General features: G+C 34.6%; 43 protein-coding genes (2 of these 43 cut by a window edge). 12 read left to right on the forward strand and 31 right to left on the reverse strand.

The window, feature by feature from the left end:
* Positions 1–1,024: the 5' end (the start) of a glutaminase family protein gene (locus H8B04_RS02710; protein ID WP_190301358.1), read on the reverse strand. It extends 1,478 nt beyond the left edge of the window; only the first 1,024 of its 2,502 coding nucleotides appear in the window; the start codon lies at positions 1,022–1,024; the stop codon falls past the left edge of the window.
* Positions 1,025–1,340: 316 nt separating this feature from the next.
* Here H8B04_RS02710 and H8B04_RS02715 point away from each other — a divergent pair, with 316 nt between their 5' ends.
* Entirely contained in the window at positions 1,341–2,366 is a 1,026-nt protein-coding gene (locus H8B04_RS02715) for a LacI family DNA-binding transcriptional regulator (protein WP_165289519.1), read from the forward strand.
* A 121-nt stretch (positions 2,367–2,487) separates the two neighbouring features.
* Here H8B04_RS02715 and H8B04_RS02720 read toward each other — a convergent pair whose 3' ends face one another.
* The 4 genes from H8B04_RS02720 to H8B04_RS02735 form a co-directional block, all read right to left on the reverse strand.
* Positions 2,488–4,434, reverse strand: a complete 1,947-nt coding sequence (locus H8B04_RS02720; RefSeq protein ID WP_190301359.1) for a RagB/SusD family nutrient uptake outer membrane protein — start codon at positions 4,432–4,434, stop codon at positions 2,488–2,490.
* 11 nt (positions 4,435–4,445) lie between these two features.
* Entirely contained in the window at positions 4,446–7,523 is a 3,078-nt protein-coding gene (locus H8B04_RS02725; protein WP_190301360.1) for a SusC/RagA family TonB-linked outer membrane protein, read from the reverse strand.
* 960 nt (positions 7,524–8,483) lie between these two features.
* The gene (locus H8B04_RS02730; protein ID WP_190301361.1) at positions 8,484–9,416 is read right to left on the reverse strand and encodes a helix-turn-helix domain-containing protein; all 933 of its coding nucleotides are present in this window, start codon (positions 9,414–9,416) and stop codon (positions 8,484–8,486) included.
* 61 nt (positions 9,417–9,477) lie between these two features.
* On the reverse strand, positions 9,478–10,251 hold the full coding sequence (locus tag H8B04_RS02735) for an SDR family NAD(P)-dependent oxidoreductase (RefSeq protein WP_190301362.1): 774 nt from the start codon (positions 10,249–10,251) through the stop codon (positions 9,478–9,480).
* 402 nt (positions 10,252–10,653) lie between these two features.
* On the opposite strand from H8B04_RS02735, the gene H8B04_RS02740 reads away from it, so the two are divergent.
* Positions 10,654–12,240, forward strand: coding sequence for an ABC-F family ATP-binding cassette domain-containing protein (locus H8B04_RS02740; RefSeq protein ID WP_190301363.1), 1,587 nt, complete (start codon positions 10,654–10,656; stop codon positions 12,238–12,240).
* 142 nt (positions 12,241–12,382) lie between these two features.
* Here the strand turns inward: H8B04_RS02740 and H8B04_RS02745 are convergent, their stop codons facing one another.
* The 4 genes from H8B04_RS02745 to H8B04_RS02760 form a co-directional block, all read right to left on the reverse strand.
* Complete coding sequence (locus tag H8B04_RS02745) at positions 12,383–12,580, reverse strand: hypothetical protein (RefSeq protein WP_165289509.1); 198 nt, start codon at positions 12,578–12,580, stop codon at positions 12,383–12,385.
* 201 nt (positions 12,581–12,781) lie between these two features.
* Positions 12,782–13,540 (reverse strand): LytR/AlgR family response regulator transcription factor, encoded by a 759-nt coding sequence (locus tag H8B04_RS02750; RefSeq protein WP_190301364.1) that lies wholly within the window; start codon positions 13,538–13,540, stop codon positions 12,782–12,784.
* Positions 13,500–14,561 carry a LytS family sensor histidine kinase gene (locus H8B04_RS02755; RefSeq protein ID WP_190301365.1) on the reverse strand — a complete coding sequence of 354 codons (1,062 nt, stop codon included), beginning with the start codon at positions 14,559–14,561 and terminating at the stop codon, positions 13,500–13,502. The genes H8B04_RS02750 and H8B04_RS02755 overlap by 41 nt, the downstream gene beginning before the upstream one ends.
* 44 nt (positions 14,562–14,605) lie before the next feature.
* The gene (locus tag H8B04_RS02760; protein ID WP_190301366.1) at positions 14,606–15,487 is read right to left on the reverse strand and encodes a lysophospholipid acyltransferase family protein; all 882 of its coding nucleotides are present in this window, start codon (positions 15,485–15,487) and stop codon (positions 14,606–14,608) included.
* Between the two features lie 534 nt (positions 15,488–16,021).
* On the opposite strand from H8B04_RS02760, the gene H8B04_RS02765 reads away from it, so the two are divergent.
* Both H8B04_RS02765 and H8B04_RS02770 read left to right on the forward strand, forming a co-directional pair.
* Positions 16,022–16,594, forward strand: coding sequence for a cyclic nucleotide-binding domain-containing protein (locus tag H8B04_RS02765; RefSeq protein WP_190301367.1), 573 nt, complete (start codon positions 16,022–16,024; stop codon positions 16,592–16,594).
* A 233-nt stretch (positions 16,595–16,827) separates the two neighbouring features.
* A complete protein-coding gene (locus H8B04_RS02770; RefSeq protein WP_190301368.1) occupies positions 16,828–17,190 on the forward strand; it encodes a hypothetical protein in 363 nt (120 codons plus the stop codon).
* Positions 17,191–17,248: 58 nt separating this feature from the next.
* Here H8B04_RS02770 and H8B04_RS02775 read toward each other — a convergent pair whose 3' ends face one another.
* The 3 genes from H8B04_RS02775 to H8B04_RS02785 are packed head-to-tail and all read right to left on the reverse strand — an operon-like array spanning position 17,249 to position 23,344.
* Positions 17,249–18,607 carry a RagB/SusD family nutrient uptake outer membrane protein gene (locus H8B04_RS02775; protein ID WP_190301369.1) on the reverse strand — a complete coding sequence of 453 codons (1,359 nt, stop codon included), beginning with the start codon at positions 18,605–18,607 and terminating at the stop codon, positions 17,249–17,251.
* Positions 18,608–18,617: 10 nt separating this feature from the next.
* Positions 18,618–21,758 (reverse strand): SusC/RagA family TonB-linked outer membrane protein, encoded by a 3,141-nt coding sequence (locus H8B04_RS02780; protein WP_190301370.1) that lies wholly within the window; start codon positions 21,756–21,758, stop codon positions 18,618–18,620.
* A complete protein-coding gene (locus H8B04_RS02785; protein ID WP_190301371.1) occupies positions 21,755–23,344 on the reverse strand; it encodes a peroxiredoxin family protein in 1,590 nt (529 codons plus the stop codon). The genes H8B04_RS02780 and H8B04_RS02785 overlap by 4 nt, the downstream gene beginning before the upstream one ends.
* Positions 23,345–24,185: 841 nt before the next feature.
* On the opposite strand from H8B04_RS02785, the gene H8B04_RS02790 reads away from it, so the two are divergent.
* Positions 24,186–24,458 (forward strand): helix-turn-helix domain-containing protein, encoded by a 273-nt coding sequence (locus H8B04_RS02790; protein ID WP_190301372.1) that lies wholly within the window; start codon positions 24,186–24,188, stop codon positions 24,456–24,458.
* A 482-nt stretch (positions 24,459–24,940) separates the two neighbouring features.
* Here the strand turns inward: H8B04_RS02790 and H8B04_RS02795 are convergent, their stop codons facing one another.
* The 6 genes from H8B04_RS02795 to H8B04_RS02820 all read right to left on the reverse strand — a co-directional run bounded on the left by H8B04_RS02795 (position 24,941) and on the right by H8B04_RS02820 (position 36,069).
* On the reverse strand, positions 24,941–26,035 hold the full coding sequence (locus H8B04_RS02795; RefSeq protein ID WP_190301373.1) for a Fic family protein: 1,095 nt from the start codon (positions 26,033–26,035) through the stop codon (positions 24,941–24,943).
* Positions 26,036–26,153: 118 nt separating this feature from the next.
* Positions 26,154–29,276, reverse strand: coding sequence for a metallophosphoesterase (locus H8B04_RS02800; protein WP_190301374.1), 3,123 nt, complete (start codon positions 29,274–29,276; stop codon positions 26,154–26,156).
* Between the two features lie 34 nt (positions 29,277–29,310).
* Positions 29,311–32,463: a type I restriction endonuclease subunit R gene (locus H8B04_RS02805; protein ID WP_190301375.1), complete on the reverse strand. Its 3,153-nt coding sequence runs from the start codon at positions 32,461–32,463 to the stop codon at positions 29,311–29,313.
* A gap of 6 nt (positions 32,464–32,469) precedes the next feature.
* On the reverse strand, positions 32,470–33,342 hold the full coding sequence (gene fic / locus H8B04_RS02810) for a protein adenylyltransferase Fic (RefSeq protein WP_190301376.1): 873 nt from the start codon (positions 33,340–33,342) through the stop codon (positions 32,470–32,472).
* A 5-nt stretch (positions 33,343–33,347) separates the two neighbouring features.
* A complete protein-coding gene (locus tag H8B04_RS02815; protein WP_190301377.1) occupies positions 33,348–34,511 on the reverse strand; it encodes a restriction endonuclease subunit S in 1,164 nt (387 codons plus the stop codon).
* Positions 34,504–36,069 (reverse strand): type I restriction-modification system subunit M, encoded by a 1,566-nt coding sequence (locus H8B04_RS02820; protein WP_190301378.1) that lies wholly within the window; start codon positions 36,067–36,069, stop codon positions 34,504–34,506. The genes H8B04_RS02815 and H8B04_RS02820 overlap by 8 nt, the downstream gene beginning before the upstream one ends.
* 231 nt (positions 36,070–36,300) lie before the next feature.
* On the opposite strand from H8B04_RS02820, the gene H8B04_RS02825 reads away from it, so the two are divergent.
* Complete coding sequence (locus H8B04_RS02825) at positions 36,301–36,528, forward strand: hypothetical protein (protein WP_190301379.1); 228 nt, start codon at positions 36,301–36,303, stop codon at positions 36,526–36,528.
* 75 nt (positions 36,529–36,603) lie between these two features.
* On the opposite strand, the gene H8B04_RS02830 is transcribed toward H8B04_RS02825, so the two are convergent.
* From H8B04_RS02830 to mnmE, 10 genes are all read right to left on the reverse strand, one after another.
* Positions 36,604–36,882: a hypothetical protein gene (locus H8B04_RS02830; RefSeq protein WP_190301380.1), complete on the reverse strand. Its 279-nt coding sequence runs from the start codon at positions 36,880–36,882 to the stop codon at positions 36,604–36,606.
* Positions 36,858–37,478 carry a hypothetical protein gene (locus H8B04_RS02835; RefSeq protein WP_190301381.1) on the reverse strand — a complete coding sequence of 207 codons (621 nt, stop codon included), beginning with the start codon at positions 37,476–37,478 and terminating at the stop codon, positions 36,858–36,860. Before H8B04_RS02835 ends, H8B04_RS02830 begins: the two co-directional genes overlap by 25 nt.
* A gap of 11 nt (positions 37,479–37,489) precedes the next feature.
* Complete coding sequence (locus H8B04_RS02840; RefSeq protein ID WP_190301382.1) at positions 37,490–38,443, reverse strand: relaxase/mobilization nuclease domain-containing protein; 954 nt, start codon at positions 38,441–38,443, stop codon at positions 37,490–37,492.
* On the reverse strand, positions 38,440–38,829 hold the full coding sequence (locus H8B04_RS02845; protein WP_190301383.1) for a hypothetical protein: 390 nt from the start codon (positions 38,827–38,829) through the stop codon (positions 38,440–38,442). The genes H8B04_RS02840 and H8B04_RS02845 overlap by 4 nt, the downstream gene beginning before the upstream one ends.
* Positions 38,830–38,953: 124 nt before the next feature.
* Positions 38,954–39,844, reverse strand: a complete 891-nt coding sequence (locus tag H8B04_RS02850) for a toprim domain-containing protein (RefSeq protein WP_190301384.1) — start codon at positions 39,842–39,844, stop codon at positions 38,954–38,956.
* A 110-nt stretch (positions 39,845–39,954) separates the two neighbouring features.
* Positions 39,955–41,127, reverse strand: coding sequence for a VapE domain-containing protein (locus tag H8B04_RS02855; RefSeq protein ID WP_190301385.1), 1,173 nt, complete (start codon positions 41,125–41,127; stop codon positions 39,955–39,957).
* Positions 41,128–41,229: 102 nt separating this feature from the next.
* Positions 41,230–41,535 carry a helix-turn-helix domain-containing protein gene (locus H8B04_RS02860; protein ID WP_190301386.1) on the reverse strand — a complete coding sequence of 102 codons (306 nt, stop codon included), beginning with the start codon at positions 41,533–41,535 and terminating at the stop codon, positions 41,230–41,232.
* Between the two features lie 143 nt (positions 41,536–41,678).
* Positions 41,679–42,521, reverse strand: coding sequence for a hypothetical protein (locus H8B04_RS02865; RefSeq protein WP_190301387.1), 843 nt, complete (start codon positions 42,519–42,521; stop codon positions 41,679–41,681).
* On the reverse strand, positions 42,518–43,651 hold the full coding sequence (locus H8B04_RS02870) for a tyrosine-type recombinase/integrase (RefSeq protein WP_190301388.1): 1,134 nt from the start codon (positions 43,649–43,651) through the stop codon (positions 42,518–42,520). Before H8B04_RS02870 ends, H8B04_RS02865 begins: the two co-directional genes overlap by 4 nt.
* A 160-nt stretch (positions 43,652–43,811) precedes the next feature.
* A complete protein-coding gene (mnmE, locus tag H8B04_RS02875) occupies positions 43,812–45,191 on the reverse strand; it encodes a tRNA uridine-5-carboxymethylaminomethyl(34) synthesis GTPase MnmE (protein ID WP_190301389.1) in 1,380 nt (459 codons plus the stop codon).
* A gap of 134 nt (positions 45,192–45,325) precedes the next feature.
* On the opposite strand from mnmE, the gene H8B04_RS02880 reads away from it, so the two are divergent.
* Together H8B04_RS02880 and H8B04_RS02885 are read left to right on the forward strand one after the other, a co-directional pair.
* Positions 45,326–47,503: a glucoamylase family protein gene (locus H8B04_RS02880; RefSeq protein ID WP_190301390.1), complete on the forward strand. Its 2,178-nt coding sequence runs from the start codon at positions 45,326–45,328 to the stop codon at positions 47,501–47,503.
* Between the two features lie 53 nt (positions 47,504–47,556).
* Positions 47,557–48,069 (forward strand): OmpA family protein, encoded by a 513-nt coding sequence (locus tag H8B04_RS02885; RefSeq protein ID WP_165290705.1) that lies wholly within the window; start codon positions 47,557–47,559, stop codon positions 48,067–48,069.
* A 77-nt stretch (positions 48,070–48,146) separates the two neighbouring features.
* Here the strand turns inward: H8B04_RS02885 and H8B04_RS02890 are convergent, their stop codons facing one another.
* From H8B04_RS02890 to gyrA, 3 genes are read right to left on the reverse strand one after another with little or no spacing between them, the layout of a single operon-like run.
* Positions 48,147–49,313, reverse strand: a complete 1,167-nt coding sequence (locus H8B04_RS02890; RefSeq protein WP_190301391.1) for a tetratricopeptide repeat protein — start codon at positions 49,311–49,313, stop codon at positions 48,147–48,149.
* 11 nt (positions 49,314–49,324) lie between these two features.
* Positions 49,325–50,422, reverse strand: coding sequence for a tetratricopeptide repeat protein (locus H8B04_RS02895; RefSeq protein ID WP_190301392.1), 1,098 nt, complete (start codon positions 50,420–50,422; stop codon positions 49,325–49,327).
* 6 nt (positions 50,423–50,428) lie between these two features.
* Positions 50,429–52,993, reverse strand: a complete 2,565-nt coding sequence (gyrA, locus tag H8B04_RS02900; protein WP_190301393.1) for a DNA gyrase subunit A — start codon at positions 52,991–52,993, stop codon at positions 50,429–50,431.
* 339 nt (positions 52,994–53,332) lie between these two features.
* Between gyrA and serC the strand changes: the two genes are divergently transcribed.
* The 4 genes from serC to lysA form a co-directional block, all read left to right on the forward strand.
* The gene (serC, locus tag H8B04_RS02905; RefSeq protein ID WP_190301394.1) at positions 53,333–54,400 is read left to right on the forward strand and encodes a 3-phosphoserine/phosphohydroxythreonine transaminase; all 1,068 of its coding nucleotides are present in this window, start codon (positions 53,333–53,335) and stop codon (positions 54,398–54,400) included.
* A 14-nt stretch (positions 54,401–54,414) separates the two neighbouring features.
* Positions 54,415–55,362 (forward strand): D-2-hydroxyacid dehydrogenase, encoded by a 948-nt coding sequence (locus H8B04_RS02910; protein ID WP_165290710.1) that lies wholly within the window; start codon positions 54,415–54,417, stop codon positions 55,360–55,362.
* Positions 55,363–55,481: 119 nt separating this feature from the next.
* Positions 55,482–56,798 (forward strand): aspartate kinase, encoded by a 1,317-nt coding sequence (locus tag H8B04_RS02915; RefSeq protein WP_165290711.1) that lies wholly within the window; start codon positions 55,482–55,484, stop codon positions 56,796–56,798.
* An 18-nt stretch (positions 56,799–56,816) separates the two neighbouring features.
* Positions 56,817–57,671 carry the 5' portion of a diaminopimelate decarboxylase gene (gene lysA, locus H8B04_RS02920; RefSeq protein ID WP_190301395.1) on the forward strand. 309 nt of this gene lie beyond the right edge of the window, so only the first 855 of its 1,164 coding nucleotides appear in the window; it begins with the start codon at positions 56,817–56,819; its stop codon lies off the right edge, out of view.

Raw genomic sequence — 57,671 nt, forward strand, 5'->3', positions numbered from 1 at the left:
TCAGTATATTCAAACTATTGGTAGTGTACTGCTTAGCTTCGACTTCTTGACTCGGCCTATATACCGCGATATTCGAGGAAGCAGACAAAAGAACTTTGGCTTTATGCGATTTGCTGTCATTAGATTTTAAACTATACGTAATATAGGAAATAGGTCTTGCTAACAAATTCAAATCGTCCATCAATAATGGCGATGTAAAGGTCACCTTCAAATCCACTGCCCCTGCCTTAAAATTATAAATTGTACTGGTAGCAGTTATTTGGACATTCTGTTGAATAGCTTCCTGCATGCTAGGACCTTTCTCTTTAGGTTTGTCCACCAATCCAAAATCCAGATATCTGCCTCCAGCCGTATTTTTTAAAGCAATAGCAATACTGTTATTTCCTTTTCTTAAATCCGCTTTATTTAACGGGATATAAGTAAAACTATTGGTCCAACCATTCTTCCGGTAAACAGACTTTCCATTTAAAAAGACTTCTACATTATCGTCATGATTCAGTTTCAGAAACAACTCATTAATACTATTTGGATTCTCCACAGTAAACATGCGACGTACCCATATTTGGTCCGAAGTCCATTTCGTTCTGTAGTCACCATTATCCCCTATAGGCGCAGTACCTTTCTTCCAATCTTTTGCATCATACGATAAATCTTTCCAATCTCCTTGAGGTGCACTCAGCGTATAATCTATTTCAAATTCTTTCTCTTCAGCCGTATGTAAAACGGAAGTATAATAAGCAGGCTCTTTGCCCATAAAACGGTATAACTGTCCGTCCACCTCTACGACTCCCAATAAAGAATGCTCTGCATCCGTCCAATGTTTTGTAACCGATCCGTTCAATTGGTCGGTCATAGACCAAATACTGAAGTTAGGATTGTGTGTAATAAGTGGATAAGCTGGCGCAATGCGCTCCTGTGCTTTTAATTGATGTACTTGAGAAAGCAAGAAACCTCCAAAAATAAGGTAGATGTAAAAGGTAGTTAGTGTAGGGATCTTCAAATGCGTCCAAGAATTCTTATTCATGCGGAAATGAAATTTTATTTAGTCTATAATTTGTTTGCTTTTATAAAATATACAGTAGGTTTATTATCCACTTGTATATTGAATTATCATAAAACAAAGAAATAAGGATTTTTTCAGATTAAGCCTCTTCTTTGTCTCTATCTTCAGTCAATTCTTATCATGTGCTACATAGAACTTCTTCACAATTTGGTAAGCATAGACTTTTCCTTTCAAATAGCAACTACTTTAAAAAAGTATAACTAATACTTTAAATAAATTGCAACCGATTGCAATATCAAATTGCATTTGTTATATTTATATATGAAACAACCTAAATATGGAAAACAAAGAGATAACCATATACGATATTGCTAAAGCACTTAATATCTCGCCTTCTACGGTGAGTAGAGGTTTAAGTAATCATCCTGCAATCAATACAAAGACTAAAAACAAAATTTTGAAAACTGCCCATGACATGGGCTACCAAACCAACAAATTCGCTAGTAATCTCCGTAAGAAAACAACCAACACGATTGGGGTAATTATCCCAAGATTAGATAGTCTTTTTATGTCTTCTGTAATCGCCGGTATCGAGAAAGTGGCTAATAATGCAGGCTATAATTTAATTATCAGCCAATCGTTGGAATCCGAAAAAAAAGAAAAAAACAACGCCTTGACGATGTATAATAGCCGTGTAGATGGATTAATTGTTTCCCTAAGTAACGGCACCCGAGATTACAGCCATTTTAAAAAATTTATAGATAAAGGAATTCCTTTACTGTTCTTTGATCGTATAGCCGAAGAACTTCCTTCTACCAAAGTTGTTATTGATAATTTCAGAGCAGGTTATACAGCGACACAACATCTTATTGAACAAGGTTGTAAAAAGATTTTCCATATCACCAATGACATGCACAGAAATGTTTATCGTGATCGTTTTGAGGGATATAAAAAGGCTTTAATAGATTATTCCATCGCTTTTAAGGAAGAACTATTTGTGATTAACGACATGACCGAAAGCGCTATTGTGAACTATATAGAAGATGAAATCGTAAAAAAACAGAATGTGCCTGATGGGATTTTTCTCACAAGCGATTCTTCAGCTGCGGTAGCCATAACCACCCTTCGCCATCATGGTTTTAGCATTCCACAAGATATTGCTGTGGTAGGATTTAACAATGATATTATCTCCAAAGTCACGGAGCCTCCTATTACCACTATCAATTATCCGGGTGTAGAAATGGGCGAAACAGTTGCGCGCATATTGCTTAATCATTTTACTGGAAATGGTAATCTTAATTTAACCAATACAGTAGTTTTAAACACAGACTTGATTGTAAGAAAATCAAGTTTGAAATCTTAACTTTTTTTGCACTTGCAAAAGCAAATGCCCTTTATCTTTTGGATAAAGGGCATTTTCATTCAGATACAGCTAGACAATAGGGTTAGTTTGGGCTGTATCTGTATTGATACTGTTAGCAGAATTAGTAACCAGGATTCTGATAACTCTTTTTCTCTTCGTCGGACATCAGCATAGATTCGATCTGTCCTTGTGGAATGGGACGAAGGTAATGATGTGGTAATATTGTACGATTAACTGTCACCGCATTATGATCACCTTTTGCGACCCCTGCGATTCTATATGATGAAGCTAATTCAGTCCATTTCTGCGTACGCACAAGGTCATACCAACGATACCCTTCCCCAAAATATTCACGTGAACGTTCGGCTAAGATATAGTTGATCGTAATAGTAGCAGGAGTCTGACTCACCAAAGTAGCACTATTATCTTCTACTTTTGCTGCATTGCCACTATTGCTCCATTTCCATTTACCTGCTCTTGCCCGTATCACATTGATAAGGTCTCTCGCCGATTTGCCTGCTTGCACATTTGCACCTTTTACTGCAGCTTCAGCGGCTACAAAATACAATTCAGAGAATTTAGCAATATTATATGGTCTTGTACTGGCTGCATTCGGCTGACCTAGACCTGTTCCATTGTCCGTACGGTAAGGACCCAACTTCCAAAGGCCTGGATAAACTATTCTACTTATACCTTGAGGACCCACTACGTAATCTGCTCTTCCAGGAAGTGTACCCGCGCCTATATTGCTACTTCCAGCTCCACTTGGATAAGTAATTGCTGTAGCAGGCTCTTCATTTAAGAAAGATAATATGGGAGCGCCAGGGGTTACAGGAAGATTGTTGGCATTATACAAAGTCGCATTATTAACCCCTCCTTTTGGCCAATTGCCGCGATATACGGTTACGAAAGTACCATCATATCGGGAATCATTTGTTTTATCGGCAAATGTATTGGTAATAGCGCCAATTGTCGGTGCCATACGCGTCCAAGGTCTTCCCAAATGTTGCGCTGCTTCACGCTGAACCGAACTTACAGGACCTGAACCATCAGGATTCGTTCCGCTTCGGATATCCGTATAGTTCCAAGTCATCATCCAACCCGCAAAGTTATCTGGAGCACCACCATTGGCATAGGTCAAGCTACTACCATTGTAAAATTCGCTACTTTCTGTATGGTCAGCATACAACAATATCTCGTTGTTGCGGTCATTAGGACCAAGATTCACATCATAAAATGTAGGCTGTAAACCAAAAGGACCTGGGTTGTCAATAGCTTGTACCGCGATATCATAAGCTTTTTGGTAATACCATTGTGCATTATGTCCATCCGGATCAACACGATCAGCTTGTGGATAAGTAGGAATATTATTCGGGTTCTCTAGCCACCAAGCATAAGTGAGATAAGCTTTTGCTAAATACAAGCGCGCTAAGGTTTGTGTCGCTCCACCTGTGACACGTGGCGTCACGGGCAAATCATTTATCGCTTGCACTAAATCAGGGAAAATACCTTGCGTATACACTTCAGGCACGGTATTACGTACCGAAGTTCTTACTGGACTGGTATTAAATTTCAATACACCTGCTCCCAAATCCAAAGGCACCCCACCGAACGTTTGCACCAACTTGAAATAGTCAAATGCTCTAAAAAATCGAGCTTCTGCTATTAATGCATCCGATACTCCCACATCACTGGCATTCTCAATAATACCACTTGCTGTATTGATATTAGAGAAAGCTGTTCCCCACAATACATCCGCTCTACTGGTTGACGGCGTGATCTCACCTACACCCGACAAATCCATGTCCTTGAAGTTTCCGTCAGCACTTTGTCCCCAAGTCACCTCATCCGTACCCGTTAGTGTGGTATTGTAGAAATACGCCTGACCATAAATATATCTCAAGTGTGCATACATCGAAGTCAAACCGCCATGTACCCCCTTTTCGGTCTTAAAGAATCCCGGCTCGTAAATACTACGCGGCTGTTCATCCAAAATATGTGTACAACTTGCTGCACTAAGCATCAATAATGCTGCACCTAATATTGTTTTTGTACGTATATATTTCATTTCGTTATCTTTTAGAATGTTAAATTAATACCCAGTATATAGCTGCGCGTAGCTGGAGCATTCGTACCAATTGTTAATAATCTTCTCAAATTTTGTGAATACGCTACAGCCGCATTCTCATTACCATAAGAATTCGTTTCAGGATCCATACCTGATTCATCCTTATACGGAGAGAATAGCACAAATGGATTCTGCGCAGTGAAATACATTCTCAATCTATTTACACCCATATCTTTTATCCACTGATTATTATCCAGATTATATCCCAATGAGATCGTCCGGATTTTTAAATAAGAGGCATCAAAATAACCGAGTGTACTACCATATTTTGGATTGTCACCACTCATGATGCCCCCTGGTTTAGGATATTTAGCGTCAGTATTTTCTGGCGTCCAATAATCAACCTGTACGTTGTTACGACGGCCACTCATCATATTCAAATAACCCGAAGAAGAATACAAGGTACTAATTAGCGTACCTCCGCTCTTGAAGGCTGCCACTGTCGACAAATCAAAACCTTTGTAAGCCACACGCGTATTGAATCCGCCTTGGAATTTTGGTTCAATGCTCATGATCTGTCTATCATCCGCTCCAATAGCACGTGCTGGTGTACCATCCGCATTGTAATCACCTGTATATTTAACTTTAATCATACCCACATTACCTCCTGGTTCTAAAACACTTAAATGCGGATCACCCTCTTGCCAAAGCCCAATTTTTTGATAGTCATAGATGACATCAATAGGATGTCCTACAAACCACCAGTTACCTTCGTCACGTGTAGCACCCGAAGCCAAGGCTACTAATTTATTTCTATTGCCATAAAGATTTAATCCAGCTTCCCACGTCCAGCCATTCTTATTATCCAGAATGACACCATTTAGTGACAACTCAATACCTTTATTCTGTGTCTGCCCTACATTCGCCGTATAACTGCTTACACCTGAAGTAGCTGGTAAGCCTACACCCAACAGCAAATCTTTCGTCTGTGTCGAATAATACTCGATTGTACCTGATAGACGGCTGTTAAATAATCCGAAATCCAAACCATAATTAACAGTCTCTGAGTATTCCCATCCCAAAGAAGGATTAGGCAATTCCGTCACATAATATCCCGTAGAATATTCATCTCCAAAATTGTAAGGACGAGTACTCAATCTTCCCAACGTAGCATATGGTGCTACCGACTGATTCGAAGTTTGACCATAGCCCACACGCACCTTCAGCATATTTACCCAGTCCGTATCTTTCATGAAAGACTCATTGCCGATATTCCAACCTGCAGATACCGCTGGATAGGTATGCCATTGATGACCTTTCGCTAAGCGCGAAGAACCATCCGAACGTAAGGTAGCAGACAACATATAACGGTTATCGTACGAGTACATGACCCTACCCATCACCGACATCAAGCCGCTGACACGGTAGTTTTGTTCATTTGGATTTACTGTAATCTCTCCCGCTGCCTGACCTAGATTATAGAACTGAAATGCATCAGCTGGAATATCACGTGCATTCACACGAGAATCATTAAAACGGTTTTCTGAAGCCGAATAAAGAGCTACCACATTAAAGTTGTGCTTCTCCGCAAATACACGGTCGTAAGTAAGGATATTTTCAATAGCCCAATCTGTAGTCATTCCATTGCCTATAGAAGCCGTAGAAACTGTCTCGGGATTGGTACTGTTAATACCACTCGCTGTATAACTTCCGCTATTATTTTGACGGTAATTCAAACCCAAATTCGCACGGTATTTAAGCCCCTCAATTCCTGGGATACTTAGCTCCCCATATAAAGTATTGTATGTACCATAAGCTCTATTTTGACTTAACCAAAGGTCTTTTAAATCATTAACTACATCTCTAGAATATGACCAAGGCTCATCCAGAGGCATTCTAATCGTTCTTTTCCAAGTACCATCCTCATTGTATGGATTTGCTAATGGAGACATACTCAATATGCCATATACGCCCACATTACCACCTTGGTTGATGCTAAAATTATTATTCGTCGTAAAACCTACACGAACATACTGTCCAATGCTTTGATCTAAACTTCCGCGAATAGCATATCGTTTGAATTCTTGTGTAGGGATAACACCTTTATCGTTTAAATATCCAGCATTGAAAGAATATACACCGCCTTGTGTACTTCCATTGACACCTACATCATGGCTATTCATTAAGCCCTTCGTATACAATAGATCTTGCCAATCTGTATCCGTATCATCCGACTCATCCAATGAATTCGAATATTGACCAGCCGCTTTACGCAATGCCGCGAACTCTGGACCATTCATCATCGGATACCGCGCAAACAAATCGCGCACCCCAGCGAAACCATTGTAATTGAAACGTGCCTGTTGTCCCGCACTGCCTTTGTCCGTAGTCACTAAGATGACTCCGTTAGCACCTCTTGAACCATAAATTGCTGTAGCCGAAGCATCTTTTAGAACATCTATACTTTTGATATCATTTGGATTGATATCAGCTAAAGAGCCTGGAAATGGAATTCCATCCAACACAATTAACGGATCATTACTTGCCGACAGCGAGCGAGAACCTCTAATTCTTATCTGCATGACAGCACCTGGTTGAGAAGAAGTTTGTGTCAACTCCACCCCAGGAAGACGACCTTGCAAAGCCTGTGAAATATTCGCCGAAGGCACTTCACGCAAGGCATCACCACGAATAGAGGAAACCGACCCCGTCACGGCCTCTGCACGTTGTGTACCATAACCTACCACGACTACATCTTCCAACGAAGTCGTCTCAGATAATAAAGTCACGGTGATGCTATTTTGATTTTCTCCTACGGCCACATCTTGACTGATAAATCCAATGTAAGAAACCGTAAGCGTAGATCTTCCCGATGGAAGATTAATAGAAAAAGAGCCATCAGCACCACTTGACGTACTGGTAGCTTGATTTTTTACCTGAATGCTCGCATTCGATAATGGTGTACCGTCTTCACTAACCACTTTACCACGCAAGACCCGCTGCGCCAAAAGAAGATTAGGAATGAACATCACCAGAAAAAGGAATAAGGATATCCTTAATACATAATGGTTTTGTTTTGTTTTTTTCATAAGGTAGAGTTTAAAATTGTTATCAGCCCCTGTCATAATGAATAGCACAACACTATCAAGAGATAATAGTTAAGCCAAATAAAATGAACAGAAACACTGTTTATTATGTATAAATGTTTTCTAGATAGACAAAAATCTAATTGGTTAAATCTTTTAATACGCAATAATCTTTTACCCCTATTATGAGGAATAAAAACAGTTACGCAATAAAGTAATAATTCAATACTTATAATTGCAACCGATTGCATTAATTAATAATAAAAATAGAAGTTGATAATGACTTTATAACAATTTGATTACAAATATTTACGTAATCGATTGCAAGGGAATGGTTAATGGAGAATGGTTAATTGTTAATGATTGATGAATAATTGTTAATAGTTAATGGATAATTAATCTTCTACTCTCCTGCAACCCAAGCACCGTCATATTGAACGCAGTGAAATATCTTAAAAAGTAAAAAGAACAAATCATTCACTCTTGCTAATAACTTCTTTTTATCACCGTCATATTGAGCGCAGTGAAATATCTATTAACTCGTTGTACTCTCGCTCGAGCCGCGAGGGGCTCGTCCTTTTGTCTTGTCAAAAGGACGCAAACCGAAAGCTAATAGCCGAGCTCAGTGGAGCTAAAACTCGTCGCTTAAAACTTTTGCAACAAAGTTTCTTCCTTCCTACATTTTCGCAAAAGTTTGTTAGGCGACATTTGGATAAATTGTATGTATTATACAATTTTTTAAACTCATTGATTTATATATTTGAATACAAACATCATCCTTACAAATATGAAAATATCGCCTTAGCAGATCGGCAATAGCAGGAAAAGTTAGCCTTTGTACCGATACGGTACAGCGATGAGTTTATCTTCGATGAGCTCCACTATGTTACGGTTTGGATAATCAACAATTGAAAATTAATAATTAACCATTAATAATTAACAATTGATAATTAAAAATCGGCATTATTTCGAATGATAATCAAAAGCAGCTCTAAACTCCAATGGTGTTTGCTGCGTTTTACGTTTGAATAGCTTATTAAAAGATTGAGAATGTTCAAATCCCAATTCATAGGCTATTTCACTTACTGTAGAATGTGTCGTGGAAAGCTTTTCTTTCGCCTTTTCAATTAATTTCTGATGAATATATTGCTGGGTATTTTGATTCATTAACGAGCGGAGCACATCACTGAGGTATCCAGCAGAAATATTCAATTTTTCGGAGACAAACTGTACCGAAGGTATACCTTCACGCAATGGCTTATCACCATTAAAATAATCATCCAAAAGAGCTTCCAGATTTTGAAGCACATCCTTATTTGCCGCCTTTCGCGTGATAAACTGGCGCTGATAAAATCGATTGACATAACTAAGCAATAGTTCTATTTGCGCGATAATAACCTCTTGACTAAACACATCTACTCTATTATTTATTTCCTTATCCATAATGTGATAAATAGAGAGAATAGTCTCCTTTTCCGAATCCGACAAGTGCAAAGCCTCATTAAAAGAATAAGAGAAATACGTGTACTGTTTAATCTTTTGTGCCAAAGGATAGCCCATCAGAAAATCAGGATGTATAAGCAAAATATAAGCGTGCGTTTCACTATTGTATTCTGTCCCCCCTACCAATTGGTTCGGTGCTAAAAACATCATGCTCCCTTCATTGAAATCATAATAGTTTTGTCCATACCTTAACTTTCCACTATTCTTTGTGATAAAAGTAATTTTATAAAAATTAAGTATATCATAGACAGGAGCCATTTCAGGTTTGAAAGTATACTCATCATTAAAATGAACCAAACTTATCAAGGGATGATTGGGCTTTGGTAGACCAAAAGCTTTATGGCTTTCTGATATGGAACGAAAGCGGATAAGATGTTCTTTTTTGTTTTTCATAGTAAAAAATACAAAAACCTATGGAAAGATATAGACCATAGGTTTTAAAATGATTGTAAGATTACCAAGGAATTACATTCTGTCTCTGTGAAAAGTCGCCTGGCCCTGTAAATATTCCAGAAGGCAAATCTTCAGACAATGCTACACGAATAGGTTCACGGGAGCCTTCCTCCACTGTATCTGTCCCTTGAAAATTGTTAAGTGCCGTAGCCGTAAAACCTGGACTTACCATGTTCACCTTAATATTTGTCTGCTCCAGCTCTATGGCCAAAGACAAAAACACCGCATTTAGTGCTGCTTTAGAAGCACCATAAACCACATCAAAATGTGCACGATAAGGATGTGTGACATCCGCATTTAAGGTCATTGATCCCAGCGCACTCGATACGACCACTATCCGTGCATTATCTGCACTTCTTAATAACGGCAAAAAGCGTTGTGTCACAGCCAGCGTACTAAAAACATTGGTATTCCATACCGCTTTCATTTCCTCTATAGAAGCATTGCTGGCGCGTTGTGAATTTAGAATTTCCTCCATCGACTGTCCATTCTTGCCTATATTCGAAATACCTGCATTATTAACCAATAAAGACAAATATCCCTGCTCCTTTTGTATTTGAGCTACTGCAGCTTCAACAGACAAGCTATCCGTTATATCCAATTGCAATGCTCTTGCATTTCTACCGATTTCCAATGCCGCTTTTTCGCCTTTCGCACTATCCCGCGAACCTATGTACACGACATAATTATTCTCCGCCAAAGCTTTAGCTATTTGAAAACCAATCCCAGTATTAGCACCCGTCACAAGGGCCACTTTTGTTTCTTTTGTACCCATAATTTTATAGTATTTAAAAGTAATACAACAAAATTCCTTATTAAAACAACAATCACTGTAGCCATATTCTGCCATTGTGTATCCAAATCGAGGAAGGGATAAAATAATTGCCAATGGAAAATTGAACATGGACAATTGAGAATTAGAAATTCCGTACGTTGATTCGGTAGGACTATATATTACAACCTCATCACAAGCCTCCACTTCAAGAATTGTAATTCGTATCTCGTTATTCGTAATTCAAAATTCCTATTATTTACAGTTCATATTATTTTTTTATCTTTGAAACCAAAGACCATAATATATACAGTATGTAATACCTTATTTCTTTTCGCTAAACAAATACCGACATCCGTATTTCTGATACGATGTGCGCATGGTTTAATTTTAAAAGAAGGAATTATGGTCACTCTACAATACATTTCATATACACCATTTGGTGGCACCACACTTTTTGACAACATTCACTTTTCCCTTAATAAGGGTGAAAAGGTAGCGCTATTGGGTAACAACGGTGTAGGAAAATCTACATTGCTTAAAATTATAGCGAATCAACTCGAGCCTACCTCTGGGGAACGTTATATCGAAGGAAATCTATATTATATCCCTCAAATATATGGGCAATTTAATGATTGGACTATTGCGCAAGCCTTAGAAGTAGATAAAAAAATCACAGCCCTATCGGAAATTCTAAAGGGGACTACAGACGAAAAATATTACAACTGGCTGGACAACGATTGGAACATCGAGGAACGCTGCAACGAAGCTTTAGCATATTGGGGTTTACAATATCTAAACCTTAATACAAGATTAGGCGAGTTAAGTGGAGGAGAAAAAACCAAAGTCTTTTTAGCAGGTATCCTTATCCATTCTCCTCAGATCATTCTATTGGATGAACCTAGTAATCATCTTGATGGATATAGCCGAGAACTCCTTTATAATTTTATTCAAACGACAAATTCCAGTCTGCTGGTCGTGAGTCACGATAGAAAACTCCTTAATCTATTGCCCAACATTTGCGAACTAACATCGAGTGGCCTAGAAGTCTATGGAGGTAATTATGATTTTTACAAGGAACAGAAACATATAGGCCTTAATGCGCTGCAGAAAGATATTCAGCATAAACAAAAAGAGTTGCGTAAAGCTAAATTGAAGGAAAAGGAAACCTTACAAAGGCAACAGAAGCTCGATACCAGAGGAAAAGAAAAAATGCAAAAATCTGGCGTTGCTCGCATTATGATGAATACCCTGCGCAACAAAGCAGAGAATAGCACTTCCAAATTAAAGGGTATACATGCCGAAAGAATTGATGGAATATCCCAGAAGCTTCATGAGCTGCAATCCGTATTTCCACTCCAGGATAGAATTAAGCTTGGCTTTGATGTTTCCGAACTGCATAAGGGTAAGATTCTATTTTCAGCTACTGAAATTAACTTCCGCTATCAAGATAAGCCACTGTGGAAAGAAAGTCTTTCTTTTCAAATTGTAAGTGGAGAACGAATTGCCATAAAAGGAAAAAACGGCTCAGGCAAAACTACCTTAATAAACTTACTCTTGGTGAATCTAAAGCCATTCACAGGACAACTTCAGCGAGCAGATACTACCTCTCTGTATATAGATCAAGATTATTCCTTGTTAAAGAATAACCTCACTGTATTTCAACAGGCACAGGCCTATAACAGTTCTGCGCTTCAAGAACACGAAATAAAATCGCGTCTTTCCAGATTTTTATTTTCAAAAGAAAAATGGGATACAAATACCGAATTACTGAGTGGAGGTGAAAAAATGAGACTTTTGCTATGCTGTCTTTCTATTCGTACGGTAGCACCAGATATAATTATCTTGGATGAACCAACGAATAACCTAGATATTCAAAATTTAGATATTCTTAGTTCTGCGCTCAAACATTACAATGGAACATTACTAGTCATTAGTCATGATGAAACCTTCCTACAAACTATACATGTAAATCGCATCATTTCGCTATAGAATCATCCAACCTTTAAACTAAAATAAAGAGATTGCTATTATGCAATCTCTTTAGACTTTGTCAATTATACCTTGCTGTACCGCCCAGATCAATGCTACAGTCAGCAACAACCCCAAAAGATTATACATCCAATCTGGAAGCTTAAAGGGCTGCGGGTTGTAGTTGTTGTAGCTCATCGTCTGACCAATCCAATAAATCCTTTAATACATACACCGGGCTATCCTTCTCATCCAGCTGCTGGATATAATCTATGATCTCCCCATCTACTTTTATAGCAATTCCTTCTTTCAGCACATGAAAGTCGCTATTAATTAATTCTTGAATTTCTTCTCTTGTCATAATTCCACTTCTATAATTGTTGTGATTTATGCAGAGAACAAGGAGACTGTGATTTTGGTTTAATACCTAGTAAAAATAAAAGCCTTCCACAAAGGGAAGGCTTTAGATATCTACTTATTAATTTAATCAAATTGTTAATACATTTAATAATCGCACACCAAAATATAACCCTCGATACAAAAAATCATATTATATAAAAACCTATGATAGGTTATTCTGTTTAAAGATTTCATATTTATGTCTGAACTCTTTGGCAAATTCTTGAGTTATATGTAGCAATTCATCCCCTTTTCTACTTTTGGATTTATTTTTAAGAAATATTTGTTTACCTCTTATTACTTCTATTTTATCTAATGCTAATAGATAGCTATTATGCGGTTTAGCAAAACCTTCTAGGGGTAACATACTAGCAAAGGACTTTAAAGACATCTGCGTCACAACAGTTCCTGATTCTAAATAAATAGTAAGAATATTATTGTTAATTATGGCATATAGAATATCTTTAACCTGAATCATAACCTCTTCCCCTGAAACATCTTTAATTTCAAGTTGCTTGACATCTCTTTTTGATTTCTCAGCTTTCCGATCTACTTCTAATACGACATCATTAAGTAATTCTTCTAAAGCTCTAAAGCTAGGAGTTTTACCGATAAAATATTTTATTCCAACTTCTCTGGCACTATATACATAATTACTATAGGAAGAGCATGCCACAGTAACTGGTGGATCCGTAAGCATACTTAACCATGTATTTCCATCTACTTCTGGATCACCAAAATCCATATCTAAAAATAAAATATCTATATCGAGTTCATCTATTTTATGTAGACATTCTTTCCAGTCTGATTGTACGATAATGTTTCCTATAAATGAAATTTCTGACATCATTTTAACCAAATACACTAAGGTATTTAATTTATCATCCAAGAGAAGAATATTGTATTTTTGTTTTAGCATCATATTTTGGCGTTAGTTTTAGGTATAAAGTATAGTCTTTGAGATTGGACGTGTTTTCCATTATATGTAGATAATCGCTGCTATTAATTTTTTCCTTTAAAAATAAAAACCCATTACCAGACTTTTCTTTTATCTTTAAATGATTAGTAGTACTCGTACATTCAATTTCAATAGTGCAATTCTCTTTTATCAATTTATAATTTATAGGATAATCAGGTGATATATAGGCATGTTTAAGACAATTTTCTAAAGGAAATAACAATAGCCCTCTTGGTAATTGGTTAATTTCTCTACCATCATTTATAAGATTAAAAACAACAGACTCAGTTCCATAATGTGCACGTAGTAGACGAATAAAACATTGCAATTTATCTAAGCTATATCCCCAAGAATCTTTCTTTCCTAGCTCTTCCAATTCTAATATATAACCTAAAAACTCAATTATATCCATCTTAGTTCGAGTATCTTTTGGTTCGTTATTTAATAATATTTGACCAAAACTCTCCGAAAATATATTCTTCATAAAGTGAGAAGTATACTTCATATCTTCCGCCCGTTCTCTTTTGATAGCCAACTCCTTTTGTAAGTTTTTGGTTTCCAAATAATACATAACAAACCTTAAAATGACGTAATAAATAAGAGCTATAATATGTAATGATATAAAGGCATCCCAAATTCTATAATGAAATAATGTATCATTTCTAGGCACATTACTATTAAATAGTACTATACCAATTTCTGGTAATATAGAGTATATTATTTCTTGGATTATCCAAGTTATATTCCATGCGAATATTAGATAACTCAAAAATACAATAGCTCGGATTAGGTTTGGATTTTTAAATAGGATTTCCAGAAAAATGGAAATCGCTAAATAAAAAAGTATATAAACTGAAGATATCGCAATAATATGAAGTAATGGTATTTCTTCTTGTGCATAAAAGTAATTTAGAAAATAGTTCCATAGAAAAATAAATGCAGCAATTATCAAATGCATCAGAACACGAATTCTTGCATTTTTCATAGTAGATTTATTGGTGATATTTAAATTTAAGTTATTTTTTAAAACTATGACAAATAAATAAAGCAATAATTTTTCCTATCGAAATATCCAGTTATTCCATTCAGCTTTAATAATAGCCATGAATCTTCAATTTTTCTATAGTCTTTCCCTATATATGATTCCATTCCAATTTCTATGCAACCTAGTTCATGAAAATAATTCCATGATTCCCATTTATAGGGATCATCTACTATTTGTAATTCTAAAAATCTATACAAATCCTGCATGGCAAATACCACATATTCTTTTCCTGTTTTAAAAATATTTGGGGATATTATATTTCCGCATATGATCTTCCACGTCTTATTTCTATTCATATGTGTCAGGGGAATTATAGGAATCTTTAACAAATAACTCAATACCGCTATACCTTTACGTACTTTTATCTTATTGCCACAAAATTGAATTTCTACCCTATTATTGCTTGTATCTTTAATTGTACCGGAGTTACCATCAGCAAATATTAAAAGGTGTCGTCCTTGATTTAATGTAGAGCGCGCTTTTATTAATACTTGTGGATCATCACTAAAAAGAAAACGAAAGGAATCCTGATCTAATAATTTTGATTTCATTTCTTTAATTTGATTTTTCTGCAATTCATATACATTTCGATCTATTAATATATCAAACTGTATATTTCGATTTGCAAGTACTGCAGGTATCTGCGCATGATAGCCTAAATGAAACAAACAGAGAATAGTTGGTTGTTTTACAATAAATGGTAATAGTTCATTTAAATCCCAAATATGATCTGATTTTATAAATTTAGGTTTATGGTATTCTGTCCACTGCTCGTAAATCTTCTTATGAGCATCCCATGGTGTATGCGGAAAAAAATGATGAATATTTGCTGAAAATAATGCAAAATCCCAAGAATTATAGATCATAATTTTTATATTAATGTGATTTATTAGAGGGAAACCATTGAGCATTTTATGCTTCTAATTCCCCTCTAAATTGATAGTTAGGTTATCAAATAATATTAAAAGGTACGTATTGGACACCGCTCTTTTGGAGGTGGTTCATTATCTAAAAGAGATTGAAATTGTCCCCAAACTAATATAGTCGGATTCTTCTTATTAAGATCACTTCTCCATAAAGTTTGATTCTGCGTGTTTTTCATTTTGAATCGATTTTTAACATTTTACCTTAAGCAACAACTGGGGTGTACAGTCCTAGAAGATGCTTTTTTCATAACTCTAATTGGATCCAACAAGAGCAAACTTGCAAACGAAAAAATATGAATTCAAAAAAAATGGTACAACGTATTATATGTAAGAATTACTGACCAGCTATGTTTTTGAGTAAGAGTTACGTAAACAAACAGATTGTAAGTCTTAAAAGTATAAGTTTGTACACTTTGATTCAATGTATACGAAAAAGTAAAGGCAAATTAGTGAATTTACCAACGAATTCACTGGATGGAAAGAGTTATTAATTACTTCAGTTACTACCGCAAATTATCAGTTGAAACAAAACAATTTTTACGAAAGAATGGAAGAATAAAACAATACCCTTCCGCTACCTATTACAAAATGTATGATGAACAAGTTAGTAAGTGGTGTTTTATAATAGATGGTTTAGTTGCGATAATAAGTTTTAACAAGCAAAAGGAAATATTAGAAAGATTTTATTCATCTCATTATTACTTTTCTGGAACGAAACATCCCTTTTCCTCAAATTCAGATTCAAACAGTATTAAATTCCTGCGTTCTACTACTATATACGAAATACCTAATGGTAGTTTCAAAGAAGGAATTGGCTTATATGCAGAATTAAATGAAATCTATCAGATACTTAAACAACATGAAATCAGATATACCCAACAGTTAATTAGCATTTTGAATTCACCATCTCTTCATCGATTACATGCTTTAGCTACACTCCAGCCAGAATTATATAATTTACTTACTATAAAAGAGAAGATGGCATATTTAAATATTAGCAATTTTAAATACTACTATCTCGCCTTATCTTATCATTTACGATTTTAACATTTATACCAATAGCATAATTTTCTATATATAGAGTTGTAGAGATTTGAGTATACCAAACATCTACAACTTATGAAAATGTACAAAAAGAAATTTGCAGTATTCCTGATTTTGGTCATACCCTCCCTATAATTAAGGGACTGGTGGGCCAAAATATACTACGATGCTGTATGAGGTAACAGATATCTATCATAAAATATGACCTCGATTATTTTATTTTTAAAAAAAAGATTATGAAAAATTTAAAGAATATAGGGTTACGTGCCCTTTCATTTATTGCGTTAATTGCTGGAAGTTATTTCGCTGTACAGGCAATGCATAGCGCTAAAGTTAAAGACATCAGTAAAACAAGCTTAGCATCACAGACTTGGTACTATCAATTAAACAGTACTAATCCTTCAGATGTAAATAATCCTGCAAATTATGCCCTAACTAAACCAACCCCCAGTATTAGTTGTGGAACAGGTACAGTAATGTGTAGTATTCAAGACGAACCGAGTACTTCGAACCCTAGCCAACCCGCATTTACACATGGAAATGTTGCTGACAATGAGTTAGACTATGAGGCAAACAAAAGACCTCCATTCACGCCATAATTATTGAAATTATAAAATAGCGTTTTGTTGTAAACTAATTTACAACAAAACGCCTCTTTTATCTAGGATTTTGAGGTATTCCAGTTATTTGGATAATCTCCTCAGGAATTGGAAGAGCATATTTATTGTCATTAACACTTAATACATACTCCGAGCCATTTAATAACCTTTTTAATACAATCTGACTATCTTCAAATTTATTCAATCGCTTTATATCAATCCATCGCGAATCTCTCATAATAAATTCTTTACGTCTTTCGGACAAGGTCAGTTGCAAAGCTGATTTACTGTCGTTATCTTGAACGGTAGGAATATTTGCATTCGAATAGCGCATCTTCAACACTTCATTTAGATAACGTAAACCATCGGAAACTTGACCAAGTCGAATTAATGACTCGGCAACATTGAAATAAGCATCTGTGGTTGCAAGTCCCATAAATAAACCATTAGCCCCCAAGTAGGAGCCTCTAAAATAAATCGAGCCATCTGTATTTGATCCAAAAAACAAAGACTTTCTAAAGTCATACGGGCTATAAGATGTATATAAGTTAAGATCTATCTTGCTATACCAATAGCCAATAAGATTATTAACCCCTCCAGCGATGAAAGCTACCTCTCTATTATTCATTTCAAAAGGAAAACTATTTGAACCATTATACATTGTATAATCTATTAGCCTGTCATCAATAGATAAAGCCTCCTGACCATAGCGAGCTGCCATTTGAAAATCCTGCATAATCAATGAGGTCCACGACAGCAATAAAAGAGCGGCATGTCTAGAAGGTTCATGTTGATTAGTTGAGCGCTCATTAAGTAGATCTTTTGCTGCAATCAAATCCTCGCAAATTTGATGATAACATGTATTCACCGATGCCCTAGTCGTTGGCTGATTAAAATCGTCCGATAGGCGCAATGGGATGCCTAAATCTGATTCAGCAGTATTCAAATCGTATGTTTTAGAAAATAAGGTGACCAACTTAAAGAAGCTATAAGCCCTAAAAAACAATGCTCTACCTTTCAGATTACGAAACAAACTATTTTGAGATACTTCCAAATGAGACATTAATTCCAAATTAGATAAAACGAAATTCGCGTAGTACACCACTCGGTAATAATCCATCCAAGGATTACTCGATGATTGATAAAAAATCTCATTACCCCAGGTATACATATCACGTTCACCTTGATCCAAACTTTTCCAGACATTATAATCTACGTAATAATTATCTGCGGACGCTTCTCCAATCCCCATCGTATAGTAGTTCATAACACTCGTATTATTCATTACGGCATCCAGATCATTCAAAGTCGTAGCGACCTTCAACTTAGCATCAGGTTTCAACTCTAAAAACTGCTCACAGCTCGTAAGCTGCGTAACTATCAAAACAATTAATGCTATATTTAATAATTTTTTCATGTCTTTCTAATTAAAAATCAATCCTTATTCCCAGTGCATATTGTTTTCCTACAGGATACATATTAGGATAATCGGGATCTATATCATATGAATTGCTTTTCCATAATATCCCCAAATTTGTAGCCGATACATAGATACGTCCTTTAATAGTGTTCCGCATTTGCCAATCATAACCAAGTATCATATTTTGAATACGTATATGATCTGCCTTTAATATTAAGATATCCGAATTTTCATAAAAATGGTTTCTATTACTATTAACTGGATAAACGTATGCTGGAACGTCAGTTCTATTTTCGTCACCTGACTGCTGCCATCTCTTTTCAAAATCTCCACTCCCAATACCTAATGCGTTCATTGTAGTTAACTCATTGTACCGAACAGACTCTCTTTTGAATACATGTCCAAACTTATAGGATAAACCGACCATCATATCAAATTTCCCAATGCGAAATAAGGGATTGAAATATCCTGAATAGCGAGGTAAAGCTGATCCACTATAGTGTAAAGTACTTTTATCCTGCGTACGTATTGCATTATAATCCTTTGACTTTTCTCCATCAATCTCTCCCAATGGATCACCAAACTCGTCTAGACCTCTCCATTTGTAGCTCATAAAGGAATAAACTGGATAGCCTATCAATCCATTGACAGATGTCCCATTACTTATTGACTCATAAGCTAACTTAGCACTGATGTAATACTTCGACACTTCGCTATGATTCACATTTAATAAAAATTGTGGTTGAATCGTAATTCTTCTGCCCAAATTGAAAAATCCTGAAAGCTCCAACTCAACACCTCTGCCCTTCATGTCCGCAACATTTCGCATGATACCCTTACTTGGTACAGCAGTATAGTCTATTGGAGCTACACCGAACAAATCTTCGCCACGCTTACTATACAACTCAACTCTTCCTTGTATATGCCTATTAAGCATTGAGAAATTTGTCCCCAAATTCCACATTTTGTTTTTCTCCCAACGTAATGAGGGATTCATAAATTGATTGATAAATGCCTTTGGAAAATTCGTATAGCTATCCGTATTCTGGTAACGAATAGTAGTAACTGCCGATTGGCTCTGATTTACATTACCACTAACTCCATAAGATAAACGTAAACTCAAATCATCAATCCATGACAAAAAATGCTGACTTTGGCGAATGATATTCCAACGTCCTGCTATAGACCAAAGAGGTTGCCATTTATCATTTGTTTTTACGCCAAATAAATTTGATGCATCTCGACGTAAACTTCCCGAAATGACATACTTTTCCTTAATACTGAAAGCTGCATTCACATATTGAGAAACAAAACGATTCGTATACATGGATCTATCATCAATAAATGGTACATAGATATTTCCATTTGTAATGAGATGTTTATATGCATTGATATAGTCTACCTTGCCGATCGAATAGTTTTCTTCATCAAATCCATAATAACGATTGACATTCTGATCTTTAAGCTGCTGACGTATTTCCATCCCAAACAAGGCGTGAAGCATAAAATGACTCCATTGCTTATCATACTCTCCACCAAACCTAAAATTATGAACACTTGATGAGTTTACTAATTGATCCATGATGCCTCCTTTTGGAATGCCGAATTGCACCTGGTTCTTTGTAAAATCTAGTTTTGCATACCTATTTATCAAATCTCTTACAAAAAAACTTTCTTCAGTAGATAGATTGTTACTTTTCAATTGAACTTGCTCATATCGATAGGACATTGACATCTTTAAGGCATTCCATACATTATAGTCTAGCTTAGATGACAGAAGCACAGCATGTTGTTGATGTATAAACTGCGTATGCTTATAATCTGTTAAGGGATAAAAATTCCAATCCATCAATAGACCTGCACCCAGTGTATCGACAAATCCTGTTCGATATGGAGCATAGCCCAAAGCATCACCATGATCATTAACTAACATCATATATGGTCTTCTCCCTATAGGACTATATGCTGTTCTTCCAGATTGCTCTCGTCCATTAGTATAATTCAAATCTGTGGACAGTTTAATCTTTGAGCTAATCTGTAATCCAAAATTACTACGTAATAAAATTTTCTGATCACGACCATCCAGCAGATCTATATTACTATCGTGTCTTCCTGAAAGCAAAAAACTAAACTTATTGTTGGCTCCATCTATAGAAAAATTATAATTGCTATTTATCGCATTGCGGTACATGTATTTCAGATAATCACTTCTCACATCGTTTTCACGCATTGCATCAATTTGGGATTTTAATTGCTCCGGATCACCTTTGTTGTCTCTAATAGCAATAAGTGCTTCCACTACTGGAGATAGATAAGGCCGTAAGGTTGACTTTTCAGCACTGCTGTAAGCTCCTTTTTCAAATAAATATGTCTCTAGGTCGATGACACTACTTGCGCTGATCTGATTGACTCCATATAGATCAGGTTTAGTCTGCAATTGTACTGCTGAAGATAGATTAATATGACCTTTACTCTGAGTGGATGCCTTTTTGGTAGTGATCACAATCACACCATTGCCTGCTCGTGCACCCCAAATTGCTGTTGCAGCAGCATCCTTAAGAATACTAATATTTGCGACATCTTCCGCATTGATATTATTTAGATCACCGTCATAAGGAAAATCATCAAGTACAATCAATGGTAAATTGCTATTATTAATACTACTAAGTCCTCTTAAAGTCATCGAGGCTTTACTATTGTTTTTGGTAAAAAGTAAGGCTGAATTTCCTTCAAGACGATCTAAAATATTACTAGAATATATGTTTTTAATATTTTTCATATTGACCTTTTCAAAAGCACCTGTAGCCTGCGTAAGATTTATCTTTTGATACCCCGTATACACATCTACCTCTTCAATTAAATGAGCTATAGGAAGTAATACAATAGTAGAGGAATTTAATATTTCTTTTACCCCGATTCGCTTATTTTCATATCCAATATGTGTTATTTCAATTGTATCCCCTACGTTGGCAACAATATCTACAACTCCATCTTTATCACTTGTATAATGAGCTCCTTTAACTATCAATGTAGAATTAGATATTCTTTTTTGGCTAATACTATCTTTGATTACTATACGTCTATTCAACTCCTGACCATATATATACGTGCTGATCATTAATAAAAATAAACTCAATACCACTTTCATAACAATTCCTCCTCTCTAACTCTAATAATGGAAATCACCTTCGGCTGTTTACGCAATTGATAACCTTGCTTAACTAAGGAATTTTCTAAATATGTTAAATCTGGTAACTTCTGCAGGTCGATATTAATGATTAACTGAGACTCTAGGCTATCATCAAGAATAAAAATGGGTTGTCGAGGCTGATCTATAGTTTGATGATTTAGTCTTTTCAAAAGATCTTTAAAACTTACAGTAAAGTCGTTCTTATTCACATTGGTAGATTTAGAATGCGCATTTGAAATAACATAACAATCAATCAAAGTATCCACAACTTCCATACTATATCCATTTCCTAATAACAAATAATCTAAAGCAAGCTTATTGAACCTTACTCGTGGAATATCGCTTGTTGCAATGAATTCTATACCCACACCATATTCATACACCCATTTGGAATAGTCATTGTTATCCCCATTGGAAAGATGGTCTACTTTTATTTTATGATCAAAATCTAGAAATATTCGATTTCTCCAATTATCTTCTAACAACAAATACATTGATTCAAGCAAACCCTTATTGATTATTAATAAGCGTTGTACACTATCATGATGTGTGTAGCTCCCTAAGCCACCAAGCCCACGAATAGGCTTTAGTAATGTTGCACTGACCCTTTGGGCATTTTTCATCTGTGCATTGGATTGTTCCTTAATTGCTATGTGTTTATCAAAATCCAAGATATCCACTTTATGAATAATAGATGTGGATGTTTTTTTCATTATACGACTTAAAGCATCTGCCTTTAGAATCTCAGAATCAGTGATGGCCAATACTTTCCCTTCTTTAATCAAAATAACATGCGGAATTAGTCGATAAGGAAAATATCGAGACAACACATTGTCGGATATAATACTCGGAAAGAAATGCTTCGATTTTTGTTCAAAAGATTTAATCTCATCTTCCTCTTGATAGGTAACTCCTTGAAAGAAAACATCGATATCAGACGATGAAGAAGATTGTAAAAAATTGCTGATAGATCCAATACAACCTCCACACCAGGTCGCCCAAAAGTCCAAGATGATTAATTTCTTGTCTTTATAATCGCTCAGTCTGATTGTTTTATTTCCAGCAGGATGATTAACAACTTGCAGTGGTAAATGCCACAGCGCCTCAGGTATGTTATCTCCAATATTTAGTGGCCTTATTTCCTCTTTTTGTAAAAAGCCCTGATGTGGGGCTGAATAAAGTAATGAATTACAACAAATCGTAAAAAAACTTATAAGAAAAAGAGTTCCTAACTTATTATACTTTTCCTTTTTTAAACAATTTCTTTTAAGTGTTTTATTAAAAAGTTCATTGTTACTTTCTCTAGTATTATCTTCACGATTTACTAAACTTTGTACTGTTGTCGCATATTTATTATGTAACTGATATTCATAAATCAAGGATGACAAGTATGCTGCGTAGCTTTCCCTATTTTCTGATGTCAATACGTTTCTTTCTTGTTTTGCCTCTCCAGAAACAATGGTCTTGTCTTTAAATAAGAAATTATTGGGTTTTGGTTTCTTCAATATTGACAGTCCTCTTCCCTCTCGATAAAAATTCTTCATTTTTCAAGTGAATTATAATTGGTTATGTCCTAAGTTGGTGGGTATGATAGTAGATATATCTGAAATATCCACTACTTAACTTAACACCAATAGAAACAGAATAAGGTAATTTAAATATAAGCCGACTCTGTATACAGCATATTGCATTACAATATGATTCAAATCACTTGTAAGAATAATTAAGGAGTAGTATATTTAGAGTGCGAACAATAAAGTATAAAACCGATTATTACATCTTGCTAGGTAGTGCTATATAGTACAGTAGTCGGCTACAGATAACAAAAAGTTAAATAAGCCTATTCATTTATAGAATATGGCTCTATCTTCTTTTGACTCTGTGTATTTTAAATCATCATTACTCTGGTGATCGTTTGATGTTCTTATATAAAAGATTAGAGTAACTCCATTGTTGATCTGGTATCAACAGCATGGATGTAGTGGTAATTGATCTCGTTCTCATAATTTATTATTTATAAAAGTTTATGATAACGATGGTACTCTAAAAGCAAAAGGTAAGCTGTATTGGGTGGTATAACCAATATGGCGAACTTCAATGCTTTTGAACGCGGTACGACCAAGCACCTATAATCCAAGGATTATATCCACAAAAGACTTACATGAAGTTCGCCATATTAGACTTTATAAACGAAGATATAAAAATCTAATATAAATGGCGAACCCACGGTTACCTCATGTGGAATTTTGGTCGTTTTCGTTCATGAGTAACACCGTTACGGAAAGAAACATAGTTTCTAAAACCGTTCCGCTATTAATTGATATACAAATATATAAAAATAATACAAACTATTCGCTATAGCGAACGATTTTTTTTAATAAAAATATGACTTACATAGAAGACAAAAATGAGCTTAATAAAAAGATATGTGAATTTATAAAAGCACGCTTTTTTTCCCCATATAAATTAAATGGAGAAGAAACCAGTCTAAATAAATACGCTAAAGCGTGTAACTTGTCTTCATCCACAATTTCAAAAATAAAAGATGCAGAAGGTTATAACATACCAATTTCAACTATTTATGCTATTTGTAATGTTGAAAATCTGTCACTTAATTTATTTTTTGAAGAATTTGAAAATCAAATGAAGAAATCGTGATATTTATTGATTTTAGATTTATGACCTAAGTAAGCCTTGTAAGAAAATAATAGGTAAAATGTCTGAATGGTTTATTATGAATTTTTATCTGTTTTAGTTAATACAAAATATAAGTCTACGGATTTATTTGCCGATACAAAAAGTAAAATTAGAAAATATAAACTTGATTATCAATAAGTTAAATAAAATTAAGATGTAAAAAAGGTGTACGACAGCTAAATGCTCGGACAATATATATTCAACTATTGTCTAAAATTTACATCAGTTGTAATTTCACCTATAATATCACCTTAATAGCTAAGACTACTCACACATATAACTCTTGAAAAGTTTTGAAAAACACGTGACTACGTGACTACATGACTACAGAATGAAAGGCAAAGACGCTTAACGGTTGAAAATCAATGTTATACAAAACATAAACTGAATATTATATTTAAAATTTACTGACTACAAAACAGCATTTGTAGTCAGTAAAATTTTTACCAGTTTAATTCGTAGTTTGTACTTCTTCCACCTGACTCAGCTTTAAGTAAAATCTCTTTATTCACCAAATCAGTAATATCACGTAATGCGGTATCACCAGATACTTTTGTCATCTTAGCCCATTTTGAAGAAGTAAGATGTCCTTCAAAATTATCCATCAATTTATTAAGCATAATACGTTGTCTTTCGTTACTAATTTTTGAACCATTATAAATCCAAAATTGATGTTTCTTAACAACCTTATCGATTATAACGCTTGATGAAATTATAGCTTCTTTTAAACAGGATAAAAACCAAATAATCCAATTTGTTATATCAGAATCTCCTTTTTGAGTTTTTTCCAAAATCTCATAATATGCTTTGCGTTCATTACGGATTTGAGCTGACGTACTATAAAAGCGTTGATTGACACCATCAGCTTTAGATAGTTGCATATCTGTCAAAGCACGAGCAATACGTCCATTACCATCATCAAAAGGATGTATAGTTACAAACCATAAGTGCGTAATAGCTGCTTTTAGTACAGGATCTATATTAGTAGTGGTATTGAACCATTCAATAAGTTTATCCATATCAACCTCTAATCGATCAGCCTTAGGAGCTTCAAAGTGAACTACCTCTCTCCCAAATCCTCCTGACACAACTTGCATATCTCCAGTGCGCCACTTACCCACCTCGATCTTATACAATCCCGAACGTCCAACAGGAAACAAAGAAGAATGCCAACCAAATAATCTATCAGCAGTCAACGTCTTATTAGGATTTTGAGTAGCATCTAACATCATTTCTACTACTCCATCTATATGACGATCTGAATTTACACTTCCTAAATTATCTAACCCTAAACGATTAACTATTGAAGACCTAACTTGTTCAGGATTTAATATCTCTCCTTCAATTTCTGAACTTTTTACTACATCTTGGATAAGTGTTTCTAAGTTGGCTTCGTCTTTTAACTCAAACCCTAGTAACTCTACTTTTCCAATAAGTTTCCCTTGAAGATGACGAACCTCACTTAAAAGATTAAGTATTTTATCGTCTTCCCATTGAAAATTTGTCCAATTATTTCGTTCGTGTATATAGACTGACATTTTACTAGATTTATGCAGTAAATATAAGAATTATTTGACGCAAAAAAAGCGGAGAATAAACTATTTATTCTCCGCTTTTTGTTGAAGAGCATTTATCCAGATTTGGATGGATAAAGGTTTATTTTTTTATACTCGATGTAGCAGAAATGATTCTTTGTCTATCAATTGATATATCTAGAATTTCAGAAGCTTTTTGTTGATCACTTTCTTTTAAAGGTATCATTCTCATAAAATTAACCCCTAATCTCCTTAAAATATTATTTGCAAGTCTATTATTCTTGAATTGATCAGATAAATCTTTAACATCCTTAACGGGAAAAGATTTACTATACTCGAACTTTACGGACATATCAATTAAAGATACAGCATTATTTTTTTCTCCATTATTCGCTATTGAATTTTTAGTTAAAACATCGTTAAAAGTTATTTCTAAATCTTTAGAACTAATAGATGAAGATATTCTTTTAAAGATAGAGTAAGAAACCATATACAGAAGATTAAACATAAATTGCTTAGCCAAATCTTCTCTTTCTCTCATTGTTAAAGCTGAATTTGGATCTTTTTTAATAATATCAATAATTTCATTTTTAATATATTCTTCTCCTTCAAGTAAAGTTCGGAATAAAAAGGTTAATGATCGCAATCCTAATTTATAGAGCTCTTCGACTAATTCAAGCTTATCTGAACCAACTAAAGAGGCATATCTATTTTTAATAATATATCCTAATATTTCAATTGTCTTAAATGCTTTATTAATTTTAGATATGCTATCTATATTTTCATCAGTATCACCTTCTTTTGGGGGAATTTCATTATCAAATTTTTCATCAGCAATTTCAACTTCTGCATATACCTCACTTTCTGATGATGAATGTATTTTCTCAAGATGAATTTTGTCAGTAGTATCTTTAATTAAATTGTTTATTGAGTTGATATCACTATTAAAACCAATAGTAACCTCATCCTTAAAAAGTTCTTTGGCCCTATTGATAATTTGATCAATCACGAACTTTGATTTACTATGGTGTGAAAGAAAAATATAAATATTTGCACTTTCAGTCTGATAAAGATTATTAGATATTTCACATACTTTACTTTGGATATCTTTATTTTCTATATTGTCAGACAAATATTTACCAAAAAAGTAAAAATAAATATACTTGTATTTAAATTTATATAAATTAGTTTGATTTTGAATTAGATTACATTCTTCAAGAATAAATAATGCATCCCTAAAACTTAACTGGACTTGATATTTCTCTGTAAAGAATTTATGGAATTCAATAAACTCAGATTCAGTCACCTCAATAGTACCTTTTTTATTTAACCAAAATGAGAACTCTGTTAAATATGAGTAATATTTCTCTATTTCTGAGTTTGCTTTAATTTTTTTCCCTAATGCTGAACGAATTAACACATCATAATAGTGTCCGAAAGTACTTTGTTCAAAATTTGTGGTACTTGCCAGTTCATTCGCTTGTAAAATTGTTAAAATATATATTGGCAATGACGGGATCAAATTTTTACCAATAACAGCATTAACTGTTTTTACTAACTCTTTAATTTGAAATTCTTTTGTTTGATCATCATCAAACACATCGTCAATTAGATTGATCCACTTTCTTATTAACTCAAATCGCTTCTTGCCTCCAAACTTTAAAATTTCAAATACTTCTAAAGTTGTTATCTGAGATTCCAACAGATCACTTAGGGTAAAATATTCATCCCATGTGATAATTGTATAATAATTGAAGGACTGAAGATTTAGAATAAATGTTTTTTTACTCTTTTGAGGTAGCTTGCAATTATTTAAATCATCAATAACGATAAAAATATCCTTTTCCTCTAAATTAACTGCTTCTTTATATTGTTTTCTGATTTCCTTTTGGACTAATTTATCTATCTCCTCTCTTGTAACCTTTTTTATATCTCGTCCTTTAATAAAGACGGGAATATTATTATTTTCTAAAAGTAGTGTTTTAATAATTTGCTTACAAAAGGACGTTTTCCCACTATTCTCCTCTCCTAGAATAACTATGTGCCTAATCTCTTTTTGTATAATTTTTTTTAAAATATCTTCAGATTTAATCGCTCCCCCCTTTTCTTCCTCATCATTCAAGCTAAATTGCTCCATATAAGGAAACACGTAAATATCATCAAGAGTTAAGGCTTTACTTCTATGTGTAAAATTAGCCCCACTATCTTTTAAAAATTCTTTAAATTCCTCATCTAAAATAAGTGTTTCTATATTTTTTAATGTTGAAGTATTTCTGTTAATATCTATCTCAAGAACTCCATTATCACAGACATCTGTATTCTGCACAAACAAACGTTGTGAATGATTGTACTTATAGAAATAACATTTATTATCACTACCATAATCAATTACACTAAACCCATTAGCATAAAAACCGTCTGACCTAATCTGATTCAATCCAGAGGGTGAAACGATTTTTAAACAAGTACCAGTTAAATTTTGAACAAATTCGACATCTGTTTCGTGCACATGTCCACTTAATACTATATCATAATTAGAAGATATATGACTCTTGATTATTTTTGATTCAAATCCTGATAACCAATCAAGTTGATGGTGCATCAAAGCGATTTTCAACTCGCAGTCTTCTATAAATTTAAAATTATCGTTTAATTGATTTTCCCCTACAAGTAAATTCTTACAATCATCATTTCCATAACATCTCCAAGAAGTATTCAGAGAAGTTATACCTACAGACTTATCATTAATATTTAGTTTGATTGAAAATTTGAATTTTGAATGAACTTTTTCATTTACATCCTTATAAAGTTCAAATTCAAATAGTTTATATTCTTTTATTCTTTGTATTCCATCATAATCGTCTTCTAATGTATTTGTAAATGCATTAACCGCTTCAATCGACTTTAATTCATTAGTTAAGCCACTATGTGCAAATGCCTTATCTGCATTTCTATTTATATCATGATTTCCTGGACAAATTATAAATTTAGAAATATCAAGATTCAACTTTTCTAAAATAGGTTTGATAACTTCCTCATTAAAAGTATTTAGCCCATTTGTGACTGATCCAAAATCTTTTCCTGCTTGATCTATTAAATCTCCAGTAAACAATACTAAATCAATATTTTGATCTTTGTTTAATTCATCAATTTTATTTAAAAATGGAACTCTCATAAAGTCGTTCCAATCCTTAAGAGTTTTATTGTTTAAGTGAAAATCTGTTAAATGTAATATTCTAATCATAATTTATAATTGTTTTTTTGTTTAGTCCTGCCCCCTAACTTATATTAAAATACCTGTCAAAATACTCCTTCAATCGTCCAAGAACACGTTCTTTTAACGAAGTTCTTTCGCCTGTTGGTGTGAAGCGAGATACTGGTGGTAAGATTTTAGCGAATGATGTACCTGCTGATTGGATTTCACCATTCTTGAAAGAGTTGTCAACGAAAGTTTTGGTTTCTTCTTCTTTCAAACGCTCTTCAGCAATGATTTGGTTTAATTCAGCTTCTTTCTGTTCAGCAACGTATTTTTGCCAGTCCTCATCTACATTAGATGAAGCAGTTAGCGAATCCACAAATTTTACGATTAGGTCTCGTTTATTTCTTAGGTCTACACTCGAATCAATAGCCTTTTTGATATTTACGACAATCTCTGTGTCTTTCAAATGACCTTCATGGTATTTTTTGATAAGCATGAGGATGTAATCAATATTGATTTCAACCTGCTTAATCAATTCCATTTCAAATTCAATATCATCGACTACATTTTCACGAACACCAATACCTTGCCCTCTAAATTGATTATACAATTCGATATACATACTGTGGTAATCTTGAAAATCTCGATCCGAAAGAATTTCATTTCCAGCAAACTCATCAAACGAACGTAAGATATTGACAAGCTTTAGAATAGATCCATACAAGCGTATAAACTCTTTTTGAGCCTCTTCGCTAATGATTGGCACTCCAATAGGAAAACTCTCTAAAAGCTCCTCTACCATGTCTTTGTACCCTCTTACATCCTTTTTGCCGTCGTTGTAACCATTATAGTATTCATCGAAAGTTTTGAGTAAGACGATACCCCCAGCTTCTTTATTTCCAAATAATGCTAAAGCTTCATTTGTAGCATCCTCCAAATTTCTAAAACAAATGATATTACCAAAGGTCTTAATCGAGTTTAGAATACGATTAGTGCGCGAATATGCTTGCAATAAACCATGCATACGCAAGTTTTTATCTACCCAAAGTGTATTCAAGGTTGTCGCATCAAAACCTGTTAAGAACATATTTACTACTATTAATAAGTCGATCTCACGATTTTTCATGCGTAAAGAAACATCCTTATAGTAGTTTTGAAACTTATCTGGAGAAGTATCGTAATTGGTTTTAAATTCTAAATTATAGTCAATGATAGCATGGTCTAAAAAATCACGATGTGAAGCACTTAATCCTTCTGTTGATTCTGAATTCTCGTCTTCTACACCATCTTCTTCGGCATCGTTCTGACCAAAACTAAATATCGTAGCTATCTTAAGTTTTCTTAACTCTGGAACTTCCTTTTGCTGACGTTTGAACTCTTCATAATACAATTTTGCTGCATCAATAGAAGATACTGCGAAAATAGAATTGAATCCACTACGACGAATTTTTTCTTTAATTTCTTCAATTCGATTACGATCCTTTGCAGAGGCTACCTCGTGTACATTGGCTAAAGCCGTCATGTAATAAGGCTTCGAATTGCGCATCGTCTTTTGATCGAAATGTTCAAGTATATAATCAACATTATTAGCGATATATTTAGGCGACAAAAGCACTTCTTCCCTATTTATATCACGTACTTTGCGATCTGCTATATTGTTTTTCTCTTTGATCGTACGAATATAATCTACTCGGAAAGGCAATACATTTTTGTCTGCTATTGCATCAACAATGGTATAGGTATGTATAGCGGATTGATGTTTCTCCTCAGGACAATTATTGGGATCTCCGTGCGGATAACAACCAAAAGCTTGAATAGTAGTTTTTAAATGTGCTTTGCCACCACTATTTGCATTTTTGGCAAAAATTGGTGTTCCTGTAAATCCGAATAAAAAGTATTTCTTAAATGTCTTCGTGATGGATTCGTGCATATCACCAAACTGCGAACGGTGACATTCATCAAAGATGAAAACTACTGGTTTGCTGTATATCGCATGAATCTTTTGCTTTTTAATCAGAATAGACAATTTCTGTATAGTTGTAATAATGATTTTCGCATTCGGATCATCCAATTGCTTTTTCAGTACTGCCGTATTGGTATTGCTATTTGCAGCACCTTTTTCGAATTTATCATACTCTTTCATCGTCTGGTAATCCAAATCCTTACGATCAACAACGAAAATAACTTTTTCTATAAAATCTAATCTACTAGCGAGTTGTGCTGTTTTAAATGAAGTTAATGTTTTACCTGAACCTGTTGTATGCCATACAAATCCACCTGCATCAATAGTTCCATATTTTTTATAATTATAGGATACATTGATTTTCTGCAAGATGCGTTCTGTGGCTACAATCTGATAAGGACGCATCACCAATAACAACTTATCAGAGGTAAAAACGCAATATTTGGTTATGATATTTAGGATAGAATGTTTGGCAAAAAATGTCTTTCCAAAATCCATCAAATCCAATATCGGGCGATTACTACCGTCTGCCCACCATGAAGTAAACTCGTAGCTATTACTTGTTTTCGATTTTTTAGATCCTTGTTTTTCCTTCTCTTTGAGGTGTGTGTAGCGTGTAGTATTGCTGTAATACTTGGTTAATGTACCGTTAGAGATCACAAACAACTGCACATACTGAAATAAGCCACTATCTGCCCAAAAAGATTCACGCTCATAACGATCTATTTGGTTGAAAGCTTCTTGTAATGACACTCCACGCTTTTTCAACTCAATATGCACCATCGGTAATCCATTGACCAAAACTGTCACATCATAACGATTGGCACGATTACCTTCGGCAGTTTCGTATTGATTGATGACCTGAAGATGGTTATTATGGATATTCTTTTTGTCTATCAAATAGATATTGCGCAGTGACCCATCTTCACATTGCAATGCTTGAATATAATCTTCTTGTATCAATCGAGTCTTATCCTCAATATTCGCATTGGGATTCGAAAGCTTACTTTCAAAAAACGATTTCCATTCCTTTTCGGTGAATTGGTAATCGTTTAACTTTTCTAGCTGTAGACGTAAATTATTAACCAATTCAGCATTCGAATGAATCGTAACGAATTCATACGCTTGTTTTTCTAACAAGGCAATAAAAGCCTTTTCAAGCTCTGCTTCAGATTGATAATGTACTTCTCTTTTATATTCGGTTGTATATTCGGCTACCACCGTAGATTCCGAATTTTCTGATATGAGGTTATAATTGGTTACTGGCATTCTTTATTAATTTTCTTCGTAGTAATACGAATAGTCAATTCCTTTCATAAACATTTCTCGGCTATTGATATCGTCAGTCAATGCACCATTTAAGGCTGATTTTAAGACTTGGCTATCTATAACACTTTTGATCATCGCTTGGTGATAGTCATTCTTGGCAATCTTACTCCAATCCACACATTTCCTTTCGGCTCGTTTGAGCATCAGATCCAACCAAATACGTGTACTTCGACCATTGCCTTCCATGAATGGATGTGCAATGTTCATTTCTACATATTTGTCTACAATCTCGTCAAAAGTACCATCAGGCATCGTTTCAATGTCTTTCAACGTATTGGGTAAGAATTGCGCCATAGCAAACTGAAATCCGCCTTTAGCAATATTCTTGGTGCGAATCTGACCAGCAAATTCATATAATCCACCAAACAAATACGCATGAATTTGTTGCAAGCCTTTGACCGTACCGACTTCTATGCTATCAATAAAAGAACTTTCGAAAAGCGCATAAGCTTTCGTCTTACTTTTACCGTCAATGGTTTCATCACTATAGGTAAACCACTCGATAAAACGATTGGCTTTAGTACCAGGGAAAGTTTTACCTAAAGCTATGATCCCTTCATAATCTAACACATCTGACTTATACCGTTTCCCATCTGATGCTAATAATTTCAGTTGGGTAGTAGCACTAACCAACTGATTATTCTCTTTCTTCAGCTTCGCTTTTAAGTATTTCCAATAGTTTCGTGTTTTGGTATAATCATCTTGATCCGTCAGCACGGCAACGATATCCAATACCGAAAACCACCATTTGCTTTGCTCATCATCCCAAATGGCACGTACCTCACGATCATCAAAAAAACGTATCGAAACTTTATCCATAGTAATTAAGCTGTTAAATGTTCAAAAGTCAACAACTTGCCGCGATAATATTCATACTGCTGTCTGCGTGCTTGTATCTCTGCTGGCAAACCTGTAGAAATATCATTGACCAAAGCATCAAATTTATCTAATATCGCTACTATACGTTCTTGTTCTTCGATTGAAGGAACTGGTATTTTTGCCTTTTCAAGCCCCTTAGCATTTATTGCAGAAATCTTTCCTGATGATATATTTTTTTTGATTTGATCATGAAATAGTTTCGTACGAGAAAAATATGCTACAAACTTTGGATTCAAGGAACTTCTAAATGTAAAACAAGCATCATGAGTCACCACATCAGATTCTCCTAACCAAGCAGTTGCTTTACCAATATCTTCAATGGTTTCTCCAGCAGCGACAATTACTACATCGCCCTTTTTTGCCTTCCTTAATTTTTCTGCTTGTTCAGCCCGAATAAATGACTTAGATTCTGTAGCGTAAATATTATAGTGGGTATACATTTCTCCATAGTGGATACATGGATAACCTTCTTCAACCATATCCGTTCGTACAAAGCGTTTTCCTCTTATAAACTCACCCACTTCTCCCAAAGCTTTCCACTCCACATCTTTACCATCGAAGGAAAGCAATTCATTGCGATAGTATTCGTATTGGCGCGTACGCGCCTCCAGCTCCGCCTCCAGCTCCGCCTCCAGCGCTGTAAACTTATCCAAAATAGAAACTATCTCTTCTTGTACCGGTAGTGGTGGAATGGGAATTGTGATTTTTTCTAATAAATTTTGTGGTAAATGAGCAGGTATTGCATTCGTTTTTAAACTATAAATTAAGTCCTGTTTACTGCTTAAAATAAAATATAAAAACCTATTATTTAACCCTTCATTAGGATAAACTGAATAGCAAACATCATTAGCCCAAAATCTCTCTTTTTGCCAATCTAAATATCCTGCACTTCCATATTGCGCAATTGTAATAGTATTCGCTTCTCTATTGTAATCATCAAAATATCCAAGGGGTTTAAAACCTCCACTAATTACAGGATATTTTTTATCATCATTTAGTTGTGATTTTGTAACTCTTTTTCCTCTTATGATTTTTCCACATTCTCCTAAATCTTTCCATTCGACTCCATCAGGACAATATTTAGTGATTAAATCGTCTATTTTACTCATTGCCCACTCCTTCCAAATCACTCACAATAGCATCTATAGCTGTACGTAATTCCTGTTGACGATCTACAATCTCTTTAATACGTTGATTCAAAGCAACGATATCAGTAGCTACCGTAGTATTTTCCTGCTCTACATACGAACTTACTGCAATATTATAATCGTTCTTCGCAATCTCTTCATTAGGTACTAATTGCGCGAAGTGATTAATAGATTCACGCGTGATAAACGCATTCAAAATTTTCTTACGATTATCATCAGACAGTTTATTTTTATTACCACCACGCACAAACTCCGCAGAAGAATCGATAAACAGTGTCGCATTATCTTTCTTGCTTTTCTTCAATACGATAATACAAGTCGCTATCGATGTACCAAAGAACAAATCCGCAGGCAATTGGATAACAGCATCTACATAATTATTATCAATCAAGTATTTACGAATTTTTTGTTCTGCTCCACCACGGTACAATACCCCAGGAAACTCTACAATGGCAGCCGTTCCCGAAGTAGCCAACCAGGAAAGCATATGCATCGTAAATGCCAAATCGGCTTTAGACTTCGGTGCTAATACACCAGCAGGTGCAAAACGAGGGTCATTAATCAATAGTGGGTTGGCATCTCCTTCCCATTTGATCGAATACGGTGGATTGGACACGATAGCATCAAAAGGCTCATCATCCCAGTGCATCGGATCCATCAAGGTATCACCGTGACTGATATTGAACTTCTCAAAGTTGATATCGTGCAAAAACATATTGATACGACAAAGGTTGTAGGTCGTGATGTTCACTTCTTGACCATAAAAACCTTGACGTACATTTTCTTTACCCAATACTTTAGCAAACTTCAATAGCAACGAACCCGAACCACAAGCTGGATCATATACTTTGTTTACTTGTGTTTTGCCAACTACCGTAATTTCAGCTAGTAATTCAGAAACTTCCTGAGGTGTAAAAAATTCCCCTCCGGACTTGCCTGCATTACTCGCATACATGGTCATCAGGTATTCGTATGCATCACCGAAAGCATCAATATTATTATCTTGGTAATCACCTAATTTTAAGCCTGCAATAGCTTTTAAGATTTTAGCCAATAGCTTATTGCGTTGCTCAACTGTTCCGCCAAGCTTATTGCTATTCACGTCCACATCATCAAACAACCCTTTTAAATCGTCTTCGCTATCTGTACCATTAGCAGATGACTCAATGTCTTTAAAGATGCGATGCAAATCGGTATTTAGATTCGGATTGTTTTCCGCATTTTGCTGCACATTGACAAAAAGCTCTGAAGGAAGGATATAAAATCCTTTTTCGCCTACGGTATCCTTACGACCATATTCGGCTTCTTCGTCTGATATCTTCGCGAAATCAAAATCCGTATTACCAGCTTCCCACTCCGCATTATTGATATGTGCACGCAAGTTTTCGGAAATAAAACGATAGAACAAAATACCTAATACATAGGACTTAAAATCCCATCCATCCACACTACCACGCAAATCATTTGCTATCTGCCATATCGTTCTATGCAGTTCGTCTCTTTCTTGTTCTCTTGTCATTTTTTAATGTATGTATAGCTCTAACGTGTCGAATTTCAACACACTAATATTTGATATTTTATAAGTTAATAATTGCCTAAATATAGCGAAAAATACGCAATTAGAATACGGTAAACAGTAATGAAGTAAACTAAAGTCAATTAGAATATAGTAGCCAGTGAAAACAAAAAACAATTTTATTACATCCACTATTATTGTATAATTTAGCCTAAATATTTTACCCCTAAAATTATGTCTCGCTCAAAACGTAAAATTAAAATATTAGGAATTACTTCTGCTGAATCAGAAAAGCAGGATAAAAGATTATGGAATAGAAAATTCAGAAAAGTATGCAAAAAACTAATTCGGCAGGAAAAGGAACTTCCTAATAATATCAAAGCCGTGACCGATGTTTGGTCAGGCTCTAAAGATGGCAAACGATTTAGGGAAAATATTCCCCAAAAATATATGAGAAAATAGTGTTTCTAACCTCCTCAATTATCAATCTTTTTAAAGTTGAAATTTGAGGAGGACGCCTACGGCAGGTAAAATGGTTCAATCCTCAGATTTCCCATTTTCTAATTTTTCGAGTTTAAAAGCGACTTTCAAATACATATTTTTCCAAATTTCCTTTTCTTCATTATGTACTTCTTCGGACTTAAGAATCTTATCAATAGTTTCTATTTCTTTCATCCAGTTATTAAGAAGTAATGAGTCCATATCTAATTTGCGGGCTAAAGATATAATAGTTTCGCCATCTTGAAATTTCTTATACAATTCCATTAACTTCATTAATTGCACTGGATGTTCTACTGTTTTTCTCGGTCTTCCCATTTTTTATATAATTTGTATTTATCTGGATTTTCTTTAAAATATTTATTGATTTCCCCTAATTCATATTGCCTTAAGTTATAGGTTTCTAACTGTTTAAGTTTTTTAGCTGAATCTGATAATTGAATTGATAGAAATCCTACTAATCCAAATGACAGAACGATTAGAGCTATTGAAAACAAAAAAATACTATAAGGATTTCTTACTTTTTTCATTCGCCTTTCGATAGTAATCAAATCAGCTTCTACTTTTTTATAATCATCTTTAAATTGAGCTGATACCAACTGAAAATTATCATTCAAGATTTTAAGATTTTCCCCTTGTACGGTTGAATTAAAATCATCCTGAATTTTCTTTAATGCAGCATCAATAACTTTACAAACGTTAACCTGATTATCTAATGACTTCTGCTCAATTGATTGTTTAGTATTGAAGATCTTAATAGATTGTTGTTTATGTAATTCTAAAACTTGATTTAATTCTTCAATAACTTTATTCTTATCAGCCTCATCAGCACAAACTTGCTTGTGCAATTTATCTTCCAGTTGCTCTAATCGTTGTAAAATAGATTTTAGCAATTCCAATAATTTTTCTTCCATAGCTTATCAATTTACCTTCTGTAATAGTTCTTTTTCTTTTTTTTCATCTTCTGATTCTCATCAGCTTGATCATTTGCGCCAGCGCCAAAACTTCCTAGAACATTAAAAGCATTTCCAATACTCGTACTAAAAGACTTAGCTTCAGTCGGATCGATTTTATTTTCAACACCTTCTGATATTTGCTCTTTTGGCTTTTCTAACTCTAGCTTAATTTTATTCTGTTCAAGCGTGTTTAAAATAGTTTCTACTCTAAGCTCGTTATCCAATTCAGAGAACTTAAATCCACCTTTCTTAGTTATATCTTCTAATTTGCTTGTTGTTTCCTTTTTATAATCAGTCGGAATTATTCTTCCACCAACATAACCAGTACTATTTTTTGTCAAATGAAGCTCATAGCCTCTTTTTAACAGGGCTTCTTTAAGTTTATCAAGAGATATGTTCATTGGATTCCTTAGCTCATCTCTAATGGCTTTTAAAGCATATTGCTTTTCTACTTTATTCAAATGGTGCTTAATCTCCTTTGCATTATACCAGCCTCTCTCTTTACAAATCTGATCCAACACTTTATGTAAAGTGAATGCCAAATATTTATCAGAATACGTAGCGCCAGAACTAGAAATTCTATTAACATATATGTGAGCGTGTTTAGTAGTTCTGGATTGATGCAAAGCACACAAATACTGGTGATCCTGAAGCTTCAATTTTTCTAACACATCCTTACATAATTGTTGCCAATCGATTTCCTTGAAATCTTTAGTATATATTTTGTGTGGACTTACTACAATACTCAATGCTAAATTTTTCGTAGGGTTGTTAGGTGTCATCATCTTAAATTCCCGATACATTTCTGAACCATCCTTTCCAAAAAGACCATTCCGTAAAAGCTCTACCGCTGTACCTTTATCGTTCAATAGATAATCCAATCCTTGTGAACTACCTTTCACTGCTTTTGCCTTACCCGTCATGGTAATTGATTTTTATAAATCACCTCTATTTTATGAATAGTATCTGCTATTTCTGCTCTTAATATCATATCTAAATCATATTTCATATAATTAGAAATTCTAGAAAAAGCAGTTCGGAGATTTGCTATTTCCATCATCAGCTCTCTTTGTTCTTGACTCATTTTAGGAATTCTAGCTTTATAGAATAGTAAGTTTCTACCTAAGTCTGATTTGCTAATTTTCAGCTTTTTAGAAAATTCATTTAATCGCTCGAATTCAGATTTCCGTAAACGTATACACCATCTAAAATTTCGATTATCACCTTCTACCTCATCTTTATTTACATCAATATCTACCTTATTATTTTGTTTAATTAAACGTTCTAATTCATCAAATAATTCGTTCATAGTTGATCCTTTCAATTAATAAATTTTTCATAAAACTAATTCCGACAGCATGGAGGAATTAGCAAGAAGTCGATGGCACAAAACCATTTGTGTGCCACTCGACATATCTTGACCCTTCTAATCTTCAATACTTTCCAAGCAAGTAATCATTTAGATCCTTGCCTTTGAATGTAGGTCTATAATCATAAAATTTAGAGCCATGCATATCTGATTTATCCCTTAATAATTCAGTAGCTTTATCTCCTGCATTATCTCGATCTAGAAATCCTATGATTTGAATCTGATCCGTTCCTCTACTAAAAGGAAGGTTTTCAAAAGTCATTTTCAAATTATTAACAGTATTTAAAATGCAGTAATCATGAAGCAATTCTTGTTCAGGATAAATCATTAAAAAACTTAGAAAGTCTAAAATGCCCTCAAAATAAATTCTGCTTTTAGCACCTAAATTTTCAAAAAAGGTATAGCCTTGCTTAGTAACAGTTTTGAAATTCTTAGAGAACAAAACATGTCCTTTCAAAAAATTTTCAGTACCCAAACTCCAATATTCCTTATTTGAGTTGCTCCATCGATATTGGTAAGTTTTTAAATATCTCGAAGCCATTTCGAAATTAGAAATACCCCTATCTTCTACTAGATATTTCAACATATATGGCTGTCTGAAAACATCATATTCATTTAAAATTATTATACTATCTCCATCCTTTTTCTTTTCAATAGCTATTAATTTATCAGGCTGTTGAAAAGAAAAAATACCATTATTGAATTTTTTGACTATTTCTTTAACCGTCAATTCAGGATATATCAATAAAATGAGGTCGATTAATGTCCCACCGGTATTATTTAATGAATAATCTACCCAAAGATTGTTTGATGATACCTTAAGGCTACCAGTTCGCTGATTTGGCGTAATAAACGATTTGTACATCCAATAACCATTACACTTCCTTTCAGGGTAAACTGAAATTAACTCTAAGAATAATGGTATTGAGATCTTATTAATTTCCTTAGTTTCCATAATTTCTTTATATTTTTATGTAGTCATGTAGTCAGTAATAAAATATTTTACTGACTACACAAAAAACACGCTTTAAACCTTGATTAACACATTTTTTATTGTATTTGTAGTCATGTAGTCAGTAAATATTTAATAAAGTATACACGTCTTGAATCAGTGATTGTATTTCCCTGTGCATTGATGTGATTTCTCCTATTCACTGCTACAAAACCTAGTGATCGTAGTGCCTGGCCAATTTTCTTTTCAGAATATTTTTGATAAGTCTTATTTTGAAGATCCAATAGAATTTCTGAAGACATTAAGACTGCATGATGATCATCTTCACTTCCTGGAGCGTAATATTTTGATAACATTTCATATTCAATAGAATGCGTCTTAAACTTGGAGTTATACCGTTCATTTTGGTCTATCTCATCTCTTGAAACCTCACATTCAAAACCATTCATATATAAATCATATGCTTCACCCCACACTAAGTCTATGTCTATTTCTTTCGAATAAGACCAATCTATCTCAATCACATCAAAGCAAATCCAACGGACAGTAGCATCAGCTGTTAAAAAGGAATAAGTATCTGTAGTTCCTATAAAGGAAATACGACGAGGAGTCATTTTAGGATTAGCTGCGTAAGGACGTCTTACATTGACATGCAATCTTGACATAGATGATTTAAACTCCTCTAGATCTGTATTCCTCATGTTACCTAAATCATCTAAAATACATAGAAGATTAGCGGACAAAGCAATATCCATATCATTGCCTAGTCTTGGGTTTTCGATATAATAACTTTTAAGTTGACTTGGAACTAAAAATCGTGTAAATGAGGATTTACCTAGATTCTGTTTTCCAGATGAAACAAGGACTATAGCATTTTTATTAAAATAGTTTTCACACAATGCACACTTCACCACACGACATGCCCATTTCATAAACTGGACTATAAAGCGATACTGATCTTCAGTTTTTACATAGTCTAAAAATTTACGAATGTAGTCGGTTTGATTACATTCAAGATACTTTTTGTGACACGCTTTAAAATACTCTTGAAAAGGGTCATATCTTACTATCTTATTAGATTTTAAAAATGTTATAACATCATTGTTCGATGCTGCAATCTTTCTAGTTTGTAGTTCAATTACTAGATCATTTTCATTAGCTTCAGCATATTCAAGATGTTCCTTTGGTTTGACCTCAATAATATTTTGGATAATATTATATCTGAAGTCATAGTGTTCACGCAGTTCTCTAATAACGCGGATTAATTTTAATTCATTCGCACACATAATAGAAATTCTTATGTTAAAAATTTGATTAACAATGGAATTCCTTTATTTTTGTATTGTCAGATACAGAAAAAGAAATTCCGAAAGGATAAGCCCAGATGCTTATCCTTTTTTTCTTCTATTACTTTGTGCAATATGGTGAAATGCGTCCTGTGTTGACTGTGACGAGGTTTTATGTTCTCCTCCTAATAACCATTGATCAATGGCTTTTTTCTCAAAAAACAATTTTGCCCCACCGTTTTGGTTTCGATGGAAAGGGATTAATGATTTACTAACCAATTGGTAAATATATTTAGGTTTATAGCCTGAATAGACTGCTAATTCCTCAACGGTTAAGATAGATTTAAAACCTAATAAATAGTTTTCTAATCGATTTAACTTCTCTAAGATTAATTCATTTTTTTCCATAATGTACTTTGTTTTTTATTCCTGACTTCATTGTCAAGTCAAACAAAGTAAAATAGAGTAGAAAAAATTAAGTTCCGAAGATTGGAATTATACAATCATTTATTAAATAATTCCAATCTTTTAGAAATTTGATAACAAAATAATTATACTTTAAAAAGACTAATAATATCATTTTCTCTTGAAACAATTTCCACTTTCCTTCCATCATATGATGAACTAACATTTTTTGGAATAGCAATTCTACCCTTAATTGTAAATACACTCAAAACAAATCTTAACGTATATTTCTTATTTATAGATTTTATCTGATCTTGAAATAACTTAGTTTGAATATTTGTCATTTTTAAATCAAAAAGTGGAGATTCCAAAACCAGACCTTTTTGCAATACCTCAATAAATTTTGATTTCATTTCAGTCTGATTACTTAAATCTTCATAAATTATGAAACCATGCTTTATCATATTATCAAATAAAAATTCAGCTTGTTTGTACGAGATTAGATCTTTTCTTTTAGATAGAACATTTGATGCTTTACTCTTGATTTTTGGTAAATATAGTTCAGCAAAAGATGGTTTAAAAAGATAAAACATTAAATATCCTGCTACCATAAATAGTAATAAGAAAATAGAAATGTAGCTAACATCCATTATTATATTTATAGTAGAAAAATCTCCGTGGAATGAAGTAGACTCTTTATAGATAGAAATTAGATACAAAGAGAAAATCATTAATGGTACGAATAAGCTAATAAAGAAAACTCTTGGCTTATCGACTTTACTATCAAATGTAGTTTTAAGATTTAATGCGTATTCCATATACCACTTAAAACAGACAACACTAATTTTAAATACACAAAATATGCAAATTATCAATAAAATAATTTTCAAAATTGAAACATACTGATTTGTTCCAAGATATACCACTCCTATTAAATTAGTAATTATTGTTATTAAAGCTAATGAGTAAAATTTGTTTTGATTTTTCATAATAAGTTTAATTTAAGTTCTGGAATAATATAAGCTGACTCTCGCATCTTTCTGTCAGCAATTTTAGCGTAAATTTGAGTTGTACGAATGATTTTATGACCTAGACGTTTTTGTACTGTGTAAAGATCCGCTCCATTTTCTAAAAGTAAAACAGCATTAGTATGTCTAGCTGAGTGAAATGTTATATGTCGCTTTGTACCAGAAAGTAAAACCCATTTAGCTAATTCATTATTATTGGTTGCACTATATTTCAAACCCTTAAAAACTCTTTCATAAGGCTCACCTCTTTTTCCTAATAGATCACGAGCTTGCTTAGAAATATATAAATATTCGACTCCTTCTGTCTTTTCCTGCCTAAAGTTAACTTTATAAACATCATCACCTTCTTCTCGAACTTCAGACCATGTTAGCTTATTACAATCTGACCATCTAAGTCCAGAAAGACAGGCAAAGATAAATGCGGATTTTAATACTGGATATTTACAAGGTGTATCAGACAACTTCTGTAGCTCTTCGAATGTGAGATATTCACGTTGCGTTTCAACCATATCAAAACTTTTGAGGTCATCTGCAAAATTATGGGTTAAGTAACCCTCTTTTACAGCCAGCCTCAAAGAAGCTTTAAACTTATTAAAATAAGAATATTTAGTATTTGATGAAATAAATAGGTTACTCTTGGTTTTAGCTTCCTTATCAAAATATTTTCTGACGCTATTACAAAAAGTTTCATTGATCTCCTCGAACACAAAATTTTTACTAATTATATTTTGTAAATGTGCGAAGGTAGAAATCCACGTGTCCCGAGTAGATCCACTTTTCTCATTGGATTTTTCAAGGAAAAAATCTAAAAAACGTCTTTTTGTTTTAATTGGGTTTTTAATACCATATTTCCCCTGAGCAAAATCCGCTTTGCGAATCGCAAGAATGTTTTCAGCTAATTCTTTGTCTTCTTTATTTTTTTTCTTTTCATTAGCTGTCTTTGCATACGGATCAAAGTATAACTTTAAATATTCAAAATCTCTAAGATGAATTCTCTTACCATCATCCCCGACCGTCGACCCCTTATAATATTCGATATAGTAGCTAATTAAACCACTTTTTAGTTTCTTCTCTTTTAATGTTATCTTCATTACAAAAAATAAAGGTGTACAATAGTACACCTTTAAGTTCTTTGAGGTGTACATGAATACACCAAATATAGTAATAAAGTCAATTAGAGTAAAAACAAAATTAACATAACTAATTGACTATCAAATAAAGTAAACCAGAGTAAACTAAAATAAAACGAATCTACTTCCCGATACAAAATTTCGAGAATATATTATCCAATAAGTCGTCTGTGGTAACTGTCCCAGTGATTTCTCCGAGGTGGTGCAACGCTTGGCGGATATCCATGGCCAGAAAATCCGAGGTTACAGGATTATCAATACCATATAATACCTTTTCCAAAGCAGTTTGGGTATGTTGTAACGCTTCGACGTGGCGAATGTTCGTCACCATCACATCATCCGTATTGATATTAGAAAGATTCACTTGATTTAGCAATTCATCCTTTAACTCCTCTATACCAAGTTGCTCTTTAGCAGAGATATATAATGGATTTAACACCTGATATTCTGCACGTTGTGATTCCGTAATTAAATCTGATTTATTGATAATAGTTACAAAAGGAATATTCAAATCTTTGACTTCCTGGATCTGTTCCTGAACAGCCTCAATTTTATCTTGTGTAGGATCAAAAAGGTAAATAATCAAACGTGCTTGCTTCATTTTTTCGCGTGTGCGCTCCACTCCTTTTGCCTCAATCACGTCTTCTGTATGACGTATACCTGCTGTGTCGATGAAACGGAAAGTAATCCCTTTGATATTGATTTCATCCTCAATCGTATCACGTGTCGTACCGGCAATATCTGATACAATAGCACGTTCTTCGTTCAACAATGCATTTAATAGTGTTGATTTCCCAACATTCGGTTTACCCGCTATGACTACAGGAACACCATTCTTCAGTACATTTCCTTGTTCGAAAGAAGCTATTAACTTATTGATTACCGAATATATCTTCTGAATCAGCGCTTTTAGTTGATCACGGTTTGCAAATTCTACATCTTCTTCGGAGAAATCTAATTCTAACTCAATCAACGATGCAAAGTGCACTAAATCTTCCCGAAGCTTTTTCAACTGATTGGAAAAGCCTCCACGCATTTGTTGCATTGCAATTTGGTGAGATGCTGCCGAATTAGAAGCGATCAAATCCGCTACAGCTTCCGCCTGTGATAAATCCAGTCCACCATTCAAGAAAGCACGTAAAGTAAATTCTCCTGGACGTGCGGCACGTGCACCTTTACGAATCAATAAATTGATCACTCGCTCGATGATATATTTAGAATTGTGCGTTGATATCTCTACCGAGTTTTCTTTCGTATAGGAATTCGGCCCAACAAAAAGTGACACTAACACCTCATCTATAATCTCTTCGCCTTCGCGGATTGTTCCAAAATGAATGGTATGCGAAGCCTGCTTGTTGAGATCTTTACCTTTGAAAACAGAATTGACTAAACTAATAGCATCTGTTCCCGAAACACGAATCACGGCAATGGCACCTTGCGAACCTGGAGAAGTAGCTAATGCTACGATAGTATCTTGCGTATTGGAAGTACTTACTGACATAGCCACAAAGGTACTAACATAGTTTAAGAAAATGAATTATCGTTTTTCAATACATACATTAAACCTAACAAGGTCTTTACAATCTAATACAGTTGATTTAACTATTTTTGTAATTCAGTATAATTCAGTTGTATATGCATTTTCTTAGAAAAGTAATTTTATTCCTTGCTTTATTTCCTGTAGCTGCGCTCGCAGATACGTATCCAGAAGTTGTATTTGATAATAGTATTGTAAAAGGCTCGTATGCTAAAAGTCAGGTATCTTATTCAGGTCAAAGTTGGGTTGAAAATGTAAATAAACATCTCTTAGTATCTGATACTCTTTTCTTTACACCTGGAAATGCCTTGTCCTTGAAATATATTTCTGCTAATGAAGGAAATTGGGAAACGAGTATCAATTACAACCGTCAGAAATTTAATTATACCGTTGACGAATCAGATTTTTTGAGTATAAGAATTTATATAAACTCTCCTAAAACGACTGTCAAAGATTTGCCTCGTGTCTTTATCAGACAACAACATGCTTCTTCAGATACACTCAGTTTGGAACCTTATGTGGTAAAATTAGAGCACAAAAAATGGTTGCATGTAAAAGTTCCAGTGAAGAAATTCCATATACGAAATAAACAAGCTATCGTCTTGGGTGTCGGATTTGCGCAAAATGCGAGTTCTGCAAATACACACCATTTATTGCTGGATCAATTGGAGTTTTTACCTCTTAAATATTCAGAGATTCCATTACGTTCGGCTGCAATTCTGAGTGAGGCAACAGCCTACGATCGCGCGGTTCACTTAAAATGGCAACTTCCACTTTCGCCAAGTATTCGTTATATCAAGATTTATAGAGCTATGGATGGTAAGAATTTCAAAGCCATTGGTATTCGTCCTGTTCCTATGCAATCTTGTTTAGATATGGTTCCCGTAATAGGACAAAAATATCAATACCAAATCTCATGGGTAGATTATAATTATCAGGAATCACCTTTATCAACCGCTAAAGAAGTGGAAACTTCTGCATTGGGCAACGATGAGATTTTGAAATTAGTACAACTGGCCAACGTCAATTATTTTGTAGAAAATTTTGACATCAATAGCGGTATGTACATGCCGTTCCGCAGTAAGAATAAAGTTATTGTTTCTACCGAAGAAACAGCAGGTGCTATCTTATCGTTGATAGTTGGGGTTAAAAATGATTTTTTGACGCGTCAGAATGCATTGAACAGAATATCAAAAATCACATTCTTTCTAATGCGTTCACAAAATAAAAATGGATTCTTCCCTTCTTTCTATGATGCGCGTAAAGGTGTGCCTGAATATAGAAATGAATTGGCTATTTACGACGTAAAAGCTACAGGTGCTATCATGGAAGCCTTGCTTATTGCAAGAGAATTTTTTAATGAAAACAATGATTCAGAAAAAGATTTACGCACACGTATTTCGCAACTTTATCAGCAGATAAAATGGAATGAGATTACCGAAAGCAATAATCTGTTAAAATCTAAATTGGCTTTATTGGATAATGAAGGTGCCAAAAACAAAGCGCTCAGCGGTACTCATCAGGCTATCAATACGTATCTACTCGCTGTAGGTAATAATAAATATGCACTGCCTGTAGAAACGTACACGGATGCAGTGTATCACAAATTTGAAAATATTACGGTAGATACCACCCAATCGATCAATCCTTATTATTTTGATGAAGAGATTGAACAGGAAGATTTCCAAACTCTAAGAAAAGAGCACATTGTCGACACAACAATCAAAGTACCTGTTTTCTCTCCTAAACAAGAATATGGTGTTAATTTAGCTTTTGGCAAACTGGGTAACAGCCTGCTGGAATTGTATAAGCCTTTCATGACAGTAAGACCATCTTCGATTAATGATTCGCTTACAAATTGGAATGAGGTATTGACTAATTATACGCTATATATAAAACGTCGTGATAACGAATTGGGTCTAGGCGCAACCAACAGCGACATCTGGGGATATTACAAAAATTTTGATAACAGTGGTAATTCACGAATAAATCCAGCGATTGGTGCTTCTTCGATTTTTGTAGATAAGGATTTAGGCATGCAGTCTATTATTAATTTATATAAGCAATACGGCGATTTGTTGTTCTCTGAATTTGGGTTTAGATCGTGGTTAGACCTTCGCAATGATGATGTTTCGGATGAATATATTTCTTCGAATCAAGCGGCTATTGCTGTGATGATCGAAAATGCAAAGACTGGATTTATTTGGGATTTATATGAAAAAATTCCAGAACTAAAACCTGCTCGTGAAAGCTTATTCGGAAATAAAAAGCAATAATTTTATAAAATTAAATTATATCTTAGTATCGAACATAATATGTTAGATTTAATATGAAAAAATTACTCCTACTGCCCGTTTTAGCCGGTATAATTTCTTTCCAAGCCTGTAAGCAACAGCAATTAACTATTTTACCTGGAGCCGTGGTAAGCAAAGACGGTACAGATGATGGATTAAAAAATGTAAAATCAGAATTTGACGATGCAACCCGTACAGATGAAGGGATTAAATTTTCTTTATCTTCGGATGTATTGTTCCCTACCAATTCCTCTTATCTGACTGATAAAGCTAAAACAGAGTTAACGAAACTGATCAAAATATTAAATCAACAACGCGATAAAAAAATCCGTGTAGATGGTCATACCGACGCTACTGGTGAAAAAGATTACAATATTTGGTTATCAGAAAAAAGAGCTGCTTCAGTGAAGAAATTCTTAGAAGATGGTGGTGTAGCAGGTGCGCGTATTTCGACTAAAGGTCATGGACCAAGCAAACCTATTGCAGACAATAAAACTGCAGATGGTCGTCAGAAAAATAGACGTGTTGAGATTATTATATTGAACTAAATCTCTTCTTAATGAGATATAAAAAAAATCGGCTTAACAATTTGTTAAGCCGATTTTTTTATTCCTGCATGTAAGTATTACAATGCATTTAATTTATCTTGAATTGCTTTCGCTTTATCTTCTAATTGTAAAAAGTCGTAAACACTTTTCAAACCTCTCAAAGCACTTTCGTTATTTGGCTCGATTTCTACCACTTTAGCAAAATAAGCTTCAGCAGGTTTCACCTTTTCCTTTAGAGCAGTTACTTTTGAATTGTATTGATTGTTACTCAATGTTTTATCTGCATTAATTACAGAAAGTTCATCTTTGATAATATTAACTAAAGATACACCTGCATTGATGTTAGCATCTACGTAGTTTGGATCAATTTCAAGCGCTTTTTTATAGGCTTCTAATGCTGTTTCATTATTACCCAAAGAAGATTCTGCAATACCTAAATAGAAATACAATGTTTTGTTAGTTGGCTCTTTTTCGATTTGAGATTTTAACTCACTCATTATACCCGTAGTATTACCTAAAGCAATATTGTAGTTGATATTTTGATTTGCAATCTCATTATCTTCAGGATACATTTTAGCAGCTTCACTAGCATATTTCAACGCATTTGTAGTATCGCTTAAAGACAAATATAAGTTAGGAATGTCTTTAACGATTTTTTTGTGCTCTGAATAATCTTTTCTATCTACTAAAGCTAAGTATTTCTCCAAGCCTTTTTGATAGTCTTGACTTTGCACCGCTGCGATACCTGCATAGTAAGTCAATGTCGTATCACCTGGCATGTAGGTTAATGCATCAGAGAAAGCATTGTATGCGCCAGGATAATCTTGTTTGTCCCAGGCAGCTACACCTTTGTTAAAATTGTAAGCATATAAGTTGTGCTCACTATTTTTGATGTTTTCTTCGTTTTTCTTATCCGTATCTAAAGATCTTGCTTTAGCAATAGCCTCTTTTGCTTTATTGATATCCTCTTCGCTGTTGTTGTCAGCGCCAAGGTTACCGTACACTAATGAATAAATTGTCCATGCTTCTGCAGACTCTTTAGTCTTTTCATGTACTACAGCTGCATCAATAGCTTCTTTTGCTGTCGTGATATATGTTGTTCCTAATTGAGGTGTGCCTGCTTGTTTAACTTCAAAATACTTTTGAAAATTAGTTTGCGCCTTTTTGATATTTCCAGTTTGGGCAAATAATGAACCTGCCGAAACGAATATGGCTGTAAAAATAATTCCTTTTTTAATGTTCATATGTTTAGTATTTAATTATTCGATAATTGATTCAAGAGTGTTTTCACTCTATCTAATTGTTCTTGGTCATCGGATGTTTCGTAAAACAAAGCTAATCCTTTTAAGGCATTTTCAGCATAAGGCTTAATACCATTCGCTTTCAACAAATAATCTTGAGCAGAATATTGGGCCTCCAAATTATTTTTATCTTTCAGAAACTCATTCAAATGAATCAAACCTAATGCTAAGTTAGCATCGTAATTGTTATCATCCAAATCTAAAACTTTTCCATAATATTTTTTAGCCTCCGCAATATTTCCAACATTTTCGTTGGAGAATCCTGCTAAATAATACAATTCAATATTATCTGGCTCATATTTAATAGCTTCCGCAATGATTGGTGTAATTGCTTGATAGCTTTTGTTTTCCGCAAATGCTTCTACTAAAAGAAAAAGAATAGTTTTGTCTTCAGGATAAAGTTCTCTTGCTTTTTGTAAGGTGCTCAAATAAGATTGGTTGTCCTTATTTGTCTTATAAAGTTTAGTAAGCGAGATGTACGTCAAGGCATTTACTTCCGTACCTACTATTAATTTTTTGTAATAATTGATAGCTTCCTCTGTTTTGCCAGCTTGAGCTGATAGGTATGCCAGATTACGTAACACATCTTCGGATTGGGATCCCAGACGTTCAACTTCCAAAAAACTGTTGTATGCTTTTTCGTATTCGTTTTTCTCAATCTCCTTATTTGCTTTATAAATATAAGCTGCAATAAGATTTTGATTCACATAATTGAGCTCATTTTCGTAATGAGAACGATCTTTTTGTCGAATACGATTTACGGCATCAATTGATGCATCGATATGGTCTTTGTCGCCTTTTAATTTACGTGTCGAATCCGCATAAGCCAATGAGCTATACACCATCGCACGAAGAATATTATTCTTTGTCGATGAAGAATCACGTTTTGTTTTGTAGGCAGCATCAATGAATTTTTTAGCATTTTCCAAATCCTTGAACTCACCTTTGATAGTATACTTAGCAAAACTGTTGGAGCTCTCCTTGTAATTGGATTGAGCTACAACAGTGGTACTTAAGCATGCAAATAATATTGAAGCTGTAAGTGCTTTCATATTTTTTTATTCCTCTGAAACCGAATTATTATCTTGATCTGCAGCTGAATCTTCTGTGCCTTCTACGCTTTCCTCTCCTTCTATTTCTAATTCTTCCTCTTCTTCGCGGGCAACTTTCGTGATAGATGCAATTTCATCGTTTTCTTTCAATGTAATCAAACGAACACCTTGTGTTGCACGTCCCATTACACGTAATGTATCCACACCTATACGAATCACAATACCAGATTTGTTGATAATCATTAAGTCATCATTATCCGTCACATCTTTAATTGCAACCAATTCACCTGTTTTCTCTGTTACGTTAATGGTTTTGACTCCTTTACCTCCACGGTTGGTGATACGGTAATCATCAAGATCCGTACGTTTACCATAGCCCTTTTCGGAAACCACCAAAACAGATACTTCAGAACTATTAACACTAATCATGCCAACTACTTCATCTTTTTCGTGTGCTAAAGTCACACCACGAACACCTGTAGCCGTTCTACCCATTGGACGTACCGTAGATTCATTAAAACGAATAGCTCTACCAGAACGTAATGCCATTACAATTTCACTATTTCCGCTAGTCAAACAAGCTTCGATCAACTGATCTCCTTCGTTGATATTGATAGCATTGATACCATTAGCACGAGGACGAGAATAAGCTTCTAGTGAAGTTTTCTTAATAGTACCTTGCTTAGTACACATGATGATGAAGTTGTTTTCCAAGTATTCTTGGTCTTTCAAGTTTTTCACCAATATGTACGCTTTTATTTTCTCCTCTTTGGGTACGTTAATGATGTTTTGCAATGCACGACCGCGAGAAGTACGGCTTCCCTCAGGAATCTCGAATGCACGCAACCAGAAACAACGTCCTGATTCCGTGAACAACAACATATAGTTGTGAGCCGTAGCTGTAATAATATGTTCTGTAAAGTCTTCGTCACGTGTATTCGATCCGATAGAACCTTTACCACCACGACCCTGACGTTTGTACTCAGAAAGTGGTGTACGTTTTACGTAGCTATTATGCGAAATGGTAATTACGACTTCTTCATCATCGATGAAGTCTTCCATTGTCATATCTTCAGCTGAATGTACAATAACTGAACGACGCTCATCACCAAATTTCTCTTTTACTTCGATTAATTCGTCTTTGATAATTTGATAACGCAAACCTTCGTCCGCTAATACTTGTTTCAAGTAATCGATAGTCTTCATCAATTCAGCATATTCTTCTTTGATTTTCTCGCGTTCTAGTCCTGTCAAACGACGTAACGTCATATCAAGGATGGCGCGAGCCTGAATATCTGATAAACCGAATTTCTCCATCAAGCCCACACGAGCTTCTTCTGGTGTTTCGGAATTACGAATCAACTTAATTACTTCATCCAAATGATCCAAAGCGATCAAATATCCTTCTAAGATATGTGCACGCTTTTCAGCTTCTGCTAATTCAAATTTCGTACGACGTACAACTACATCATGTCTGTGTTCTACGAAAGCTTGAATCATATCTTTCAAGTTCATTAACATTGGACGTCCTTTTACTAAGGCAATGTTATTCACAGAGAAAGAGGATTGCAATGAAGTATGTTTGAATAGATTATTCAGTACCACGTTAGCATTTGCATCACGTTTTACTTCGTATACAATACGAACATCTTTAGCCGATTCATCACGTATTTCTGAGATACCTTCTAATTTTTTCTCATTGATCAACTCTGCAGTACGTTTAATCATATCTGCTTTATTAATCAAATAAGGTATTTCTGTTACGACAATAATTTCGCGACCTGATTTCGTAGTTTCGATCTCTGCTTTGGCACGCATTACAATACGACCTCTACCAGTCTCGAAAGCTTCGCGTACACCATAGTGACCATATATCACACCTCCTGTTGGGAAATCTGGCGCTTTAATGTGTTGCATTAACTCAGAAATCTCAATATCTCTATTATCTATATAAGCAATAGTTCCATCGATTACTTCTGTCAAATTGTGCGGAGCCATGTTAGTCGCCATACCTACAGCGATACCCGAAGCACCATTCACCAATAAGTTAGGAATACGTGTTGGTAATACAGTAGGCTCTTGTTCGGAGTCATCAAAGTTTAGTTGGAAATCAACCGTATCTTTTTTCAGATCGGCTAACATCTCTTCCGCAACCTTGCGAAGACGTGCTTCTGTATAACGCATAGCTGCTGGTGGATCACCATCCAAGGAACCATAGTTACCTTGACCATCTACCATTGGGTAGCGCATAGACCAGTGTTGCGCCATACGTACCATGGTATCATAGACCGAAGAGTCACCATGTGGGTGGTACTTACCTAATACTTCCCCTACGATACGGGCAGACTTTTTATATGGTTTTCCAGAAGTTACTCCTAGTCCATCCATACCATATAATACACGTCTGTGTACAGGTTTAAGACCATCTCTTGCATCAGGCAAAGCACGAGACACAATAACCGACATCGAGTAATCGATGTAGGCAGATTTCATTTGGTCTTCGATATTGATTTTTACGATCCTGTCGTTAGCAGGAACTAAATTATTGTCATTTTCTGTTTCTTCAGCCATATTTTAAATAGGAATCTGTAAAACTAATTTTTTGATACGAATTACTATAATACGATACCTCGCGAAGTTACAATTTTTTATCGACAATAAGGACTTTTGAGGTAATAAAACTTCCTTTGATTTAGCCTGAAATGTAGATATTCTTCGCACTTGTAATTTCGTGTTTTATAACTCCTTAGGGCACAGTTAGTCCACTAATCAATTTGTCATTTTGATGTTTTAATTTTACAAAAAACTATTAATTGATGAATTTTTCACAAAGAATACCATTTTATTTTGACAATTAATTAAAAAAGCTGTTATATTTGCCGATAAAAATTAAAACAAACACAAATAGTAATGAAACATAATTTTGGAGCAGGACCATGTATCTTACCTCAAGAGGTATTTCAAGAGGCTGCAAAGGCAGTTCTTGACTTCAATAATACAGGTTTATCGATATTAGAGATCTCTCACCGCTCTAAAGAGTTTGAAGAGGTTGTAGCAGAGACTGAAAGCTTAGTTCGCGAATTATTAAATGTTCCAGAAGACTATTCGGTTCTATTTTTGCAAGGTGGTGCAAGCCAACAATTTGCGATGGTACCGATGAACTTATTGCCTGAAGGTGGTAAAGCTGCATACTTGGATACAGGTGTGTGGGCTAGTAAAGCCGCTAAAGAAGCAAAGAACTTTGGACAAATTGAGATTGTTGCCTCTTCAAAAGACAGCAACTATACCTATGTTCCAAAAAATTTCGAAATTCCTTCGGATGCTACTTATTTCCATTTTACGTCAAATAATACAATCTACGGAACTGAAGTTTTTGAAAAACCAAAAACAACTATTCCTACAGTAGTTGATATGTCTTCGGATATTTTGAGTAGAGAAATCAATGTAGCTGAATATGATTTAATCTATGCAGGTGCGCAAAAAAATATGGGACCTGCGGGTGTTACTTTAGTAATCGTTAAAAACGATCTATTAGGTAAATCAGGCCGTACTATCCCTACTATATTCAACTACCAAGAACACGCTAAAGCTGGCTCAATGTACAACACGCCTCCTGTTTATTCCATCTATGTTTCTATGTTGAATTTACGTTGGTTGAAAGCTAAAGGTGGTATCAAAGTTATCGAGCAAGAAAACATTATTAAAGCACGTACTTTGTACGATGAAATAGAAAGAAATTCATTCTTCACAGGTACTGCTGCTGTAGAAGACCGCTCTAGAATGAATGTTACTTTTGTAATGGATACACCAGAATTAGAAGCAGAATTCTTAGCTTTGGCTAAACAACGTAACTTGATCGGTATCAAAGGTCACCGTTCGGTAGGTGGTTTTAGAGCTTCGATTTACAATGCGTTGAGCATTACATCAATCAATGCTTTAGTGGATACTATGCGCGAGTTTGAAGAGAGTCACAAATAATAAAACTAAATTAAATGAAAATATTAGCCAATGATGGGATTGATCCTATCGGTAAAACAATATTAGAAAATGCTGGTTTCACTGTAGATACTAACCATATCCCTCAGGCAGAATTAGCAGACAGATTAAACGAATACGACGCTATTACTGTACGTAGTGCGACTAAAGTTCGTAAAGAATTAATCGATGCGTGTCCAAATATCAAAGCTATTGGCCGTGGTGGTGTAGGTATGGACAATATCGATGTAGAATATGCTCGCTCTAAAGGTATAGCAGTTGTCAATACGCCTGCAGCTTCTTCTCACTCTGTAGCAGAATTAGTATTCGCACACTTATTAACAGGTGTACGTTTCTTACACGATTCAAATCGCAAAATGCCGGTTGATGGTAATGTAAATTTTGCTGCTTTGAAAAAACAATACGCTGCTGGTGTAGAGTTGAAAGGTAAAACTTTAGGTGTTGTAGGTTTTGGTCGTATCGGTCGCGAAACAGCTAAAATTGCTTTAGGTATGGGAATGGACGTAGTGTACTACGATTTGTTCGAAGGACCTAAAGCGTTGACATTAGATTTCTCAGGTAATGTAACTGTTGATATTCCAGTAAAACAAGTGGAATTGAACGACTTGTTCGCTGTTTCTGATTTTATATCATTGCATGTTCCTTTCTTGGATAAACCAGCAATAGGTAAAGAAGAATTTGCATTATTGAAAGATGGTGTTGGTTTAGTAAACGCTTCTCGCGGTGGTGTAATTGATGAATTAGAATTAATCAATGCGTTAAATTCGGGTAAAGTTGCTTTCGCAGGTTTGGATGTATTTGATGACGAACCTACTCCACGTGTTGATTTGCTGAAACACCCTAAGGTGTCTTTGACGCCACATATTGGTGCTGCTACTAACGAAGCGCAAGAGCGTATCGGTGAAGAGCTTGCTCAATTGCTTATTGATAATCTGAAGAAGTAATTCTTCCGCATAAAACTTATGCGGCACAAGGGCTTATTAGCATTTTGTGCCGCATTTTTGTATATGTATATTTGTCGCAATATTTTTAACAGATTCAAAAAATACTTACTAATTATAACATGAAAGTTTTAAAATTTGGTGGTACTTCGGTAGGAAGTGCAGCACGCATCAAAGGGTTGTTGGATATAGTAAACCCTAATGAGCGTCAGATCGTTGTGTTGTCTGCAGTGTCAGGCACAACAAATGCATTGGTAGAGATTTCTCAAGCATTTTCGGATAGAGATAAGTCAAAAGCTTTAGAATTAATAAAGGCACATAAGGATAAATACGAAGATTTAATCAAAGAATTATTCACTACTCCTGAAGGTCTTCAAAAAGGTAAAGAATTAATTGATTATCACTTTAACTTAATCTCGGATTTCGGAAATCACGACGTATTCACACCGACAGAAGAAAAAATCATTCTGGCGCAAGGTGAATTGTTGTCCACTACCCTGTGGCATTTGCACCTTACGGAGATCAACGTACCATCGGTTTTATTGCCAGCATTGGATTTCATGAAAATTGACGAGGATAACGAACCTATTGTTGAATACATCACAGAAAAAATAACTCCGTTCTTAGAACAGAACTCTGAAAACACACTTTTCATTACGCAAGGGTATATCTGTAGAAATTCTTTCGGCGAAATTGACAACTTGCGTCGTGGTGGTTCTGACTATACAGCATCATTAATCGGAGCAGCTATCAAAGCCGAAGAGGTTCAAATATGGACAGATATCGACGGCATGCACAATAATGACCCTCGCGTAGTTTCGGGCACAAAACCCATTGCGAATTTGAGTTTTGATGAAGCTGCCGAATTAGCTTATTTTGGTGCAAAAATCTTACATCCACAATCGGTATTCCCTGCTCAAAAATACAATGTACCTGTACGTCTTTTAAATACTATGGATCCTACAGCCCAAGGAACTTTGATTTCTAAAAATGGGGCTGAAAAAGGTTCTATTCGTGCTATCGCCGCTAAAGATGGTATTACAGCTATTCACATCCACTCTTCACGTATGTTATTAGCTTACGGTTTCTTACGTAAAGTATTTGAAATCTTCGAGCGTTACAAAACTCCAATTGATATGATCACAACTTCCGAAGTGGCTGTTTCGATGTCAATTGACGACACAAGCAATTTATTGGAAATTATCAAAGAAGTAGAAGTTTTTGGTAAAGTAGGTGTAGATGAAGGACAAACTATCATTTGCGTGGTTGGTGATTTTGGAGCAAATACGCACGGTTATGCAGCGCGCGTGTTAGATGCTGTAAAACACTTGCCTATCCGTATGATTTCATATGGTGGTTCGGATTATAATGTTTCTATCTTATTAGATTCAAAACACAAAACTGAAGCTTTACGTTCATTACACAATAGATTATTTTAATAGCTGAAGATCTACCATATGTTTCAAAATAAACACATACAAGAAAGTCTTTCTCAGCAAGAGACACCGTTTTATTTCTACGATTTAACATTGTTAGAACGTACGCTTGACATAGCCAAAAAAGCTGCGGAAAAACGTAATTTTCACATTCATTATGCATTGAAAGCAAATTTCAATGACAGAATTTTATCCGTTATTCAATCCAAAGGTTTTGGGGCAGATTGTGTAAGTGGTAATGAAGTAGAAAAGTCTATTGAGCTCGGATTTTCAGCTGATAAAATTACTTTTGCTGGTGTTGGAAAATCTGACAAAGAGATTATTTCCGCTTTAAAGCATCAAATCTTTGCTTTCAATGTAGAATCTATCCAAGAGCTGGAGGTTATCAATGAATTGGCAGAGCAAGTTGGCGAAAAAGCAAATGTTTCGTTGCGCATCAATCCAAATGTCGATGCACATACACACCATTACATTACTACAGGATTGGACGAGAATAAATTTGGTGTACCTAATTCGGAATTGGAAAAGGCCGCTGCAGTAATTAAAAACTGTGCGAATATCAATTTAATTGGATTGCATTTCCATGTGGGTTCTCAGATTACAGATATGAATGTTTTCAAAAGCCTTTGTGTGAAAGTTAACGAATGGAAAAACTTCTTTGAAGAACGTGGTACTTACATCAAAGTAATCAATGTCGGCGGTGGATTAGGTGTAGATTACAAAAATCCTGATGAAAATCCGATTCCTGATTTTGAAGCTTACTTTGACGTCTTCGACAAATTCTTGGAACGTACCGCACAGCATGAAGTGCATTTCGAATTAGGAAGAGCCTTGGTAGCACAATGTGGCACATTAGTCAGCAAAGTCCTTTATACG

The organism is Sphingobacterium litopenaei, assembly GCF_014692495.1.
In the GTDB taxonomy this organism is placed as follows: Bacteria; Bacteroidota; Bacteroidia; order Sphingobacteriales; family Sphingobacteriaceae; genus Sphingobacterium; species Sphingobacterium litopenaei.

Excerpts from the sequence above, each read along its gene's own strand:
- H8B04_RS02915 (WP_165290711.1), top strand. The coding sequence starts at position 55,482 with ATGAAAGTTTTAAAATTTGGTGGTACTTCGGTAGGAAGTGCAGCACGC.
- H8B04_RS02775 (WP_190301369.1), bottom strand. The coding sequence starts at position 18,607 with ATGAAAAAATTATTAAATATAGCATTAATTGTTTTGATAGTTACGCAG.
- H8B04_RS02895 (WP_190301392.1), bottom strand. The coding sequence starts at position 50,422 with ATGAAAGCACTTACAGCTTCAATATTATTTGCATGCTTAAGTACCACT.
- H8B04_RS02880 (WP_190301390.1), top strand. The coding sequence starts at position 45,326 with ATGCATTTTCTTAGAAAAGTAATTTTATTCCTTGCTTTATTTCCTGTA.
- H8B04_RS02865 (WP_190301387.1), bottom strand. The coding sequence starts at position 42,521 with ATGAAAAATCAAAACAAATTTTACTCATTAGCTTTAATAACAATAATT.
- H8B04_RS02910 (WP_165290710.1), top strand. The coding sequence starts at position 54,415 with ATGAAAATATTAGCCAATGATGGGATTGATCCTATCGGTAAAACAATA.
- H8B04_RS02730 (WP_190301361.1), bottom strand. The coding sequence starts at position 9,416 with ATGAAAAACAAAAAAGAACATCTTATCCGCTTTCGTTCCATATCAGAA.
- H8B04_RS02790 (WP_190301372.1), top strand. The coding sequence starts at position 24,186 with ATGACTTACATAGAAGACAAAAATGAGCTTAATAAAAAGATATGTGAA.
- H8B04_RS02885 (WP_165290705.1), top strand. The coding sequence starts at position 47,557 with ATGAAAAAATTACTCCTACTGCCCGTTTTAGCCGGTATAATTTCTTTC.
- H8B04_RS02720 (WP_190301359.1), bottom strand. The coding sequence starts at position 4,434 with ATGAAATATATACGTACAAAAACAATATTAGGTGCAGCATTATTGATG.
- H8B04_RS02735 (WP_190301362.1), bottom strand. The coding sequence starts at position 10,251 with ATGGGTACAAAAGAAACAAAAGTGGCCCTTGTGACGGGTGCTAATACT.
- H8B04_RS02780 (WP_190301370.1), bottom strand. The coding sequence starts at position 21,758 with ATGAAAGTGGTATTGAGTTTATTTTTATTAATGATCAGCACGTATATA.
- H8B04_RS02745 (WP_165289509.1), bottom strand. The coding sequence starts at position 12,580 with ATGACAAGAGAAGAAATTCAAGAATTAATTAATAGCGACTTTCATGTG.
- H8B04_RS02805 (WP_190301375.1), bottom strand. The coding sequence starts at position 32,463 with ATGCCAGTAACCAATTATAACCTCATATCAGAAAATTCGGAATCTACG.
- fic (WP_190301376.1), bottom strand. The coding sequence starts at position 33,342 with ATGGATAAAGTTTCGATACGTTTTTTTGATGATCGTGAGGTACGTGCC.
- H8B04_RS02740 (WP_190301363.1), top strand. The coding sequence starts at position 10,654 with ATGGTCACTCTACAATACATTTCATATACACCATTTGGTGGCACCACA.
- H8B04_RS02835 (WP_190301381.1), bottom strand. The coding sequence starts at position 37,478 with ATGGAAGAAAAATTATTGGAATTGCTAAAATCTATTTTACAACGATTA.
- H8B04_RS02830 (WP_190301380.1), bottom strand. The coding sequence starts at position 36,882 with ATGGGAAGACCGAGAAAAACAGTAGAACATCCAGTGCAATTAATGAAG.
- H8B04_RS02860 (WP_190301386.1), bottom strand. The coding sequence starts at position 41,535 with ATGGAAAAAAATGAATTAATCTTAGAGAAGTTAAATCGATTAGAAAAC.
- mnmE (WP_190301389.1), bottom strand. The coding sequence starts at position 45,191 with ATGTCAGTAAGTACTTCCAATACGCAAGATACTATCGTAGCATTAGCT.
- H8B04_RS02855 (WP_190301385.1), bottom strand. The coding sequence starts at position 41,127 with ATGTGTGCGAATGAATTAAAATTAATCCGCGTTATTAGAGAACTGCGT.
- H8B04_RS02770 (WP_190301368.1), top strand. The coding sequence starts at position 16,828 with ATGAAAAATTTAAAGAATATAGGGTTACGTGCCCTTTCATTTATTGCG.
- H8B04_RS02815 (WP_190301377.1), bottom strand. The coding sequence starts at position 34,511 with ATGAGTAAAATAGACGATTTAATCACTAAATATTGTCCTGATGGAGTC.
- H8B04_RS02725 (WP_190301360.1), bottom strand. The coding sequence starts at position 7,523 with ATGAAAAAAACAAAACAAAACCATTATGTATTAAGGATATCCTTATTC.
- H8B04_RS02825 (WP_190301379.1), top strand. The coding sequence starts at position 36,301 with ATGTCTCGCTCAAAACGTAAAATTAAAATATTAGGAATTACTTCTGCT.
- H8B04_RS02840 (WP_190301382.1), bottom strand. The coding sequence starts at position 38,443 with ATGACGGGTAAGGCAAAAGCAGTGAAAGGTAGTTCACAAGGATTGGAT.
- H8B04_RS02820 (WP_190301378.1), bottom strand. The coding sequence starts at position 36,069 with ATGACAAGAGAACAAGAAAGAGACGAACTGCATAGAACGATATGGCAG.
- H8B04_RS02715 (WP_165289519.1), top strand. The coding sequence starts at position 1,341 with ATGGAAAACAAAGAGATAACCATATACGATATTGCTAAAGCACTTAAT.
- H8B04_RS02800 (WP_190301374.1), bottom strand. The coding sequence starts at position 29,276 with ATGATTAGAATATTACATTTAACAGATTTTCACTTAAACAATAAAACT.
- H8B04_RS02845 (WP_190301383.1), bottom strand. The coding sequence starts at position 38,829 with ATGAACGAATTATTTGATGAATTAGAACGTTTAATTAAACAAAATAAT.
- H8B04_RS02850 (WP_190301384.1), bottom strand. The coding sequence starts at position 39,844 with ATGGAAACTAAGGAAATTAATAAGATCTCAATACCATTATTCTTAGAG.
- H8B04_RS02765 (WP_190301367.1), top strand. The coding sequence starts at position 16,022 with ATGGAAAGAGTTATTAATTACTTCAGTTACTACCGCAAATTATCAGTT.
- H8B04_RS02795 (WP_190301373.1), bottom strand. The coding sequence starts at position 26,035 with ATGTCAGTCTATATACACGAACGAAATAATTGGACAAATTTTCAATGG.
- serC (WP_190301394.1), top strand. The coding sequence starts at position 53,333 with ATGAAACATAATTTTGGAGCAGGACCATGTATCTTACCTCAAGAGGTA.
- H8B04_RS02755 (WP_190301365.1), bottom strand. The coding sequence starts at position 14,561 with ATGAAAAATGCAAGAATTCGTGTTCTGATGCATTTGATAATTGCTGCA.
- H8B04_RS02750 (WP_190301364.1), bottom strand. The coding sequence starts at position 13,540 with ATGATGCTAAAACAAAAATACAATATTCTTCTCTTGGATGATAAATTA.
- gyrA (WP_190301393.1), bottom strand. The coding sequence starts at position 52,993 with ATGGCTGAAGAAACAGAAAATGACAATAATTTAGTTCCTGCTAACGAC.
- H8B04_RS02870 (WP_190301388.1), bottom strand. The coding sequence starts at position 43,651 with ATGAAGATAACATTAAAAGAGAAGAAACTAAAAAGTGGTTTAATTAGC.
- H8B04_RS02760 (WP_190301366.1), bottom strand. The coding sequence starts at position 15,487 with ATGATCTATAATTCTTGGGATTTTGCATTATTTTCAGCAAATATTCAT.
- H8B04_RS02890 (WP_190301391.1), bottom strand. The coding sequence starts at position 49,313 with ATGAACATTAAAAAAGGAATTATTTTTACAGCCATATTCGTTTCGGCA.
- H8B04_RS02785 (WP_190301371.1), bottom strand. The coding sequence starts at position 23,344 with ATGAAGAATTTTTATCGAGAGGGAAGAGGACTGTCAATATTGAAGAAA.